Below are 54,771 nucleotides of genomic sequence, written 5' to 3' on the forward strand. Positions count from 1 at the left end.
TTGTATCCGCAACGGCGTCCCCTGCAGCTTGAACGCCTCGATGAAGGTCCGTTCGAGATAGCGCACGTACGAGGTCGGCACATGATCGAGTGCCGCCCCGTGAATGACGACGACCGGGGGATTGTTGCCGCCCTGGTGCGCATAGCGCATCTTCGGCCGGAACACACCGTGACGCGGCGGCGCCTGTTTCGCGAGCGCCGCCTGCATCGTGCGCGTCAGGCGCGGCGTCGACAGGTTGATCATCGCGGCGGCATAGGCCGCGTCGACCGACTTCATCACCGCGGCAACGCCTGCGCCCTTCAGCGCCGATATGTAGTGAAAGCGCGCGAACGACAGGAAACTGAGCTTGCGGGCGAGGTCCTGCTTGATGAGCTCGCGACGGTAGTCGTCGACGTCGTCCCATTTATTGACCGCGACGACCAGCGCGCGGCCCGCCTCGAGGATGAAGCCCGCGATATGCGCGTCCTGGTCGGAAATGTCCTGCGACGCGTCGAGCACCAGAACGACGACGTTCGCCTGCTCGATCGCCTGCAGCGTCTTGATCACCGAGAACTTCTCGACCGCCTCGAACACTTTGCCGCGCCGGCGCAGCCCGGCGGTATCGATCAGCGTGTAGCGGCGCCCGTCGCGTTCGAACGGGATCGCGATGGCATCGCGGGTCGTGCCCGGCATGTCGAACGCGATGACGCGCTCCTCGCCGAGCAGGCTGTTGACGAAAGTCGACTTGCCGACGTTCGGGCGGCCGACGATCGCGATCCGTGGCGTGCGCCCCTCGTCTTCTTCGGGCTCGGCATCCGGCGGAAACGCGCCGAGCACGAGGTCGAGGAGCTGTTTCACGCCTTCGCCATGGGACGCGGAAACCGGCAGCGGATCGCCGAGTCCGAGCGCATGGAATTCGGCCGCGACCATCGTCCGCTCCATGCCTTCCGACTTGTTGACGACGAGATAGACCGGGCGCCCGGCGCGGCGCAGCCGCGCGGCGATCTGCTCGTCATGAGGCGTGAGGCCGCTGCGGCCGTCGACCATGAACAGCAGCGCATCGGCCTCGGCAATCGCCTGCTCGGCCTGCCGCGCCATCTCGTGCATGATGCCGTCCTTGGCGACGGGATCGAAGCCGGCCGTGTCGACGACGAGATAATCGCGGTCGCCGACGCGGCCGATGCCGTAGTGGCGGTCGCGCGTCAACCCGGGCTGGTCGGCCACGAGTGCGTCACGGGTTTTCGTCAGCCGGTTGAACAGCGTGGACTTGCCGACGTTGGGCCGGCCAACCAGAACTATTGTGGGTTTCAAGTGCTCATTCCCGCCTAGCGGACTTCAAAGACACGGATGTTGCCGTCACGCGTCTGGATGACAAAACCCTGGCCACCGAAGCGGCGCGGATCGGCAACGATCGCGCTGTCGTCGGCGCGCGCGCGCGCCGCGAAGGCACCGCTCTCGCGGTCGAGGAGATGCACGTAACCTTCGCTGTCGCCGACGGCGACGAAGTTCCCGGCGACAAGCGGGCGCGATACCGTGCGTCGCGCCAGCGCATCCTGTTTCCACGCGCTCGCGCCGCTGCCCGCGTCCAGCGCGTGGACTGCGTCCCTGTCGTCCGTGATGTAGACAAAGCGCGTGTCGCGATCCATGCCCGCGCTGCTCGAGAACTCGCGCGACCAGATCGCGTTGCCGTTGGTCGCGTCGAAGCACGCCGCGCGTCCCTGATAGGCCACCGCGCACACTTCGCGCCGCCCGAGCACCGGCGTTCCGGCGACGTCGGCAACGCGTTCGAGTTCGGTCGCGCCGCGCGGCGTCGCCACCGTCAGCTCCCACATCGGCCCGCCGTTCGCGAGATTGATCGCGACCAGCTTGCCGCCCGGGTAGCCGACGAGCGCCACCCCGCCTTCGATCGTCATGCCGGCGAAACTGCGCAGCGCTAGCGGCGGCGTCGGGCGCTGGAACACCCAGCGGCGACTGCCGTCGCGGGCATCGAGCCCGATCAGTCGACTGTCGGACGCGCGCACGACGATGACCGCGTCGGCCACTGCCGGCGGGGCGAGGACTTCGACACCGGCCGGAACGCGCCAGCGCAGTTCGCCGCTGGCAGCGTCGTACGCGACCACTTCGCCGCCGGTCGTCACGACGACTGCAAGGCGGCCGTCGCTGCCGACTCCCGCGGACAGGCGCTTGCCGACTTTCGCCGTCCACACCGCTTTGCCGTCCTGGTAGCGCGCGAGCGTGCCGTCATGCGCCGCCGCATAGACCGCGTCGCCGACGACCGCCGGCTGGAGCACGTACGGCCCGGACGAACCGATCTTCGTCTGCCAGAGCGTATGCAGCTCGGCCGAAGGCTTGAACGCGACGAGTTCGGCGGGCTTGGGCGTGGCCGAGGCAAAAGGATTCAGGGACGAGCAGCCGGCGGAAAGCGCGAGCGAGCCCGCGAGCAGCAGGGTGAGCAGAGGACGCGTCATCGCTCAGCCCTCCAGCGCCTGAAGCTTCACGCGGACCACTTCGCGCAGCGTCTCGCCGCCTTCGGTGCCGCCTTGCGCGATCGCGTCCAACGCGCCCTGGTAGGCGCTGCGGGCCTCGTCAGGCTTGCCGCTCGCCGCGAGCACATCACCGCGCAGGTCGGCGAAACGCCCTTTCAGCGCCGCATCGGGCTCGGCTTGCAGCCGGGTGAGCGCCTCGGCATGAGCGCCTTCGTCGAGCAACACGCTCGCGAGCCGCAGCCGCGCGATGTCACGCAGCGCCGCGTCGTCGCCGTGCTCCACGAGCCACTCGAGCTGGGCACGCGCGTTCTTTCCCTCGCCGGCGCTGAACTGCACGCCTGCCGACAGCAACGCGGCCATTTCGGCATAGGCGGTGCCGGAGAATTTTTCGATGATCTGGCCGGCGGCTTCGCGGGCCTTCTGCGCGTCGCCTCGCTCGGCGGCCTGCTGCACGACAAAATACAGCGCGCCGGCTTCGCTCGCCTGCTTGTTCTGGTACCACTTGAAGCCCTGCCAGCCGACCGACGCGAGCGCTGCCGCGACCGCGAGCGTCGTCACGAGCTTGCCGTACTGCGCCCACCAGGCTTTCAGCTCGGAAATCTGCTCCTGTTCTTCCAGATCATAAACTGCCATCTTCTTCCTCGTTTTCCGTGAACAGGCATTCGGCCACCGCATTGGCGAGGCCGTCGAGCGCGACGCGCTGCTGGCCGCCGGGGCCGCGCAACGGCTTGAGGCCAACTTCCCCCGTCGCTGCCTCGTCGTCACCGATGACGACTGCGATCGGTGCCCCGCTTGCATCCGCTTTCTTCATCTGTGACTTGAAGCTGCCGCCGCCGCAATGCGTCAACACCGCGAAGCCGTGGCCGCGCAGCGCCTCGGCGGCGCGAAAGGCGAGGCGTTGCGCCTGCTCGCCGAGATGCACGACATACACGTCCGGCTGGGCCGGTTCGGCCTCGCCGCCGCCTTCGCGCCACAGCGCGAGCAGCCGCTCGATGCCCATCGCGAAACCGGCCGCCGGCGCCGCACGGCCGCCGAGCTGTTCGACGAGGCTGTCGTAGCGGCCGCCCGCGCACACCGTGCCCTGCGCGCCGAGCCGCGTCGTGACCCACTCGAACACCGTGCGGTTGTAATAGTCGAGGCCGCGCACGAGGCGGTGGTTGATGCGGTACGGCACGCCGGCGTCCTTGAGCAGCACCTGCACGCCGTTGAAGTGCTTCAGCGAATCCTCGCCGAGGAAATCGAGCAGCTTGGGCGCGTTGTCGACGAGGTCCTGCAGCTCGGGGTTCTTCGTGTCGAGAATGCGCAGCGGATTGGTATGCAGGCGCCGCCTGCCATCGTCGTCGAGGCGCTCGCGATGCCCTTCGAGGTACGCGACGAGTTCCGCCCGGTGGCGCGCCCGCTCGTCCGGCGAACCCAGCGAGTTCAGCTCGAGTTTGACGTCCTCGAGCCCGAGGTCGTCCCACAGGCGCGCGCACATCAGGATGTGTTCGGCATCGATGTCGGGCCCGTCGAAGCCCAGCGCCTCGACACCGATCTGGTGAAACTGGCGGTAGCGCCCTTTCTGCGGCCGCTCGTGGCGGAACATCGGGCCGTGGTAGTAGAGGCGCTGCGCGCCGGTGGACAGCATCTTGTGCTGGATCGCGGCGCGCACGCAGGACGCCGTGCCTTCCGGGCGCAGCGTCAGCTGTTCACCGTTGAGCGCATCCTCGAACGAGTACATTTCCTTTTCGACGATGTCGGTGACTTCGCCGATCGCGCGCTTGAACAGCGGCGTCGGCTCGACGATCGGCATGCGGATCGGGCGGTAGCCGTAGCTGCGCAGCCAGTCCCGCACGATGTCTTCGAAATGCTCCCAGGCTTCGGCTTCGTCGGGCAGGATGTCGTTCATCCCGCGTACGGCCTGCAAGGCCTGAATCATCGGTTTTTTTTCTGTCATAAGCTGACGTTCAGCCCGCCTTTTTCACGTATCGGGTGGCCACGTAGTCGTCGACGATGGCCTTGAATTCGGTACCGATATTGTCGCCGCGCAGCGTAACGGTTTTCTCGCCATCGACGAACACCGGCGCCGCGGGCGTTTCGCCGGTGCCGGGCAGCGAGATGCCGATGTTCGCATGCTTGCTCTCGCCCGGCCCATTGACGACGCAGCCCATCACCGCGACGGTCATGTTCTCGACGCCGTCGTACTGTTCGCGCCACACCGGCATCTGGTCCCGCACGTAGGACTGGATACCCGACGCCAGCTCCTGGAAGAACGTGCTGGTCGTGCGTCCGCACCCCGGGCACGCGATCACCATCGGCGTGAACGCGCGCAGGCCCATCGTCTGCAGGATCTCCTGCGCGACGACGACTTCCTGCGTGCGGCTGCCGTTCGGTTCGGGCGTCAGCGAGATGCGGATCGTGTCGCCGATGCCTTCCTGCAGCAGCACCGCGAGCGCCGCGGTCGAGGCGACGATGCCTTTCGACCCCATTCCCGCTTCGGTCAGCCCGAGGTGCAGCGGATAGTCGCAGCGCGCCGCCAGATCGCGATACACCGCGATCAGGTCCTGCACGCTCGACACTTTCGCCGACAGGATGATGCGGTCGCCCCCGAGCCCGTATTCTTCGGCTTTCGCCGCCGATTCCAGCGCCGAGACGACGAGGGCTTCGCGCATCACCGCGTTCGCGTCGCGCGGCTGCGCGAGCTTCGCGTTCTGGTCCATGACGCGCGCCAGCACCGACGGATCGAGGCTGCCCCAGTTCACGCCGATGCGCACCGGCTTGTCGTGGCGGCACGCGATGTCGACGATCGCGGCGAACTGCGGATCGCGCTTCGCGCCGGCGCCGACGTTGCCCGGGTTGATGCGCAGCTTCGCCAGCGCCTCGGCGCAGGCCGGATGCTCGGCGAGCAGCTTGTGCCCGTTGTAGTGGAAGTCGCCGACGAGCGGCACGTCGACGTTGAGCGCCAGCAGGCGGTCGCGAATATGCGGCACGGCTTTCGCAGCCGCCTCGTTATTGACGGTGATGCGCACGAGCTCGGAGCCGGCGCGCGCGAGCTCGGCGACCTGCATCGCGGTGCCGAGCACATCGACGGTGTCGGTGTTCGTCATCGACTGCACGACCACCGGCGCGTCCGAACCGATGCTGACCCGCCCGACCCTGACCTGCCGGGTCTTGTGACGGACGAGTGATCCCGAAGAAGAATGCGTTGCCATTTCAGCTCACTTCACCGTCAGCTTTGCGACGCCGACGCGAATATGGGGAACAAGATCGAGCGGCTGTCCGCGAAATTCCGCGGTGACCTTGGGCGCATTGCCGACGACGAGCCGGAACGGCGGCTCGCCCTGGATCGTACGGGTGCTGCCTGCTGCATTGAGGCCGGAAAAAATGATCGTCCCGCTCGCGTCGCGCACCTCCACCCACGATTCACCGGCAAAACGGAACACGAGGTGCTCGACGCCCGGCAGTGCGGCGGGAACGTTCGTCGCCGCGCTGTCTTCGGGAACGGACGCGGGAGCGGCTTCCGGCAAAGGCGCCGCGACGGGCGCCGGCGGCGGCACATCATTCGTCGCGACGCCATCCGGCGCCACCGCAGCAGGCGAGGACAGTTGCGGCGCCACCTCGGGTTCGGCCGGGGGCGGAGGTTCGAGCGGCACCGACAAGGGCGTTGCCTCCCCTTCGGACGGCGCCAACTCGACCGCGCTGGGGTCAGTGTCCGGCATCTGGAACCAGTCGAAAAACCATCCTGCGACGACAACGGTCAATAAGGCGCCGGCGACCAGCGCCGCCGGCAGACGAGCGGAGCGCGTCGCCCTGCCGCTCGGCATCACGCCTTCGGCATTCGACAGCGGAGCGAGCTCGACCGGCATCGCAGCGGCGTTTTTTGCGAGGCCGGCGAGCAGCGCGGCCGGGTCGAGTCCGAGATACCGCCCGTAATTGCGCAGGAAGCCGCGAACAAACGCCGGCCCGGGCAGCAGATCGAAGCGCTCGGCTTCCATCGCCTCGACCTGCCTGGTCGTCAGTTTCAATGCGTACGCGACATCGCCCACGGTTTCGCGGCGGGCTTCGCGCGCGCGACGCAGGCTCTCTCCGACAGACGCTGGAGCAGCCGGCTCGCCCGCAGTCATGTTCTCTTCACGATGAACGTCGTTCACTCGTAATTTCCCTGATTCATTGCGCGATGTTCCACGCTGTCGGCGAAACGCCCGCGCAGCTGCGCCGCGTAGCTCGACTCGGCCTCGCGGTTGCCGAGCTTGCGTTCGGTGCGCACCCCGAGCCATACGGACTCCGGCGTCGGCTCGCTTTGCTGGTGCAACTGCACGAGATGGTTCCGCGCCAGCTCGTAGGCGTCGCGCCGGTAGGCAATCGCGGCAAGGTGGTAGAGCGCCTGCGCGTTCGAGGGGTCGAGCTCGACGGCGCGCTCGAACTCGGCCTCGGCCGCAGCGTCGTTGCCGCGCCGCAGGTGGCACAGACCCGCATTCGCGTAAGGTCGTGAAGGCGTGCGGTAATAAGGGTTGCGCGCGGCGAGCATGAGCCGTTCGAGCCCTTCCGCTTCCTGCCCGGACACGCACAGGAACCAGCCGTAACTGTTGTTGAATTCGGGGTCGTTCGGCGCCTTCTGCAGGGCGCGCAGGAAATTGTCGCGCGCCGCGTTGCGGTCGTCGATGAACATATAGACGAGACCCATCAGGTGGTACGCTGGCGCGTACGCGGAATCGCTCGCGAGCGCCGCCCGCGCCTCGTCGAGCGCAACCGCGTAGCGCCCGACCTGGAGATAGGCCATGCCGAGATCGACGTGGACCTTGGCGCTCGCCGTCATCGGATTCGTCGCCGGTACGTCGGAGACCGGCCGCTCCGAGATCGGGCGCCCGGCACCCGAGGGCGCCGCGCACGCGCTCAGCCCGGACACGACCGCGCAAAGGAGCAGGGGCACCGCGAACCCGCGCATCCTCAACGGCCCTCCATCGACTTCACCAGCCTGACCGTGCGCCGCGACCGGTCCTGCACTTGTCCCGCGAGCTGCCCGCACGCCGCATTCACGTCGTCGCCGCGCGTCTTGCGCGTCGTCGTGACGATGCCCGCGTCGCTGAGGATGCCGGCAAAGCGCCGGATGCGGTCCGCCGGGGAACGATCAAAGCCCGAATCCGGGAAAGGATTGAACGGGATCAGGTTGAACTTGCACGGCACGTCGCGCACCAGTTCGACCAGCGCGCGGGCGTGCGCGTCCGCGTCGTTGATGCCGTCGAGCATGACGTACTCGAAAGTCACGAAGTCGCGCGGCGCCCGTTCGAGGTAGCGCCGGCATGCGCCCATCAGCTCGCGCAACGGATATTTGCGATTGATCGGCACGAGGCGGTCGCGCAACGCATCGTCCGGCGCATGCAGCGACACCGCCAGTGCGACCGGGCATTCGTCGCGCAGGCGATCCATCGCCGGGACGATGCCGGACGTCGACACCGTCACGCGGCGGCGCGACAGTCCGTATGCGTGATCGTCGAGCATCAGCCGCAGTGCGGTGACGACGTTGTCGAAGTTCGCGAGCGGTTCGCCCATTCCCATCATCACGACGTTGCTGATGACGCGCCCGTTATCCGGCTCGCCGTCCCCGTCCTTCGAAGCTGTCGGTGACGCGCTGCCGCCGAGCAGCTTGTTCGCGAGCCACAGCTGGCCGATGATCTCCGCCGCCGAGAGGTTGCGGTTGAAACCCTGCTTGCCGGTCGAGCAGAATGCGCAGTCGAGGGCGCAGCCGGCCTGCGACGAGATGCACAGCGTGCCGCGGTTCGTCTCGGGAATGAACACCGCTTCGACCGCATTGGCGCTGCCAACATCGAGCAGCCATTTGCGCGTCCCGTCGGCCGACACCGAATCGCGGATCGCCCGGGGCGCGCGGATGCAGGCTTCTTCGGCGAGCTTCGCGCGCAGGCTTTTCGCCACGTCGGTCATGTTGCCGAAATCGGTTTCGCCGAAACGGTGCATCCAGCGCATCACCTGGCGCGCGCGAAAAGGCTTCTCGCCCCGTTCAGCGAACCAGTTGACGAGACCGTCGACGTCGAAATCGAGCAGGTTGACCGGTGTAAGCATCTGCGTTCCGTACAGCTCCCATAATGCAATCGGCCCGCTATCGATAAGATGCGCGGGCCGATGCGCGGGCTATCCCCGTGAGGGGTTCAGCGGGTGTAAACGTTCATGCCGGGAAAGAAGAAGGCAATTTCGACGGCCGCCGTTTCCGGCGCATCGGAACCATGGACCGCGTTCGCGTCGATGGATTCCGCAAAATCTGCACGAATCGTGCCGGCGTCGGCTTTTTTCGGATCGGTCGCACCCATCAGGTCGCGGTTCTTCGCAATCGCGCTCTCGCCTTCGAGCACCTGGATCATCACCGGCCCGGAAATCATGAAGGACACCAGATCCTTGAAGAACGGGCGCTCGCGGTGCACGGCGTAGAACTGGCCGGCTTCACGCTCGGACAGATGCACCATCTTCGATGCGATGATCTTCAGGCCTGCATCTTCGAAGCGCTGGTAGATCTTGCCGATCACGTTCTTCGCGACGGCGTCGGGCTTGATGATGGACAGGGTACGTTCGATTGCCATGAAAAACTCCGGATGGACGATAAGCGGAAAAAAGCGCAGCGGAGGATTCTAGCAGTTTTTCCCTGCCGGCTCCCAGCAACGAAAAGCGCCGGTCGAGCCGGCGCTTTTCCACTGCGCGGGGCGAATCGTGCTTACAGCATCGCCTTCAGCAGCTTGCCCATTTCGGACGGATTGCGGGTCACCTTGAAGCCGCACTCTTCCATGATCGCGAGCTTCGCGTCGGCAGTGTCCGCGCCACCCGAAATCAGCGCGCCGGCGTGGCCCATGCGCTTGCCGGCCGGCGCGGTGACGCCGGCGATGAAGCCGACGATCGGCTTCTTCATGTTTTCCTTGCACCACTGCGCGGCTTCGGCTTCGTCCGGACCGCCGATCTCACCGATCATGATCACCGCGTCGGTGTCCGGATCGTCGTTGAACATGCGCATCACGTCGATGTGCTTGAGGCCGTTGATCGGGTCGCCGCCGATACCGACTGCCGACGACTGGCCCAGACCGATTTCGGTCAGCTGCGCGACCGCTTCATAGGTCAGCGTGCCCGAGCGCGACACGACGCCGATGCGGCCCTTCTTGTGGATGTGACCCGGCATGATGCCGATCTTGATCTCGTCCGGCGTGATCAGCCCCGGGCAGTTCGGCCCGAGGAGCAGCGTTTCCTTGCCGCCGTTGGCGACTTTCTGCTTCATCTTGTTGCGCACGATGAGCATGTCGCGGACCGGGATGCCTTCGGTGATGCAGATCGCCAGGTCGAGGTCGGCTTCGACCGCTTCCCAGATCGCCGCGGCGGCGCCGGCCGGCGGCACGTAGATCACCGACACGGTCGCGCCCTGCGCTTCCTTCGCTTCCTTGACGGTGGCGTAGATCGGCACGCCTTCGAAATCCTCGCCGGCTTTCTTCGGGTTCACGCCGGCGACGAAGCAGTTCGCACCGTTCGCGTATTCGCGGCACTTCGAGGTGTGGAACATCCCGGTCTTGCCGGTGATGCCCTGGGTGATGACCTTGGTGTCTTTGTTGATGAGAATCGACATTCGGTGGCTCCTTACTTGACGGCAGCGACGATCTTCTCGGCCGCTTCGGCCATCGTATCGGCGGCGATGATCGGCAGGCCGGAATCCTTGAGGATCTGCTTGCCGAGGTCCTCGTTCGTGCCTTTCATGCGCACGACGAGCGGCACCGACAGATGCACTTCGCGCGCGGCGGCGACGACGCCGGCCGCGATCGTGTCGCAGCGCATGATGCCGCCGAAGATGTTGACGAGGATGCCCTTGACCTTCGGGTTCTTGAGCATGATCTTGAACGCTTCGGTGACTTTCTCGGTCGTCGCGCCACCGCCGACGTCGAGGAAGTTCGCCGGTTCGGCGCCGTACAGCTTGATCGTGTCCATCGTCGCCATCGCCAGACCGGCGCCGTTCACGAGGCAGCCGATGTTGCCGTCGAGCGAGATGTACGCCAGGTCGAACTTCGAAGCTTCGATTTCGGCCGGGTCTTCTTCATCGAGATCGCGGAACGCGACGATGTCGGGATGACGGAACAGCGCGTTCGAGTCGAAGTTGAACTTCGCGTCGAGCGCCTTGATGTTGCCGTTGCCCTCGAGGATCAGCGGATTGATTTCCGCGAGCGACGCATCGGTTTCCATGTAGCAGGTGTAGAGCTTCTTGAACGTGTCGACCGCGTTGTCGATCGACGCGTCGGGCACGCCGATGCCTTTCGCGAGTTCGGTCGCCTGCGCGTCGGTCAGGCCGACGAGCGGATCGACGAACACCTTGATGATCTTCTCGGGAGTGTTGTGCGCGACCTCCTCGATGTCCATGCCGCCTTCGGACGAGGCCATGATCGCCACCGCCTGCGTTGCACGGTCGGTCAGCGCCGCAACGTAGTATTCCTTCTTGATGTCTGCGCCTTCCTCGATCAGCAGGCGGCGGACTTTCTGCCCCTCGGGGCCGGTCTGGTGAGTCACCAGTTGCATGCCGAGAATATCGCCGGCATGCTGCTGCACTTCATGGATCGACCGCGCGAGCTTCACGCCGCCACCCTTGCCACGCCCCCCTGCGTGAATCTGGGCCTTGACGACCCAGATCGATCCGCCCAGCTGCTCGGCGGCCTTGACTGCTTCATCCACGGAAAAGCAGGGGATGCCGCGCGGCGTGACGACGCCGTACTTTCTCAACAGCTCTTTTGCCTGATACTCATGAATCTTCATGGTTGCCCTTCGATCGAAGACGCGACGCGCAAGCGGCGCGAACAGGTTGATGGGACGCTTCGGAGCTTCGCTCCGCGACGGGCGCCGTCTCCCTCGTCCGACGCACGCCGCTGCCGACCGGACAATGCAGTCCGGCCCTGTCTCATGACTCGCTCCCGAAAAGGGCGCGATCGCCGCAAGATCGCGGGATTATAACCGGAATTGCGCAGTGCGGAATTTCACCCCGGCCTGCCCGTACCCGATACGGATCACGCGTCGCTCGCCCGCCGCCGATGCCACTTCGGGTAGTACAGGCGCACGGTCTCGGTCGACGTCTCCAGCGCGTGGCAACGGTCGAGCTGGAACGGCTTCTCGTCGCCGTCCTCGTTGTCGCGGCGAAACGTGGCCAGCGTCTGGATGGCGGCGGTCGGCAGACTCAGCAGCAGCTCGGTCAGGTGCGAGCAGCCGCGGACGTCGCTGAACATTTCGCTGACGGTCCGGCGAAAACCGCGCATCAGGTTCAGGCCGATCAACTGCCGGTATGCGGGCGCGATCGTGTCGCAGCCACCCGGATACGGCACGCGCTCGGAACAGGCTTCTGCATCGACGATCGTGAAATCGGCGTCGAGGGTAACGCGCACCCTCATCTCGTGGATCGCATCGCCGGCCCGACGGACACCGGAAGCGAGCACATAGTCGAGCTCTTTCGTGTCCCGCAGGCACGCTTCGAGCTCGAGCATCCCGTCGTCGCGCCGATACCCCTCGACGCTTATCTGGCGTAGATGGGCTTTCTGGCGGGGAACACGCGGAGGAGGAAGGGGCATCGTCACGTACGGCAGCGTATGGGGATGTCGATCTTACCGTGAAATCCGCAAGCTTGACGGGGCGCCGACCGGGAAGACGAACGCTGCCCGGCACCGGCGGCGTCGCCACGGGGCAGCCCGCCGCAAATCGATCGGACAGTTCCCGACTTAGTGCACATCCTGGTCAAGAATGCCCACTTCCTCCTCAGGCGGACTGTTTAAAATGGCGGCACGATTTGACACAGGATGTAACGCCTCCCTTGCCCGCTGGGGCGTCGACGCGCCGACCATGAACAGAACCGCACGCTTGGCCGTCTCTTTTTCGATTTTCCTGAGCGTCGCGGCGCTTGCCGCATCGCCCGGCATCGCCGCCGTCGCGCTCGGCGAGCCGGTGGCGCGATCGGCAATCGGAGCCCCGCTACGGGTGGAGATCGCGATCGCCGCGGGGCAGCCGGCGCGCGCCGGCGAATGCCTGAAAGTCACGGCAGGCACCAGCGAAAGCGGCGTGCCCTGGATACGGGACGCACGGATAGGCGTCGTCGGCCAGGGTCGGGCGGCGCGGATTGTCGTATCCGGGACGGCACCGGTCGGCGAGCCGGTCGTGCAACTGGGGATCGAGGACATCTGCGACGCGCACCTGCGTCGCGAATACACGCTGCTGCTGCCCTTCCCGGACTTTCCCCCGGAAGCACCCGCTATCGCCGAGGGCGTCGGACACGAAGTTCAAACGCCTCTGGCGCCGTCCGAGCTCTCCGCCGCGAGGACGAAACCGCGCCCTGTCCCGGATGCCGCCACATCCTCCGTGCACTCTGCACGTTCGGCAACAAAGACAACGGGAACCCGCGCATCCGCCTCGGCTGCTGCCGCTGGAAGAGAACCGGCGCTCCGGCAAGAAGATCCTCGGTCTCCCGCCGGCCCAGCGGTTCGCCGTGAAGACGGGCTGCGCCTCAGCAGCGTCGGCCCGAAAACCGAAGAACCGGCCAGGGCGGTGACGGAGGCCGGGCAGGATCAGTTGCAGCGCGAACAAAGCGCGCTCGCCGCGATCGATCGCACGATCGTCGCCCAACTCGAACTGAACGAACGGATCCGCCGCCTGGAGCAAATCCAGGCGGCGATGATGGAGCGATTGCGCGCATCTGCCGGCCCCGTTTCCGGAACGAGCGCAAGCGCCTCGTCCGCCGCGACGCCGTCCGCGACGCCGGCCCCGGCCTGGCGCGAATGGTTCATTCCGGCGACGGTGGTGCTTGCCACGCTGGTCCTCGTCCTGGCCGCACGCGGGCTATGGCTGCGCAGACACCGAGCCGACGCCGCAACCCCGGCAGACGCGACATCGCTGGCGAACGTCCCGTCACTTCCTGGTCGGCCCGGGCGACTCGACGCCCCGTCCCCCACACGTGACACTCCGACCTCGCCGGCTTCGGCGGGACCCGGATTAGCGCTGCCTGCAGGAACTCCCGTCCAGGCTCCCCCATCTGTTTCCCCGCCTCAATTCCCGCACACGGAACTCCCGGCGGCGCCGAGCCTCGTCGAGGACGACGCGGAAGAGCATGAATCGGCGATCGAACTGGCCGAAATCATGATGGCTTTCGGCCGCGTGCACGGAGCGGCCGAGACGCTCGCCGAGTTCATCCAGTCGAATCCGAAGAAAGCCGTCACGCCGTGGCTGAAATTGCTCGAGGTGTATCGTGCCGCGGGACTGCGGCCCGAGTTCGACACGCTCGCGCGGCAGCTGAACAAGACGTTCAACGTCAAGGCGGTAACCTGGGACACGTTCGACGAGGCGCGCCGGCCGACCGGCACGATCGAACAGATGCCCCACCTCATGAGCCGCATCCAGAACCTGTGGGGAAGTCGCGACTGCCAAGCCTACCTGGAGAACCTGCTCCGCGACAACCGCGGCGGCATGCGGGAAGGCTTCCGGCTCAGCGTGATCGACGAGATCCTCGTCCTGGCGGGCGTTCTCGAAGAGCGCCTCGGCCCCTATCAGCCGGAGGTCCGGGCGAAGGAGCTGTCCCTGTCGTCCTGACCGTGTCGTCCTGACCGCGCTTGCGGCGAGCGGCCACGCGGCGATCAGACCGGATTGTCGAGATCGGCAAACCGGGCGTCGAGCCCGAACGCGTCGGACAGGTACTGCGCGAGCGCGTGCACGCCGTAGCGCTCGGTCGCGTGGTGCCCGGCGGCGATGAACGCGACGCCGGATTCGCGGGCAACGTGCACGGTCTGCTCGGAGATTTCCCCGGAGACATAGAGATCCGCGCCCGCGGCGATCGCGTCCTCGAAATAACCCTGGGCGCCGCCGGTACACCATGCCACCTGCCGGACGACGCGCTCGGGATCGCCGACGAGCAACGGCTCGCGGCCGAGCCTCGCAGCGAGCGAACGGGCGATATGGCCGGCGCTGTTCGGCTGCAGCGGGGCGCCTATCCAGCCCAGTTCCTGATCGCCGAACCGCCCTTCCCCGCGCCAGCCCAGCAGCTTGCCCAGCTGAGCGTTGTTGCCGAATTCCGGATGGGCATCGAGCGGAAGATGGTAGGCGAGAAGACTGATATCGTTGCGCAGCAGCGCGGCGAGGCGGCGCTTGCGGAGTCCCGTGATGCGGCCGTCCTCGCCGCGCCAGAAGTAGCCGTGGTGCACGAGCAGCGCGTCCGCGCCTTCGGCGACCGCGAGATCGACCAGCGCCTGGCTCGCCGTCACGCCGCACAACACCCGCTTCACCTCCGGGCGTCCTTCCACTTGCAATCCGTTTGGGCAATAATCCCTGAATCGTGCGACATCCAGCAGTTCATTCAGATGGGTTTGCAGCTCGATGAGTTGCATGCGCTCTCCGCTCGCCAACTTGTCCGGTTTGTCCGATTCCTCCGCGGGTAGCTGTGCAGCCGCTCGCGCATCAGAGCAACATTATGCGCCGCCTGTGGTTGATCTTCGCGCAGGCCGTGACGATCAGCGTCGCGGTGCTGTTTGTCCTCACCACCCTGAAGCCGGAGTGGCTCAAAGGGGCTGCCCCGTCCTCGGTGGTGGAAATCCTCGAAGCCCCCGGCGCCGCTTTCGATTCGGCCGCCGTTGGCCCGGGTTCGTACGCGGATGCCGCCAAACGTTCGATGCCCGCAGTGGTGCACATCTACACGACCAAGGACGTCGCGCGCCCGCGTCATCCGCTTCTCGATGATCCGATTTTTCGTCATTTCTTCGGCGAGCGCCAGGACAACGCGCCGCCGCAGCGCGCTTCCGGGCTGGGCTCGGGCGTCGTCGCGAGCCCCGACGGATTCATCCTGACGAACAATCACGTGATCGAAGCCGCGGACGAGATCGAGGTCGCGCTCAACGACGGTCGGAAATTCCCCGCCAAGCTGGTCGGCCGCGACCCGGAGACCGACCTCGCGGTGCTGAAGCTCGAAGGCAACGGAACGCTTCCGGCAATCACTTTTGCGGCGACCGACGCGGTCGAGGTCGGTGACGTCGTGCTTGCGATCGGCAATCCGTTCGGCGTCGGCCAGACGGTGACGATGGGGATCGTTTCGGCGCTCGGGCGCAGCCAGCTCGGGATCAACACGTTCGAGAACTATATCCAGACGGATGCGGCGATCAACCCGGGGAACTCCGGCGGCGCGCTCGTCGACAGCCACGGCAATCTCGTCGGGATCAATACCGCGATCTACTCGCGCTCGGGCGGCTCGCTCGGTATCGGTTTCGCGATACCGGTGTCGATCGCGCGAAACGTCCTCGAGCAGATCGTTTCCACCGGCGAAGTGACGCGCGGGTGGATCGGCGTCGAGATCCAGGAAATGACTGCCGAACTGGCCGAATCCTTCGGTCTGCCGAAAGTCGATGGTGCGCTGATCGCCGGCGTGCTGCGCGGCAGCCCCGCCGAGCGCGCGGGAATCCGGCCGGGCGACGTGCTGCTTAGCGTCGATGGCACTGCGGTGCATGACCCTCGAGGAATGCTCGAAACGGTCGCCGCTCTGCCGCCGGGACACCAGGCGCTGTTCCGCGTGCGCCGGCCGAGCGGCGAAGTCGATCTGAAAGTGCAGGTCGGACGCCGGCCGACTCCCCCGGCCGAGCGCTGATTCCGCTTGCGCATGTGGCGCACAGCCAGGGCTTATTTCCCGTCCGGCTCCGGGGCTTCGAGGCGATCGAGGCCGGGCTCGACGCGCTCGGGCTCTCCCGATCCCGCATCGCGCTTGGCGACGAACTTCGCCAGCAGGATCCCGACTTCGTAGAGCAGGCACATCGGCACTGCGAGCATGAACTGCGACACGACATCGGGAGGCGTGATGATCGCCGCGATGACGAACGCCCCGACAATGACGTAGGGTCGGACTTCGCGGAGCTTGGCAATGCTGACCACGCCTGCCTTGACGAGCAGGATCACCGCCACCGGCACTTCGAACGTCAGGCCGAAGGCGATGAACAGCGTCATCACGAACGACAGGTACTGCTCGATGTCCGGCGCCGGGACGATGCTCTTCGGCGCGAATTCGGCAATGAACTTGAAGACGGTGCCGAACACGAAGAAATAGCAGAAGGCCATGCCGAGCAGAAACAGCAGCGTGCTGCCGAGCACCAGCGGCAGGCCGAGCCGGCGCTCGTGGGCATACAGTCCCGGCGCGATGAACGCCCAGGCCTGATAGAGCACGAAAGGCAGCGCCAGCACGAACGACACCATCATCGTGACTTTGACCGGCACGAAGAACGGCGTCACGACGCCCGTCGCGATCATGTGCGTGCCTTCCGGCAGCGTATTCATCATCGGCCGGGCCAGCAGGTCGTAGATTTCGCCGGCCCACGGCATCAGGCAGACAAACACGACGATGACCGCAACCATCGCCCGCAACAGGCGATCGCGCAGCTCGACGAGATGCGAAATGAAGGTTTCCTGAAGCTCGCTCATGCTTTCTCCGACCGCGCTCCGGGGACGGCGGCCGGCTCGCTGCCCGCCGCAGCGGAATCACTTTGCGGCGCAACGGATACGGGAGCGGGAGCCGCCGGCCTTTCCGTGCCGTGCGTGACCGGTCGGCTGCCGGAAACCGCTGCCGGTCCGCCCGGCTCGGCGCCCGGCGCACGATCGGCGTCCACCGCCACGCCGGATTTCACCTCCGCGACGGTCTTATTCACATCCGCCTCGATTTTCGCCGCCTCGCCACGCATCGACGATTCCAGTTCGCGCGCCTGCTGTTCGACCTGCTGCTGCAGCGCCTTGAGCTCGTCGAGCTGCATTTCACGCTTGATGTCCGATTTCACATCCGAGACGTACCGCTGCAGCCGGCCCAGCAGGTGACCGGCAGTGCGCGCGACTTTCGGCAGGCGCTCCGGGCCGACGACGATCAGCGCCACCACTGCGATGACGACAAGTTCCGAAAAACCGAAATCAAACATGATCTAGCTGGTTGTCCCGCCTGGATGCTGCGCTCGCGGATCGCTCCAAAACGAAGGGGCGCACTGCAGCGGCGCCCCTTTGAGCGGGTAAGTCCCGTGGGAGGTCAGTGGCTGACCTTGTGGCTCTTGTCCGTCGCCTGCGCATCGAGCGTATCACCGCCGATTTTCTGCTGCACGTCGTCAGCGGACTTTTCGGAATCCCGCATGCCGTCCTTGAAACCCTTGACCGCGCCACCCAGATCCTGACCGACATTGCGCAGCTTCTTCGTACCGAAGACCAGCACTACAATCACCAGAACGATCAGCCAGTGCCAGATACTGAATGAACCCATTACGTCTCTCCTTAACGCCTCAACATGGCCGGAAGCACCTCCGGCCCGCCCACGATGTGGACGTGCAGATGATACACCTCCTGCCGGCCCACCCGTCCCGTGTTAACGATCGTTCGAAAGCCGTCGACGCAACCTAGTTCCCGGGCAATCCTGGCCGATTCGATCATCAACCGGCCCATCACCGCTGCGTGCTCCGGCCGCAACTCGGCCATCGACGGGATGTGCAGTTTCGGGATCACCAGGAAGTGAACCGGCGCGACAGGATGGATGTCATGAAAGGCGAGGAGGTCCTCGTCCTCGTGGATCTTTTTCGCCGGGATCTCGCCGGCCACGATTCGGCAGAAGATACAGTCGCTCATGGTTCGCTCGCCTTACGAAGCGGTGCGGGATTTCTTCTCGTCGATGCCGGAGACTCCTTCGCGGCGCCGGAACTCGGCCAGCACGTCATCGACCGACAGGCCGAAATGCGTCAGCAGCACCAGCGAGTGGAACCACAGGTCGGTGACTTCCCAGACCACGTGGAGCATGTCCTTGTCCTTGGCGGCCATGATCGTCTCGGCCGCCTCTTCGGCGACCTTCTTGCAGATCGCGTCGGTACCCTTGGCATACAGGCTTGAAACGTAAGACGAATCCGGGTCGGCTTTCTTGCGTTCGGCAAGGGTCGCGGCAACTCGGTGCAGCACTTCGATATCGATCATTTGTAGATATCCTTCGGATCTTTGACGACCGGATCGACAGCTTCCCACGAACCGTCGGCCAGGTAGCGCTGGAAAAAACAACTGTGGCGGCCGGTGTGGCAGGCGATGCCGCCGACCTGCTCGATCTTCAGCAGGACGACGTCGCTGTCGCAGTCGACGCGGATCTCCAGCACCTTCTGGACATGGCCGGACTCCTCACCCTTGTGCCACAGCCGGCGGCGCGAACGCGACCAGTAGATCGCCTCGCCGGTTTCGGCAGTGCGCTGCAGCGCTTCGCGGTTCATCCACGCGAACATCAGCACGTCGCCGGTCGCCGCTTCCTGGGCGATCACCGGCACGAGTCCCTGGTCGTCCCACTGCACGTCGTTGAGCCAGCGCACGGAGTTCGGTTTGCTCACAGCCTCACCTCGATCCCGCGGTTGCGCATCAACTCCTTCGCTTCGCGCACCGTATGCTGTCCGAAGTGAAAAATGCTCGCGGCGAGCACCGCATCCGCACGCCCCGCCGAGACGCCCTCGGCGAGATGCTCGAGCGTCCCGACGCCGCCGCTGGCGATCACGGGGATCGGCACCGCGTCGGCGACGGCGCGCGTCAGCCCGAGGTCGAAACCGATTTTCGTGCCGTCCCGGTCCATGCTCGTGAGCAGGATTTCACCGGCGCCGAGCGCAGCCACTTTCTGTGCCCACTCGACTGCGTCGAGCCCGGTGTTGTTGCGCCCGCCGTGCGTGAATACCTGCCACTTGCCGGGCGCCGTCTGTTTCGCGTCGATCGCGACGACGATGCACTGGCTGCCGACTTTGCCGGCCGCTTCGGCGACGACCTGCGGGTTATTCACCGCGGCGGTGTTGATGCTGACCTTGTCGGCGCCGGCGTTCAGCAGCCGGCGCACATCTTCGACGGTGCGCACGCCGCCGCCCACCGTCAGCGGGATGAAAACCTGCTCGGCAACCTGTTCGACGACATGCAGGATGATGTCACGTGCATCCGAGCTGGCAGTGATGTCGAGAAAGGTGATCTCGTCCGCACCCTGCTCGTCGTAGCGGCGCGCGATTTCGACCGGGTCGCCGGCGTCGCGCAATTCGACGAAATTCACCCCCTTGACGACGCGCCCGGCACTGACATCGAGACACGGGATGATGCGTTTGGCAAGCATCAGGCTTCGCCGCCGTTGAGTTCGTCGGCGCGCGCCTGCGCGGCGGCAAAATCGAGCGTCCCTTCGTAGATCGCGCGGCCGGTGATCGCGCCCATGACCCCTTCGACTTCGACCGCGCACAGCGCATCGATATCCTCGATGCTGGCGATGCCGCCGCTCGCGATGACCGGAATGCGCAGCGCCTGGGCAAGGCGGACGGTCGCTTCGACATTGACGCCCGACAGCATGCCGTCGCGGCCGATGTCGGTGTAAATCACCGCTTCGACACCGTAGTCCTCGTATTTCTTCGCCAGGTCGACGACGTCGTGGCCGGTCATCTTCGACCAGCCGTCGACGGCGACCTTGCCGTCCTTGGCATCCAGGCCGACGATGATGTGCCCCGGAAACGCGCCGCACGCGTCATGCAGGAAGCCCGGGTTCTTCACCGCGGCGGTGCCGATGATGATGTACGAAATGCCGTTGTCAAGATAATGCTCGATCGTGTCGAGATCGCGGACGCCTCCGCCGAGTTGCACCGGGATGTCGTCGCCGACCTCCTCGACGATCGAGCGGATCGCGGCACCGTTCTTCGGCTTGCCGGCGAACGCACCGTTCAGATCGACCAGGTGCAGACGTCTCGCCCCCTGCTCGATCCAGTGCCGGGCCATCGCGGCCGGATCCTCGGAAAATACGGTCGCGTCGTCCATTTCGCCCTGCTTGAGGCGTACACAATGGCCGTCCTTGAGATCGATAGCGGGAATCAGCAGCATACGGGGAATGGGGTCAATATCAGGAGTGGATGGGAAACGGCAATGGCCCGACGAGTCAGGGCGCCCAGGAAATGAAATTCGCAAGCATTTTCAGCCCCGCCTGGGCGCTCTTTTCCGGATGGAACTGAACGGCGAAGATGTTAGCCCGGGCGACTGCACTGGTAAACCTCGTCCCATAGTCGCTTTCGGCAGCGACCAGCGCCGTGTCGGCTGGCGCGACGTAATAGCTATGGACGAAATAGAAGCGCTCGTCGTCCGGGATCCCCTCCCACATCGGATGAGGCTTGCGCTGGCGCACTTCGTTCCAGCCCATGTGCGGCACTTTCAGCCGGCTGCCGTCGGCCGCGACCATCTTCGCGTCGGGGAAGCGGACCACGCCCCCCGGCAGGATTCCCAGTCCGGGCACGTTGCCTTCCTCGCTGTGCTCGAACAGCATCTGCTGGCCGATGCAGATGCCGAGGAAAGGCTTCGACGCTGCGGCGGTTTTGACCACCTCGCGCAGGCCGCGCAGGTCGAGTTCGCGCATGCAGTCGGGCATCGCGCCCTGTCCGGGAAACACCACGCGCTCGGCGGTGGCCACGACGGCTGGATCGGAGGTCACGGTCACCCGCTTGCCGGGCGCCACATGTTCGATCGCCTTGGCAACCGAGCGTAGATTGCCCATGCCATAGTCGATGATGGCTACATCGCTCATCGCGGAATCGCTCGTATCGTAATCAGATGAATCGGGAAGGAATCAGAGGGCGCCCTTGGTCGAGGGAATCGCTCCGGCCGCACGCTCGTCGCGTTCCGCGGCCATCCGCAACGCCCGGCCGAACGCCTTGAAAATCGTTTCGCACTGGTGGTGGGCATTGTCGCCGCGCAGGTTGTCGATATGCAGCGTCACGCCGGCATGATTGACGAATCCCTGGAAGAATTCGCGTGCGAGATCGACATCGAAGCTGCCGATCCGCGCCCGCGTGTAGCTGACGAAATAATGCAGCCCGGGCGTCCGGAAAAATCGACGACGACGCGCGACAGCGCCTCGTCGAGCGGCACGTAGGCGTGACCATAGCGGCGGATGCCCCGCTTGTCGCCGAGCGCCTTGGCGAAAGCCTGCCCGAGCGTGATGCCGACGTCCTCGACGGTATGGTGGTCGTCGATGTGCGTGTCGCCCTCGGCCCGGACATCGAGGTCGAATGCACCGTGGCGGGCGATCTGGTCGAGCATGTGATCGAGAAACGGCACGCCGGTGGCGAAAGCGGCCTTGCCACTGCCATCGAGGTCGACGCGCGCGGTGATCCGGGTTTCGAGGGTGTCGCGAGTAACTTCGGCTTGCCGCATGGAAGTGGGAACAAAAATGGAAGGGCCGGACGCCGGCAGGCATCGTTCTCGCGCCATGATACCATCGCCCGCGAGTCGCGCCGCAATGCTGCCGTTCCGGTACTGCGCGGCCGCGTGACATGCGGGGGCAGCAGCGATCCCCGTTCCTTTCCCGTCCGACACACCCTGATCCGCCGATGAGTCAATACTGGAGCGCCGTTGTCCACGGCCTGACGCCTTATGTCCCGGGCGAGCAGCCCAAGCTCGCCAACCTGGTCAAGCTCAATACCAACGAGCATCCGTACGGTCCGTCGCCCCGCGCGCTCGCGGCGATCCGCGCCGAAGCGTCGGACGCATTGCGGCTGTACCCCGACCCGCACGCCGACCGGCTCAAGGCCGCGATTGCGGCGCGCTTCGACGTCGAGCCGCGCGAAGTGTTCGTCGGCAACGGTTCGGACGAAGTGCTCGCGCACGCGTTCATGGCGCTGCTCAGGCACGAACGTCCGCTCCGCTTTCCGGACATCTCGTACAGCTTCTATCCGGTCTACTGCGGCCTGTACGGCATCGCGTTCGAAACGCTGCCGCTCGACGCCGACTTCGCGATCCGCCCCGACGACTACCTGCCGCACGGCCCGACTCCCGCCGGCGGCATCATTTTCCCGAACCCGAACGCCCCGACCGGCCGGCTGATGCCGCTGAGCGACGTCGAGCGCATCGTCGCAGGCAATCCGCAGTGCGTGGTCGTGATCGATGAAGCGTACGTGGACTTCGGCGGGGAATCGGCGATTCCGCTGGTGCGGCGCCATCCGAACGTGCTCGTCGTGCAGACCTTCTCGAAATCGCGTTCGCTGGCAGGCCTGCGCGTCGGCTTCGCGATCGGGCACCCGGATCTCATCGAAGCGCTCGATCGGGTAAAGGACAGCTTCAACTCGTATCCGCTCGACCGCCTCGCGATCGCGGGCGCGGTCGCGGCAATCGAGGACGAGGAGTACTTCGAGCGCACGCGCCAGGCCGTGATCCACACCCGCGGTCAGCTCGTTTCCGACCTGTCCTCGCTGGGCTTCGAAGTGCTGCCCTCAGCGGCGAACTTCGTGTTTGCGACGCACCCGCTGCGCGACGCAGCAGAGCTGGCTGCAGAATTGCGCAAGCGCGCGATCATCGTGCGGCACTTCCGCCAGGCACGGATCGAGCAGTTCCTGCGGATCACGATCGGAACCGGTGAACAGTGCGCAGCGCTGATCAGTGCGCTACGAGAGATTCTGGGGTGAGCCTCGGTTGAGAATCACGGAAGCGGAGCCTGTGGGCTTCGACCCGCCCCCTTCACGGGGTATTCCGCGCCTCGTTGGCGCAAGCGGACGCCTCGGCACGAAATACCCCGTAAAGGGGGCTAGGCGGACACGACAACTGATGCGTCGTGCGAAGCCCTGATTTTCGTTAACGAACTCGAAAACCGCGAGCCTTCGCACCGCCTACTCAGCCCCACCCGAAGCAAGCGCCCGTCGCGGTGGCTTTCGGGGCGAGGCGTCCGCTTGCGCCAACGAGCACCGGAAGCCACCGCGGCGGGCGCGGATTAGCTCCGAAAGACGCTTTACCCGCGCAACCGCATCTCGGCCGAACGCGCGTGCGCCTGCAGCCCTTCCCCATGCGCGAGCGTCGATGCGACACGTCCAAGAGTCTGAGCGCCAGACTCTGAAATCTGGATGATGCTGGTACGCTTCTGGAAATCGTAGACACCCAACGGCGACGAGAACCGAGCGCTGCGCATCGTCGGCAGCACGTGATTGGGCCCCGCGCAGTAGTCCCCCAGCGCCTCGACCGACCAGTGGCCGACGAAGATCGCGCCGGCATGGCGGATACGGTCGATCCACGGCTCGGCATCGTCGAGCGACAGTTCGAGGTGTTCGGGGGCGATGCGGTTCGCGATCGCGCAGGCCTGCTCGAGGCTGTCGACGTGGATCAGCGCGCCGCGGTTCGCGAGCGACGCGGCGATCGTCGCGCGACGCGGCATCGTCGGCAGCAGGCGCTCGATCGACGCCGCGACCGCGTCGATGAAGCCGGCGTCGGTGCACAGCAGGATCGACTGCGCGAGCTCGTCGTGCTCGGCCTGCGCGAAGAGGTCCATCGCGACCCAGTCCGCGTGGCCGCTGCCGTCCGAGATGATCAGCACTTCGGACGGCCCCGCGACCATGTCGATGCCGACGGTGCCGAACACGCGGCGCTTCGCCTCGGCGACATAGGCGTTGCCGGGGCCGACGATCTTGTCGACCTGCGCCAAAGTCTGCGTGCCGTACGCGAGCGCCGCGACCGCCTGCGCGCCGCCGATCGTGAACACGCGGTCGACGCCGGTGATCGCGGCCGCCGCGAACACCAGCGGGTTCTTCTCGCCGTGCGGCGTCGGCACGACCATGACCAGCTCGCCGACACCGGCGACCTTGGCCGGAATCGCGTTCATCAGCACCGAACTCGGGTACGAGGCGCGCCCGCCCGGCACGTACAGGCCGACGCGGTCGAGCGGCGTGACTTTCTGGCCGAGCCGCGTCCCGTCGGCTTCGACGTAATCCCAGGATTCGACGCGCTGGCGTTCGTGATAGACGCGCACGCGGTCAGCCGCGACGCGCAGCGCCTCGCGCTGCTCGATTGTAAGACTGTCGAGCGCGGCTTTCAGCGCCGACTTCGGCAGCTCCAGCTGCGCCATCGACTTCACGTCGAGATGGTCGAAACGCCGCGTGTATTCGAGCACCGCCGCATCACCGGTCGTGCGCACCGTGCGCAGGATCTCGCTGACCGCGGCGTCGATGCGCGCGTCCGCGCCGCTTTCGAACGCGAGCAGCGCGTCGAGCGTCGCCAGGAATTCGGGCTCACGCGCGTCGAGGCGGCGGATCGCCACAGCCGGACCAGTCATTTCACGGCTCCTGCAAAGGCCTCCAGCAGCGGCTGGATGAGTTCGCGCTTGAGCTTGAGCGCCGCCTGGTTGACGATCAGCCGCGAGCTGATCGGCATGATCTCTTCGACTTCCTCGAGATTGTTCGCGCGCAAGGTGCTGCCGCTCGACACAAGGTCGACGATCGCATCGGCGAGGCCGACGAGCGGCGCAAGCTCCATCGAACCGTACAGCTTGATCAGGTCGACGTGCACGCCTTTCGCGGCGAAATGGGTCTTCGCGCTGTTGATGTATTTCGTCGCGACGCGAACGCGCCCGCCGGGACGGGACGCCGCGGCATAGTCGAAGCCCTTGCGCGTCGCGACGCACAGCCGGCATTTCGCGATATCGAGGTCGAGCGGCTGGTACAGCCCCGCTCCGCCGTGCTCGAGAAGCACGTCCTTGCCGGCGATGCCGAGGTCGGCGGCGCCATACTGCACATACGTCGGCGTGTCGGTCGCGCGTACGATGACGAGGCGCACGTCGGGGCGGTTCGTGTCGATGATCAGCTTGCGCGAGGTTTCGGGATTGTCGGCGGGCACGATGCCGGCCGCCGCAAGCAAGGGCAGCGTTTCCTCGAAGATGCGGCCCTTCGACAGGGCGAGGGTGATGCTGGACACGGACGGCGCCTCGGAAGAAATCGGGCCGACATTGTAACCCGGCACACCTTCTGTTAGCCTGCAGCGGTTGGCTGAACCGCGCGGCGGTTCGGCCATTTTTACTTTTCCAGCAAAGATTTGAGGTGAGATGACATGAAACCCGAGATCGTGATCTCTTCACGCGACCTGGAGCGCCTGGAAGGCCTGCTGTTCTCGCCCGCCGCTCGCAACCGTAGCGACCTGAACGGCCTGCGCGATGAACTGGAGCGCGCCGTGGTGCGCGAACCGGACGAGATGCCGGTCGACGTGATCACGATGAACAGCCGGGCGCGCTTTCGCGAACAACCCAGCGGCCGGGAATACGAGCTGACGCTCGTCTATCCCGGCGATGCCGAGCAGGGTTCTGCCAAAGTGTCCGTATTCTCCCCGGCTGGCAGCGCGCTGCTCGGCCTGTCGGTCGGCCAGGCGATCGACTGGCAAACCGACGACGGGCGTTCGATCCACCTCGAAGTGCTCGAAGTCCGGCAGCCGGAAGCCGCCGGACACTGAGCCAAGACAAGCCCGCGCGGGCGTGCCTGCCGCTCAGGCGACGCGTCGCACGTGGGCGCCGAGCGCGGCGAGCTTCTCCTCGAGCCGCTCGTAGCCGCGGTCGAGGTGATAGATGCGCTCGATGAGCGTTTCGCCTTCGGCGACGAGGCCGGCGATGACGAGACTTGCCGAGGCGCGCAGGTCGGTCGCCATCACCGTCGCCCCCTGCAGCCGCTCGATCCCCTGTACGACGGCAGTGTTACCGTCGATGCGGATGTCGGCGCCGAGGCGCTGCAACTCGACGGCGTGCATGAAGCGGTTCTCGAAGATCGTCTCGCGGATCATCGCCGCACCACTCGCGACCGCGTTGATCGCCATGAACTGCGCCTGCATGTCGGTCGGAAACGCCGGGTACGGTGACGTGCGAATGTTCACAGACGTCAGGCGCGCCGGCGCTTTCAGGCGGATCGCGTCGCGCTCGGCGACGACATCGCAGCCGGCGTCCATCAGCTTGTCGACGACGGCGTCGAGATAAGCGGTCGATGTGCGCGTCAGCCGGATCTCGCCGCCGGTCGCCGCGGCCGCGCACAGGTAAGTGCCGGTTTCGATGCGATCCGGCATGATGCGATGCGTCGCGCCGTTGAGGCGGTCGACGCCGCGGATGCGGATGACGTCGGTGCCGGCGCCCGAGATGCGCGCCCCCATGGCGACGAGGCAGTTCGCCAGATCGACGATTTCGGGCTCGCGCGCGGCGTTCTCGATCACCGTTTCGCCGTCGGCGAGACAGGCCGCCATCATAAGGTTTTCGGTGCCGGTGACGGTCACCATGTCGGTGAAGAGGCGCGCGCCGCGCAGGCGCGGCACGACCGCGTGCACGTAGCCGTGCTCGACCGTCACCTGCGCGCCCATCGCCTGAAGACCCTTGATGTGCTGGTCAACGGGGCGCGCGCCGATCGCGCAGCCGCCGGGCAGGCTCACGCGCGCTTCGCCGCAGCGCGCGACGAGCGGCCCGAGCACGAGGATCGACGCGCGCATCGTCTTGACCATCTCGTACGGCGCGACCGGGTTGTCGATCGCGGACGCGTCGAGCGTGACCATGGCGTTGTCGCGGCTGACCTTGACCCCCATCTGCCCGAGCAGGTTCAGCAGCGTGTCGATGTCGTTCAACTGCGGCACGTTCGTGAACGTCATCGGCTCGCGGGTCAGCAACGCAGCGCACAGGATCGGCAAGGCCGCGTTCTTCGCGCCGGAAATCGCAGCTTCTCCGGCCAGGCGCACGCCGCCTTCGATCAGTAGCTTGTCCATCGCGTCGCTCAGAACCCGAGTCCGCCGCGCACTTCCGCCCACTTCTCGGGCGTGAAGGTCTGCAGCTGCAGCGCGTGGATCTCGTTGCCCATCAGCGGCCCGAGCGTTGCATACACGGCTTGGTGCTGACGGACTTTGAGCTTGCCCTCGAATTCGGCGCTGACGACGATGCCGGTGAAGTGGACGCCGTCGTCGCCCTGGATTTCGACGAACTCGCAGGGCAGCCCCTGCTCGATCAGTCTCTTGATTTCGCTTGCTTCGAACATTTTGATTTCCTCAGGCACGCAGCTTGTAGCCCCGGGCGAGCATCGCCAGGGTCAGAGCCGCAAGTAACATCAGACACACACTAACGACCCCCAGACTCAGCCACGGCGACACGTCGGACTGGCCGAAGAAGCCGTAGCGGAAACCGTCGATCATGAAGAAGAACGGGTTGGCGTGCGACACGTCCTGCCACAGCTGCGGCAGGGAATGCAGCGAATAGAACACGCCGGACAGCATCGTCAGCGGCATGATCAGGAAGTTCTGGAACCCGGCGAGCTGGTCGAACTTGTCGGCCCAGATGCCGGCGATGACGCCGAGCGACGCGAGGATCGCGCTGCCCATCAGCGCGAACGTCAGCGCCCAGCCCGGCGCGGCGACCGACAGGTCGACGAACGGGATCGACACCAGCAGCACGCCGGCGCCGACGAACAGCCCGCGCAGCATCGACGCGATGACGTAGGCGGCATAGAACTCGCGGTACGACAGCGGCGGCAGCAGGACGAAAATGATGTTGCCGGTGATCTTGCTCTGGATCAGCGACGACGAGCTGTTCGCGAACGCGTTCTGCAGCAGCGACATCATCACCAGCCCCGGGACGAGAAACGCCGTGTAGGCGACCTCGCCATAGCCGGTGACGTGGCGGTCGAGCACGTGCGAGAAGATCAGCAGGAACAGCATCGCGTTGATCACCGGCGCGAGAACGGTCTGGAACGCGACTTTCCAGAATCGCAGCACTTCCTTGTACAGCAGCGTGCGAAAACCGGCGAGGCGCGACTCAGGCATGGTGCATGACCTCGACGAAAACCCGCTCGAGATCGGCTTCGCCGAGCTGCATCTCGACGAGCCGCCCGCCCGCTTCGCGCAGGCGTGCAAGCGTCGGTTCGATTTCGTCGTAGGCATCGAGCGCGAACTCCGCCCAGCCGTCTGCGGCGAGCGTCGCGCCGAGACGGCCGGCGATTTCGGGACGATCGAGACGCACGCGCAGCGAATGCGTCGCGAAGCGCCGCAGCAGGTTGTCGGTCGTGTCGAGCGCGACGACGCGCCCCGCTTTCAGCATCGCGATGCGTCCGCACAGCGCCTCCGCCTCTTCGAGGTAGTGCGTCGTCAGCACGATCGTGTGGCCGTCACGGTTGAGCTTGCGGATGAACTGCCACAGGCCCTGGCGCAGCTCGACGTCGACGCCGGCCGTGGGCTCGTCGAGCACGATCACCGGCGGCCGGTGCACCAGCGCCTGCGCGACCAGCACGCGCCGCTTCATGCCCCCCGACAGCATGCGCATGTTCGCCCCCGCTTTCGCCGTCAGGTCGAGGCTCGCGAGGATCTCGTCGATCCAGTCGTCGTTGTGACGGATGCCAAAATAGCCGGACTGGATGCGCAGCAGCTCGCGCACGGTGAAGAACGGGTCGAATACCAGCTCCTGCGGCACCACGCCGAGCTTGCGGCGGGCATTGCGGTAATCGGCCACGACGTCGTGGCCCATCACTTCGAGCGTGCCGCTGTCGGGGCGAACGAGCCCCGACAGGGACGAGATCAGCGTCGTCTTGCCGGCGCCGTTCGGGCCGAGCAGACCAAAGAATTCGCCGCGCTCGACTTCGAGGTCGACGCCGGCGAGCGCCTGCACCGAGCCATACCGCTTCGTCACCGAAGCAATGCGGATTGCCGGCAGGCTCATCGAGTCGATGTGGCCGGGGCCGGCGCCGGCAACAGCTCGTCGACGCCATACAGCGCCGCGAGGCTGCGCAATCCCGCGGGAACGCCGCTCAGCGTCATCTGGTGGCTCGCGTCCCGCGCCGCTCGCAACCAGTCGAACAGCAGCGCCAGCGCGGCCGAATCGGCGGCGGTGACGCCGGACAGGTCGACCGTCAGGTCGCCGGCCGCGGCCTTTGCGCGCCCGGCCTGCACGAACCCGCTCACGGTCGTCATCGTCAGCGGTCCGTCGAGCCGCAGCACTGCCGTCACGTTGCCGTTCATGAACGCGCGGGAGAACCGCTCAGGTCCTGCGTCTTGGCATGCAGGGAACGGATCAGCCCGTCGATGCCGCCAGCGCGGATTTCCTGCGCGAACGTGCCGCGATAATTCGTCACCAGGCTGACGCCGGCGACGACGACGTCGAACACTTTCCAGCCGCGATCGGTCTTTTCGAGCACGTAGTCGATGTTGATCGGCTGCGCCCCGGCCTGGCGGACCTCGGTCTGCACGCGCACGGTGGTATCGGCAGCGCCGAACCGCGCCGGCTTGTATTCGATGACCTGGTTGCGGTACTGCGTCAGCGCATTGGAATAGGTGCGCACCAGCAGCGTGCGGAACGCATCGACCAGCTCGTTCTGCTGCTCGGGCGTCGCCTCGCGCCAATCCTTGCCGACGGCGAGCATCGTCATGCGACGGAAGTTGAAGTGCGGCAGCACTTTTTCCTCGACGAGAGTGACGACGCGGCCGGTATCGCCCGAACGGATCGCGGCGTCGTCGCGGACGATCGCCAGCACGTCGCTGCTCACGTCGCGAACCAGCGCGTCGGGCGCCATCAGCGCCGCCGTGGCGCGCGCACCGGACGCCGTGCCGGGCTCGGCCGCGACAGTCGCGCCGATCGACAGGAGCAGACACAGAGAAAGGAAGAGTTTTTTCATCTTGTATTACCTTGTGGCAGGGCGGTCGTCACCGGCTCCGCCGCTCCCCTGCTGAAATTCGTCGGCATCGGTCGCTGGCGCGGCTCCGCTGGCGGGCGCCGGCGGCGCTACGGCGTCGTCACCGCCGTTGAAATCCTCGTATTCCTGCGGCGGGCTCCCGTCATGGACGCGGTAGCGACGCTGCTGCAGGTAGAAGTCGCGCGCGTAGGAATACTTGTCGAGCGTGCCTTCCTCGAGCGTCTTGTCGATGCCGAGCAGGTTCGCCCGGCCATGCACGAGACGCAGCGCCGTGAGACTGTTGCGCGTCGCGACGTCGCTCACGCCCCAGACATTGTCGCCGTACATGTCGATCGGCAGCACGGCGGCATCACGCACGGTGCGCGGACCGAAGAACGGCACGACGAAATAGGCGCCTTCGCCGACGCCCCAGCGCCCGAGGGTCTGGCCGAAATCCTCGTCGCTCTTCGGCAGTCCGAATTCGGAGGCGACATCGAAGACGCCGAAGATGCCGAGCGTCGAGTTCAGGCCGAACCGGGCGCCGTCGGACAGGCCTTCCCTGAACTTGCCCTGCAGCAAGTTGTTGACGCCATTCCAGACGTCGCCGACGTTGCCGAAGAAGTTGCCGACGCCGGTGCGCACGGGAGGCGGCATCGCCGCATCGTAGGCCTCGGCGACCGGCCGGATCGCGACGCGGTCGACCGTTTCGTTGAAGCCGAACATCGCGCGGTTGTAGCGCTCGAGCGGATCGTCCGGATTGGCGATGCGCGTCGTGCAGCCGGCCGCGAGCGTCACGCAGAGCGCGACCGCGGCGAGCGTCGTGTGTCGGGGGGAGGGATTGTTATTCATTTTTGTTCGATGCGATGCGGCAGGGTCAGTTCGCCGGCGTCTCCGCTGCCTTGTTGAACAGGAATTGTCCGATCAGCTTTTCGAGCACCACCGCTGATTGCGTGATCTGCACGGCCTCCCCGTTTTTCAGCATCTCGACGTCGCCACCCGGCTCGAGCCCGAGGTATTGCTCGCCGAGCAGCCCGGAAGTGAGGATCGTCGCGATCGTGTCGCGGGGGAATTGAAAGCGGGTATCGACGACGAAAGTCACTTCGGCGCGATAGCTGCCGGTATCGAAGCTGATGTCCGTCACGCGCCCGACCACGACCCCTGCGCTCTTCACCGGCGCCCTGACCTTCAGGCCGCCGATGTTGTCGAATTGCGCCTTGATGACGTAGGACTCGCTGAAATTGGCGCTCGCGAGATTGCCGACTTTCAGCGAAAGGAACAGCAGCGCAGCCATGCCGATGACGACGAAGAAACCGACCCACAGGTCGAGCGTTGTACGGCTCATGACTGGCCCCTGAACATGAAGGAAGTAAGCACGAAGTCGAGCGCCAGGATCGCCAGCGCGGAACTGACGACAGTGCGGGTGATCGCGCGCGAGACGCCTTCGGCGGTCGGCGTGCAGTCGTAGCCTTCGAACACCGCGATCAGCGACACCGCAGCACCGAACACCACGCTCTTGATCACGCCGTTGACGACATCGAAGCGGAAATCGACAGCCGCCTGCATCTGCGACCAGAAAGCGCCTTCATCGACGCCGATCAGCACGACCCCGATCAGCCAGCCGCCGAACACCCCCATCGCGGAAAAAAGCGCGGCGAGCAGCGGCATCGAGATCACGCCGCCCCAGAAGCGCGGCGCGACGACGCGGGCGATCGGATTGACCGCCATCATGTCCATCGCCTTGAGCTGCTCGGTCGCTTTCATCAGGCCGATTTCGGCCGTCACGGCCGAGCCGGCGCGACTCGCGAACAGCAGCGCGGCGACGACCGGCCCGAGTTCGCGCGTCAGCGACAGGGCCACGAGCACGCCGAGCGCATCGCCGGAGCCGAAACGCTGCAGCGTCTCGTAACCCTGCAGGCCGAGCACCATGCCGACGAAAAGCCCGGACACGACGATGATCAGCAGCGACAGCACGCCGCTGAAATAGACTTCGCGGATCGTCAGATGCACGCGCAGCAGCGACTGCCCGGAATACAGCAGCAGCAGGCCGAAGAAGCGCGCCGCGAAACCGAGCCGCCACACTGCGTCGGTGACGGCGCCGCCGAGCCGGCGCACGACAGCCAGCACGCCGTTCATGCCGCGCCCTGCCCCAGCAGGCTGTGCGCAAGAGGCTCGGCCGGATAGTGAAACGGCACCGGGCCGTCGGCTTCGGCATGGATGAACTGCTGCACGAAGGGGTCGGTCGAAGCGCGGATCTCGTCGGGCGTGCCGTGCGCGACGATGCGCCCTTCCGAGATGAAATAGACGTAATCGACGATCTGCAGCGACTCGAGGATGTCGTGGGTGACCATGATCGTGCTCGCCCCGAGCGCGTCGTTGAGCCGGCGGATCAGCTGTCCGATGACCCCCAGCGAGATCGGGTCGAGGCCGGCGAACGGCTCGTCGTACATGATCAGCATCGGATCGAGCGCAATCGCGCGCGCCAGCGCGACCCGCCGCGCCATGCCGCCGGAAAGTTCCGCGGGCTTCAGCGTCGCTGCCCCGCGCAAGCCGACGGCATTGAGTTTCATCAGCACGAGGTCGCGAATAAGTTCGGCCGGCAGGTCGGTATGTTCGCGCAGCGGGAACGCGACGTTGTCGAACACCGACATGTCGGTGAACAGCGCGCCGAACTGGAACAGCATCCCCATGCGCCGCCGCAACGCATACAGCTCGCGCGTCGACAAACGCGCCAGGTCCTGGCCCGCGACGTTCACGGTCCCGCCGCTGGCACGCAACTGCCCGCCGATCAGGCGCAGCAGAGTGGTCTTGCCACAGCCGCTGCCGCCCATGATCGCGACGACTTTCCCGCGCGGGATGTCGAGATCGATGCCGCGCAGGATGACCCGCTCGCCGTATGCGAAGCGAACATCCTGCAACTGCACGAGCGTGGCGGAGGAGTTGGATGACAAGCGAGACAATCCGAAAAATCTCTGGAAACGCAGACTAACGCATCGGGGACGAACGGCACTTCACGAAGATCAAGTGCTTCCGCCCATTACCCGGCGCATCGGTCAAACGGCGAAGTTTAGCAGAGCGCGGACGACCGCAGTGACGCCCGAGAGGCGCTCAGACTCCGCCGAGCAGGCGGCGCTCGGCCTGTTCGAGGTCGGCCTGGACGCCGATCAGGACGACGACGTCGCCTTCCTCGAGCTGTGTTTCCGGCCCCGGCGACAGCCCCCGGATATTTCGCCGGCGCACCGCCGACACGCCGACGCCGAGCTCGCCGAGCCCGACCGCGCCGATCGTCATGCCGACTGCGCGGGCGCCGCCGGGCAGCGTCACCGAGCGCAGGCGCGCCTGGTTCGCGTCGGGCCCGTCCGCTGCGTCGCTCGCGCCGTGGAAGAAGCCGCGCATCAGCGCATAGCGCTGGTTGCGGATGTCGCGGATGCGCCGCACGATGCGGTTGAGCGGCACGCCGATCAGCGCCAGCGCATGCGAGGCGAGAATGATGCTGCCTTCGAATGCCTCCGGCACCACTTCGGTCGCGCCGCCTTGCGACAGCCGCGCCATGTCCTTCTCGTCGCTCGCGCGCACGACGATCGGCAGGTCCGGCCGCAGCAGGTGCGCGCGGTGCATGACCCGCAGCGCCGCTTCGACTTCGCCGAACGAAATCACCAGCGCGCTCGCCCGCATGATGCCCGCGGCCATCAATGTTTCGTGGCGCGCCGCGTCGCCATACACGACGGTGTCGCCGGCCGCGCCCGCTTCGCGCACGCGCTCCGGATCGAGATCGAGCGCGACGTAGCTGATGTCTTCCTGCTCCATGAAGCGCGCCATGTACTGCCCGCTGCGGCCGTAGCCGCAGACGATGATGTGTTTGCTGGTGTTCATCGTCTGCGCCGCGACGCGCGTCAGCTCCATCGAGCGCTGCAGCCATTCGGAAGCGACGAAGCGCAGCACGAGCCTGTCGCTCAGCTGCACGATCAGCGGCGCGACGAGCATCGACAGCACCAGCGCGGCCACCGTGACCTGCAGCAGCGCCGCCGGCATCAGGCTGACGTCGTCGATGTGCGAGATCAGCACGAAGCCGAACTCGCCGCCGGCGCACAGCCACAGCGCGGTGCGCAGCGCGGTGCCGCTCGACGACCCGAAAGCTCGCGATGCGGCGAAGACGATCGCCCCTTTGAATACCAGCAGCCCGACCAGCAGACCCAGCACCGCCGCAAAGTTCGCGACGATCAGCCCGACGTCGAGGAACATCCCGACGGTGACGAAAAAGAGGCCCAGCAGCACGTCACGAAACGGCTTGATGTCCTCCTCGACCTGGTAGCGGTACTCGGTTTCGGAAATCAGCATGCCCGCCAGGAACGCCCCCAGTGCCAGCGATAATCCGACTGCGGCGGAAAGCCACGCCAGGCCGAGCGTGATCAGCAGCACGTTGAGCATGAACAGTTCGCCCGAGCGGCGCTGCGCGACGACGGTAAACCACCAGCGCATCACGCGCTGGCCGGCGACGAGCACCAGCGCGAGCAGCACCGCGGCCTTGAGCGCAGCGATGCCGAGCGTCCCGGCGAGCTCGCCGGCCGGCTGCGACAGCGCAGGGATGAGGATCAGCAGCGGCACGACGGCGATGTCCTGGAACAACAGCACGCCGATCGTTTCCCTGCCGTGCGGCCGGTCGAGTTCGAGGCGGTCGGACAGCAGCTTCGAGAGAATCGCCGTCGACGACATCGCGAGCGTCGCGCCGAGCGCGAAGCTCGCCCCCCAGCCGAGCCCGAAGATCGCCCCGACGAGCATCGCGAACAGCATTGATCCGAGCACCTGCGCCGCGCCGAGCCCGAACACGATGCGTTTCATCGCGAACAGCCGCGGCAGCGAAAACTCGAGTCCGATCGAGAACATCAGGAACACCACGCCGAACTCGGCCAGATGGCTCGCGCCGTCCGACGCTTCGACGAGGTCGAGCGCGTGCGGGCCGACTCCGGCGCCGACGAGCAAGTAGCCGAGCACCGGCGGCAGGCTCAGGCTGCGAAAAACCGCGACCACGACGACGCAGGCCGCCAGGAGCAACAGGACCAGCTCGAGCGTGTTGTGCATGAATGAAGGTGATGGGTGGAATGTGCACGATGCGGGGTCGCTCGACCCGTCTGCTATACTTCGCAGCTTCGATTTGCACCGCCGGGCCTGCTGTTCGCCGCCGGTTTTCCGGCCGTCTCGTGCGTCAGAGTGTAACCGCTTCGAACCCTATGAACCCAGTCCCGCCCGCTCTCCCCGATGAAACGCGCTGCGTCGCCCTCGCCCGCCGCGTGCTGCGCATCGAAGCCGCCGCGGTCGCGGCGCTCGCCGAGCGTCTCGACGGCGATTTCGAGCGCGCCGTGCAGCTGATCCTGCAGCGCCACGGCCGCGTCATCGTCACGGGGATCGGGAAATCCGGCCACATCGCGCGCAAGCTCGCCGCGACGCTCGCGAGCACCGGCACCCCCGCCTATTTCGTGCATGCGGCCGAAGCGGCGCACGGCGACCTCGGCATGATCACCGCCGAAGACGTCGTCATCGCGCTGTCGAACTCCGGGGCCAGCGAGGAGCTGCTGACGATCGTGCCGCTCGTCAAGCGCCAGGGCGCGAAGCTGATCTCGATGACCGGCAAGCCGGATTCGCCGCTCGCGCGCGAAGCCGATGTCCATCTCGACGCCGCGGTCAGCGAGGAAGCCTGTCCGCTGAACCTCGCGCCGACCGCCAGCACCACCGCGGCGCTCGCGCTCGGCGACGCGCTGGCAGTCGCGCTGCTCGATGCGCGCGGGTTCGGCGCCGACGATTTCGCCCGTTCGCATCCGGGCGGCAGCCTCGGCAGGCGGCTGCTCACCCATGTCAGCGACGTGATGCGCGGCGCGGACCGCGTTCCGCAGGTCCCGCAAACCGTCCCGCTGACCGCGGCCCTGCTCGAAATGACGCGCGGCGGCATGGGCATGACCGCGGTCGTAGACAGCCGCGGCGCGCCGATCGGCATCTTCACCGACGGCGACCTGCGGCGGGCGCTCGAGCGCGGCTGCGACGCCCGCACCGCGACTCTGGCCGAAGTCATGACGCGCGCGCCACGCAGCATCGATCCGGACGCGCTCGCCGTCGAAGCAGCCGAAATCATGGAGCGGCTGCGCATCAGCCAGCTGCTCGTCGTCGGCGCCGACGGCACGCTCGCCGGGGCGCTGACCACCCACGACCTGATGCTCGCGAAGGTGATCTGATGCCGGCCCGCGAAAACGCCTCGCGCATCCGCCTGATGGGCTTCGACGTCGACGGCGTGATGACGGACGGGAGCCTGTATTTCACGCCCAATGGCGAAGAGCTGAAAGTCTTCTCCAGCCTCGACGGACACGGGCTGAAGATGCTGCAGAGCGCCGGCATCGAAGTCGCGATCATCAGCGGGCGCAGTTCGCGCGCGCTCGAGCTGCGGGCGGCGAATCTCGGCATTCGCGAGCTGCACATGGGGGTCGAGGACAAGCGCGCCTGTCTCGACGCGCTGCTCGCGCGCCGCAGCCTCCCCGCCAGCGAAGCCGGCTATATGGGCGACGATGTCGTCGACCTGCCGATCCTGCGCGCGTGCGGATTTTCGGCGACCCCGTCCGACGGCCACGAATTCGTCCAACGGCATGTCGGCTACGTTGCAAGCAAGCCGGGCGGGCGCGGCGCGGTGCGCGAAGTGTGTGACTACCTGCTGGCCGCACAGGGCAGGCTCGAAGCGATGCTCTCGGCCTATCTCGTCTGAAGCCGGCGATGCGCCCGTCGATTCTGCAACTCTATCCGGTCGTCGCACTCGTCGTGCTGGCCGGTGCCACGCTATGGCTCGAGCGGATCACCCGCGACGAGGACGGCGCGGTCCGCACCGAACAGCGACGCGCTCCGGACTTCATCGCCGAGCAGACCCGGCTGGTCAGCTTCGGCGCCGACGGGCAGCAACGCTACGAGCTGCTCGCCGACCGGATCACGAACTACCCCCTGTCCGGCATCACCGCGCTCGATCGTCCGCGGCTGCGCTACGATTCCGAAGGCCGGGAGGTGCGCATCACGGCCCGGTCCGGCGAGATTCACGAAGGCGGAAGCGAAGTGCTGCTGAGCGGTGACGTGCGCGTACACCGCGCGGCAGCTGCCGGCAGTCCGGCGATGAGCTTCGCCTCCGAGACCCTGAAAGTCTGGCCGGACGACGAGCGCGCCGAAACCAGCGACCCCGTCATCCTCACGCAAGGCAGGACGACCGCGCACGCCGGCGGGCTCAAGTCGGACAACATCTTCGGCACCCTCGACCTGCTCGACGGCGTCACCGTTCTCATGCCACGCACCCCGCGGACCCAACCATGAAGCATGTCCCTGCACTCGCCTTCCTCGTGTTCGTTGCTGCACTGCAGCCGCTGCCGGCGCGGGCGGAACTTGCCGACCGCGAAAAACCGGTCAACATCGAGGCGAACCGCCTGACCGTCGATGACCGCAACAAGGTGCACGTCTTCGAAGGCAACGTCGTCCTCACGCAAGGCTCGCTCGTCATCAAGGGCGATCGGCTCGTCGTGACGCAGGGCGCGGACGGTTTCCAGACCGGTGTCGCCACCGGCAGCGACAAACGGCCCGCAACCTTCCGCCAGAAACGCGAAGGCAGCAACGAGTTCGTCGAAGGCGAAGCCGAGCGGATCGAATACGACAGCCGGGCGGAGCGCGCGCGCCTTTTCAATCAGGCGCGCGTCGAATCCGGCGGCGACGAAGTGCGCGGGCATTACATCGAATACGATGCCCTGAGCGAGAAATACTTCGTCACGAACCAGCCGGGCACAACTTCGGCAACGGCCGGCGACTCACGCGTGCGCGCCGTCATCCAGCCGAAAGGCTCGGCTGCGGAACCAGGCAGCGAAGCACCGCAAAAACCCCAATAACATCGCGACAACACCCCCCAGCAAAGCCTCAATCACCAGGAGATGAGACGCATGAGTTTCCAGAACATTCTCGTTGAAACGCGTGGCCGGGTCGGCCTGATCACCCTCAATCGCCCGAAGGCGATGAACGCGCTCAACGATCAGGTCGTCGATGAAATGTGGGAGGCGCTCGACCACTTCGAGGCCGACGAGGGAATCGGCGCCATCGTCATCACCGGCAGCGAGAAAGCGTTCGCCGCGGGCGCCGATATCGGCGCGATGGCGAACTTTTCCCACATGGACGCCTACAAGGGCGACTACATCACCCGTAACTGGGAACGCGTCAAGACCTGCCGCAAGCCGGTCATCGCCGCGGTCGCCGGCTTCGCGCTCGGCGGCGGCTGCGAACTGGCGATGATGTGCGACATGATCATCGCTGCCGACAACGCGAAGTTCGGCCAGCCCGAAATCAAGCTCGGCATCCTGCCCGGCTCGGGCGGGACGCAGCGCCTGCCGCGCGCGATCGGCAAGGCGAAAACGATGGACATGTGCCTGACTGCGCGGCTGATGGGCGCCGAGGAAGCGGAACGTGCGGGACTGGTTGCCCGGGTCGTGCCGGCCGACAAACTCCTCGACGAAGCGCTTGCGGTCGCCACCGAGGTCGCCAATTTCTCGCTGCCGGTCGTGATGATGATCAAGGAATCGGTCAATCGCGCCTTCGAAGGCAGCCTCAACGAAGGCCTGCTGTTCGAGCGCCGCGTCTTCCATGCCGCGTTCGGCCTCGACGACCAGAAGGAAGGGATGGCGGCCTTCGTCGAGAAGCGCAAGCCCGAATTCAAGCACCGCTGACCTTTCCGCACCGCCATATCCCGGTGGCGGCGCACCATCCCTTCATCATTTCAGAGTCATTTTTACCGTGATGTTGCAATCGCAGCATCACGGTAATTCACGTACCTGTTTTCCGTTAAGAAAACGCCTCTCATCCAGTTCCAGACAGTATTGGAAAACCGAGTCTCGCAGCGCTTTTCCGGCCTGCTCGGGAGAGCCTTTGCCGCTATTCCGGAGGTATTGTGCAGCGCACAAAAAAAACGCTTGACACGGGGCCTGTCGTCCCTATAATCCAGCTCATGTTGCGACGCACCAAGCAAGCCGAAAAAGTTGCGGAGCAAATCATTGAAGCACCACCATCAGGAGATGAGGAAATGTTTGCTACCCCCGAGCAGTTTGCAGCAACCAATAAAGCCAACGTCGAAACCCTGCTGACCCTGGCGAACAACGTTTTCGCCAGCGCCGAGCGCTTCGCCGCCCTGAACCTGAACACCGCCCGTTCGATCCTCGAAGACAGCATCGCCAACTCGAAGGCCCTGCTCGGCGCGAAGGATGTGCAGGAGCTGGCAAGCCTGCAGGCCGCCTTGGCGCAGCCGCTGGTCGAAAAGGCCGTCGCCTACAACCGCAGCGTCTATGAGATCGCGTCGCAGGGCCAGGAAGAAATCTCGAAGCTGGTCGAAACGCAGATCGCCGAACTGAACAAGAATCTGTCGTCGGTGCTCGACAAGGCCGCCAAGTCCGCTCCGGCCGGCTCCGACGTTGCCGTTGCCGCCGTGAAGTCGGCGATCGCCGCCGCCAACAGCGCGTACGACAGCGTCAGCAAGGCTGCGAAGCAAGTCGCCGAGATTGCCGAAGCCAACGTGGCTGCCGCGACCAACGCCACCGTCAAGGCCGTCGGCGCCTCCGCAAAGGCCGGCGCCCAGAAGGCCAAGGCCGCCTGATACGCTTCAGTTCGCTGCGAATCAAAAAGCCCCGCTCGCGGGGCTTTTTCCATTTCACCGAGCGGCTACGGCCGGAGTCCGGATCGACGCCGTTTCGAATCAGTGCGGGTGTGCCGTCGAGGCGCCCGCCGCGGCCGACGGGTCCGTTTTTTCCGCCTCGTCAGAATCGTCCTCCCCGGACTCCTCGATCGACAGGCTGAATTCACTGCCAACTCCCGACGGCGGCTGCCCGCGGCCAGCCTTCAGCTTGATCTGCAGGCGCAGCTCATTCGCCGAGTCGGCATTCCGGATCGCCTCTTCGTAACTGATGTGGTGCGCGTCATACAGCGCAAAAAGTGCCTGATCGAACGTGCACATCCCCAGTTCGCGCGACTTCGCCATGATCTCCTTGATCGAGTGAAACTGCCCCTTGAAGACCATTTCGGCGATCGTCGGCGTGTTCAGCAGGATTTCGATCGCGGCCTTGCGCCCGGTGCCGTCCTCGGTCCGGACCAGGCGCTGCGAGACGATCGCCCGCAGGTTCGACGAAAGGTCCATCAGGAGCTGATTCCGGCGCTCTTCGGGGAAGAAGTTGATGATCCGGTCGAGCGTCTGATTCGAGTTGTTCGCGTGCAGCGTCCCCAGACAGAGGTGCCCGGTTTCGGCAAAGGCGATCGCATGCTCCATCGTCTCGCGGTCGCGGATCTCGCCGATCAGGATCACGTCCGGCGCCTGGCGCAGCGTGTTCTTCAGCGCGTGCTCCCACGAATGCGTATCGACGCCGACTTCGCGGTGCGTGATCAGGCAGCCCTTGTTCTTGTGCACGTACTCGACCGGATCCTCGACGGTGATGATGTGGCCCGCCGAATTCGTGTTGCGGTGGTCGATCATCGCCGCGAGCGTCGTCGACTTGCCCGAGCCGGTGCCGCCGACGACCAGCACCAGACCCCGCTTCGTCATGATGACGTCCTTGAGCACGGCGGGCAGGCCGAGCTTGTCGAGATCCGGAATTTCCGAAGCGATCGTCCGGATCACCATGCCGACCTGCTGTTGCTGGATGAACACGTTGACGCGGAAGCGGCACACGTCGGGCAGCGAGATGGCGAAATTGCACTCCATCTCGGCCTCGAATTCGCGCCGCTGGCGCTCGTTCATCAGGCTCAGCGCGAGCGACCGCGTCACTTCGGCCGCGAGCCGCTGCTGACTCAGCGGTTTCATGCCGCCGTGCGACTTGATGCTCGGCGGGAAATCGGCCGAGATGAAAAGGTCCGAACCTCCCATCTGGTGCATCGCCTTCAGCAGCTTGTGCATGTAATTGCGTGCTTCTTCAGGGCCGAGCGCGGATGCCATGCTGCCTCCTGAGTTGATTCAATGAGAGCGTTGCGACCGGGCCCGATGCTGGACAGGCTACCGGAGCGAATTCATGCCTGACTGACGGGAGCGGGCAGGACTTGTCGAAGCGGACGCTGGAGGAACAGCGCTCACCGCTCGCCCGAGCCCGGCGGCGCTGCCGCGACGACGCCGTTGTCCGGCTCGCCGCCGCGTTTCGCGCCTGCCTTGTAGTGATGCGGGAACAGCCGGTGCATCTCTGCCTCGATCCACAACTGGGCTCGGGCGTTGACCTCGTTCGCGTCGAGCCCTTCCGGTCCGATCGCCGGCCCGATGCTGACGATGATCTCGCCCGGATATTTCAGGAACGCGTTTCGCCGCCAGAACTCGCCGGCATTGTGGGCCACTGGCACCACCGGCACGCCCGCTTTCTGCGCGAGCCACGCGCCGCCCGGCTTGTAGCGCCGTGTCGTGCCCGGCGCGACGCGCGTCCCTTCGGGGAACACGACGACCCAGAAACCTTCTGCCAGGCGCGCCCGGCCCTGCTCGACGACTTGCGTCAGCGCGTCCTTGCCGGCTGCCCGGTCGATCGCGATTCCCGGAATCTGCGCGAGCCCCCAGCCGAAGAACGGCACTTTCAGCAGCTCGCGCTTGAGCACGAAACACAGTGGCGGGAAGATCACCTGCAGCGCCATCGTTTCCCACGCCGACTGATGCTTCGCCAATATCACCGCCGGCCCGGAGGGAATATTTTCGTGGCCGAGCACGCGATAGCGGATGCCGAGCAGGTGCCGCACGAACCACATCACGAGCGGCGCCCACGAAGTGATGATGCGATGGCGCACGTGCGGCGGAAGCGGGAACGTCAGCATGCCGAAGATCGCGTAAGGCGGGGTGACGATCGCGAGGACGATCGCAAACAACAGGGAGCGCAGGACGATCACGGTTTTCTTCAGGCAGTGAGGTCGGCGACGACCGTGGCGAGATCGGGATAGATCAGCGTTCCTTCGGGCAACGCAGGATCGTCGCGCGTCTTGAGGCCTTTGCCCGTCAGCACGAGGTAGGGCTTGCAGCCGACTTCCACGCCGGCCTGCAGGTCGCGCAGGCTGTCCCCGACCGAGGGCACACCGGTCAGCGTGACGTTGAAGCGCTCGGCGATCTGCAGGAACAGGCCAGGCTTCGGCTTGCGGCAATTGCACGTGGAATTCGCCGCATGCGGGCAGAAGAAGATCGCGTCGAGCCGGCCGCCGACCTGGGCCAGGCTCCTGACCATTTTTTCGTTGATCGCGTTGAGCGTGTCCATGCCGAACAGCCCGCGGCCGATGCCCGACTGGTTCGACGCGACGATGACGCGCCAGCCCCACTGGTTCAGCCGCGCGATCGCCTCGAGCGAACCCGGAATCGGCTTCCACTCGTCGGGCGACTTGACGAACTGCTCGGAGTCATAGTTGATGACGCCGTCGCGGTCGAGGATGATCAGTTTCATCGCAGTCGGGCGCCTTTACGCGGAGAGCCGTGACAGGTCCGCGACCTGGTTCATCAGGCCGGCAAGCTGGCGCAGCAGCGCGACGCGGTTCTGGCGGGTCAGCGGCTCCTCGGCCATCACCATGACCTCGTCGAAGAAAGTGTCGACCGCCGCCCGCAGCCCGGCAAGCGCGCACAGCGCATCGCTGTAGTCCTCGTTCGCGACGTGCGAGCGCACCAGCGGCGCGACTTCGACGACGGCATGGAACAGCGCTTTTTCGGCCTGCTCCTGCAGCAGCGCGACGTCCGGTTCCGCCCGCTCGTCCTCGGCTTTTTTCAGGATATTGATGATCCGCTTGTTCGCCGCAGCGAGCGCTTCGGCCTCGGGCAGTGCGCGGAAAGTGCGTACGGCGTCGAGTTTTGCCGGCACGAGGTCCATGCGCGTCGGGCGCAGCGCGAGCACCGCGTCGACGACGTCCACGGCGTGGCCAGCGTCGCGCAGCAGGTTCTTCAGGCGCTCGAACATGAAGTCCAGCAATTGCGACTCGAAATCCGCAGCGGTCAGCAGCCCCGGCCCGAAGCCTCCCGCGGCATCGCCGACGAGTTCAGCGAGGTCGAGCGGCAGCGGCGTCTCGATCAGGATGCGCAGCACGCCGAGCGCCGCGCGGCGCAGCCCGAACGGGTCCTTGTCGCCGGTCGGCAGCTGGCCGATGCCGAAGAAGCCGACCAGCGCATCGAGCTTGTCGGCGAGCGCGACCGCACACGCGGTGTTGCCGGCGGGCAGCGTGTCGCCGGCGAAGCGCGGCTGGTAGTGCGACTGGACAGCGTCGGCGACGACTTCGCCTTCGCCGTCGTTGAGCGCGTAATAGCGCCCCATGATGCCCTGCAGCTCGGGAAACTCCCCGACCATGTCGGTGACGAGATCCGCTTTCGCAAGCCGCGCCGCGCGCGACGCGGCCGTGACGTCGCCGTGCAAGCGGCTCGCGATCCGCCCGGCGAGGCGCTCGAGGCGTTCGACGCGCTCCAACTGGCTGCCGAGCTTGTTGTGATAGACGACCGGCGCCAGCCGCGGCAGGCGGCTGTCGAGCGTGTGCTTGCGGTCCTGCTCGAAGAAGAAGCGCGCATCCGACAGGCGCGGGCGCACGACGCGCTGGTTGCCGGCGACGATGTTCGACGGGTCGGCGAGGCGCATGTTCGAGACGATCAGGAAGCGGTTCAGGAGGCGGCCGGCGGCGTCGAACAGCGGGAAGTACTTCTGGTTCGCGCGCATCGTCAGGATCAGGCATTCCTGCGGCACGGCGAGGAATTCGGCTTCGAACTCGCCCACGTAGACCGTCGGGTGTTCGACGAGCGCGGCGACTTCGTCGAGGAGGTCCGCGTATTCGCCGAGGCTCGCGTCCTGCTCCCGCGCGGTCGCGACGAGCTGGCGCTCGATGTCGGCGCGACGTTCGGCGAAGTCCGGGATCACCTTGCCTTCGGCGAGCAGCGTCGGCTCGTAGGCCTCGGCGGTCGCGAGCTCGATCTCGCCGCGGCTCATGAAGCGGTGCCCCATCGTCACGCGCCCGGCGTCGAGGTCGAGCACGCGGCCCGGCACGACACGCGCGCCGTGCAGCATCGCGAGCTTGTGCACCGGGCGGACGAACTGCGCGTCGCCCGCCCCCCAGCGCATCAGCTTCGGAATCGGCAGCGCCTTCACGGCCTCCTGGACGATCGCCGCGAGCACGTCGTCGAGCGCGGCACCCGCTTCGAGGCGCGTATAGAACAGCGCTTCGGCCTTGCCGTCGACGCGGCGCTCGAAGCTCGCGACGGCCTCCGGCGCGATGCCTTTCGCCTGGAGCTTCTTCAGCAGCGCCGGCGTCGGCCGGCCGTCGGCGTCGAGGGCGACCTGCACCGGCATGATTTTTTCGGTGACTTCGCGAGACGGCGCAGTGGTGCGCACCGCGGGCACCGTGACCGCGAGCCGGCGGGGTGCGGCGAAGCAGCGGAACGGCTGGTCTTCGGCGACGAGACCGCAGGCTTTGAGCCCGTCGTGGATGCGGGCGGCGAACGTCTCGCCGAGACGCGGCAGCGCCTTCGGCGGCAGCTCTTCAGTCAGGAGTTCGACGAGCAGGGTCGCGGTGGTCATCATGCCGCCTCCTGCGAAGGATTCTGATTCAGCATCGGGAAACCCAGACTCTCGCGCGAGGCGAAATAGGCTTGCGCGACGGCGCGCGACAGCGTGCGGATGCGGCCGATATACGCCGCGCGTTCAGTGACCGAGATCGCGCCGCGCGCGTCGAGCATGTTGAAGCTGTGCGCCGCCTTCAGCACCATCTCGTAGGCCGGCAGCGCAAGCCCGGCTTCCATCAGCCGCTTCGCCTCGGCCTCGTAGTTGCCGAACTGCGAAAAGAGAAAGTCGACGTTCGAATGCTCGAAGTTGTACGTCGACTGCTCGACCTCGTTCTGGTGGAAGACGTCGCCGTAAGTCACTTTCGAGCCGTCCGGATACACCGCCCAGACGAGGTCATAAACGTTCTCGACGCCTTGCAGGTACATCGCGAGCCGCTCGAGGCCGTACGTGATCTCGCCCAGCACGGGCTTGCAGTCGAGCCCGCCGACCTGCTGGAAATACGTGAATTGCGTGACTTCCATGCCGTCGAGCCACACTTCCCAGCCGAGCCCCCACGCGCCGAGCGTCGGGTTCTCCCAGTCGTCCTCGACGAAGCGGATGTCGTGCGCGTTGGTGTCGATGCCGAGCGCGCGCAGCGAGTCGAGGTAGAGCTCCTGGATGTTCAGCGGCGACGGCTTCAGCACGACCTGGAACTGGTAGTAATGTTGCAGCCGGTTCGGGTTCTCGCCGTAGCGGCCATCCTTCGGCCGGCGCGACGGCTGCACGTACGCGGCGTTCCACGGCTCGGGGCCGATCGCGCGCAGGAAAGTCGCGGTATGCGAAGTGCCGGCGCCGACTTCGAGGTCGTACGGCTGCAGCAGCACGCAGCCGCGCTCGCCCCAGTACTGCTGGAGCGTCAGGATGACTTGCTGGAACGTGGGTTTGTGCGGGGACATGGTCTCGGACGGCTGGGGAGGCGGCACGCGGGCCGCGCTGCGAACGCAAAGAAGCGGATTTTACTGGCATTCGCCGGCACGGGCGACGTTTAGTCTCGCCCTTGCCCGGGAATTGTTGCCGCGCAGCCTAGCCGGACACCGTTTTCAGCCGGCTCGCCGGTAGCCGCCGCGCCCCGGCGAGGCCTGCACCTGCCGCGACGAGCGCCAGCAGCATCGCCGCGCGGTCGCCCCAGCGCGCATACGGCGTCAGCCCTTCATAGCCCTGCACCGGGACGCGCAGCGCCCCTTGCGTGAACGGCGGCAGCACGCCCGAAACGCTGCCATCGGGCCGCACTACCGCGGTCATGCCGGTGTTCGTCGAGCGCAGCATCGGCCGACCGGTCTCGAGCGCCCGCATGCGGGCGATCTGCAGGTGCTGCGGCTGCGCGAACGAGTCGCCGTACCACGCGAGGTTCGAGATGTTCAGCATCAGCGTCGCGTCCGGCAGGCTGCGGATCAGCTCGCGGCCGAAAAGGTCTTCGTAGCACACGTTGACGGCGACGCGCTGCGCCCCGAGCTTCATCGGCGCCTGGTCCGGCGCGCCGCGCGTCTGGTCGGACATCGGAATGTCGACGAGGTCGTAAAACCACCCGAACAGCGGCGGCGAATATTCGCCGAACGGCACGAGGTGGCGCTTAGCGTAAGTCTGGCTCGGCGAGGCACCGATGCTCAGCGCCGCGTTGTAGATGCCGCCGTGCGCATCGCGCAGAAAGACGCCGAGCACGAGATTGCCGCCGCCGGCCCGGACGTCGCGCGCGAGCTCGTCCAAATAGCCCTGCGGCAGGCGGTCGGCGAGCAGCGGCAGCGTCGTTTCGGGCAGCACGACGAGATCGGCCGCGTGCTCGTGGGCGAGCCGGGCGTTGGTCTGCAGCCAGTCGGCGAGACGTTCCGGGCGCCACTTCAGCCCCTGCTCGATGTTCGTCTGGATCAGCGCGACTTCGACGGGCTCGCCGACCGGCCGGGTCCACGCGACCTGCGCGAGGCCGAAGCCCGCGACGCCGAGGCCGACCATCGCGAGCCCGGCCGCGGCCGCAACGCGCAGACGGCGCCAAGGCGCCAGGGTCGCGAGCGCAGCGGCAAAAGCGAGCAGCCCGCCGACGCCATAGACGCCGATCAACGGAGCGAACCCGGCGAGCGGGCTCGGCGGAGTCTGCGAATATCCGATCGCCAGCCACGGAAAGCCGGTGAACAGCCAGCCGCGCAGCACTTCGGCGCCGACCCACAGCCCCGCGAACAGCGCGGCCTGCCGGAAAGGGCCGCCGCGTCGCCAGCGCACGAACAGTCCGCCGACCAGCGCCGGGAAGAGCGCGAGATAGGCGCAGAACAGCGCGATCGCGAAGCCGGCCAGCGGCATCGGCATGCCGCCGTAGCGGTGCAGCGCGACATAGAGCCACGACACGCCGGCGAGAAAGGCGCCGAATCCCCACGCGAATCCCGCCAGCAAACCGCCGCGAGCGCTCGGCACGCGCTGTAAGGATCCGGCGAAGACGGTCAGGCTCGCGAAAGCCAGCGGAAAGATCCCGAACGGCGCAAACGCGAACACCGACGCGCCGCCTGCCAGCGCCGCGAGCACCACGATCCGGACCATCAGCGCTCAGCCACCGCGCGTTGCGTGCGCAGCACGCGCATCACGCCTGTCTCGCATCCGCGACCGGCACCGCGTGCTCGACGAGCAGCGTATATACCCGTCGACTGTCCGCGCGCAGCACCTGGACCTTCATGTCTCCGAGGATCACGGTGTCGCCACGCTGCGGCAACCGGCCGAGCGCGCGGATCACCAGGCCGCCGATCGTATCGACGTCGGCGTCGCTGAAATTGGTCGCGAAAGCGGTGTTGAAGTCGGCGATCTCGGTCGTCGCCTTGACCCGGTAACGCCCGTCCTGCATGAGCCGGATGTTGTCGCCGGCGAAGTCGCTGTCGTATTCGTCCTCGATTTCTCCGACGATCTGCTCGAGCACGTCCTCGATCGTCACGAGCCCGGCGACCCCGCCGTACTCGTCGACGACGATCGCCATGTGGTTGCGGCTGACGCGAAAATCGCGCAGCAGCACGTTCAGGCGCTTGGTCTCCGGCACGAACACCGCCGGTCGCAACGCCTCGCGCAACTCGAACTCCTGCCCGACGAAATAACGCAGCAGGTCCTTCGCGAGAAAGATGCCGACGACGTCGTCCTTGCTTTCGCCGACGGTCGGAAAGCGCGAATGGCCGGTCTCGATGACGAAGCTGGCGATCTTGTCCATCGGGTCGTCGACCCCGATCACCTCCATCTGAGAACGCGGCACCATGACGTCGCTGACCTGCAGGTCCGACATCTGCAGCGTGCCTTCGATGATCGAGAGCGCATCGGCATCGAGCAGGTTGCGCTCGAACGCCGAGTGCAGCAGCGCCATCAGTTCGCCGCGGTCTTCGGGCTCGCGCGACAGCAGCGCCGAAAGGCGCTCGAGCAATGAAAGGGGTTTACCGGGGAGGCTGTCCATGGAGTCGGTGTCGTCGAGAAGGCACGCTCAGGCGTATGGATGGCACGCCTCAGGCGTAGGGGTTCGGATAGCCGAGCGTGGCGAGCACGCGCGTTTCGAGGGTTTCCATTTCCTCGGCCTCGTCGGGCGCTTCGTGGTCGAACCCCTGCAGGTGGAGCATGCCGTGCACGATCAGGTGCGCGAAATGGGCCTCGAGCGGTTTGCCCTGCTCGGCCGCCTCGCGCGCGACAACCGGTACGCACAGCACGAGATCCCCGGCGAGCCGCTCGCTTTCGTCGTAGACGAACGTCAGCACGTTGGTCGCGTAATCCTTGCCGCGATAATCCCGGTTCAGGCGCCGCCCTTCGGCTTCGCCGACGAGGCGGACGGTCAGCTCGGCGTCGCCGTGCAGCGCGGCGAGCGCCCAGCGCCGGACGAGCGCGCCGACCGGCGAACGGGCCCGGTTCTCGGCCCCGATCGCCCGTTGCACCGTCAGCGCGAGGCGAGGCGGCGCAGTGTCGATGGCCACGCTCACGGCTTGCGCGCGAGCGCAGCCTGGGCGTCGCGCGCGGTCTGGTTGTCGTAGGCCTCGACAATGCGCGCCACGAGCGGGTGGCGCACGACGTCTTCCTTCTGGAACTCGGTGAAGGCGATGCCGCGCACCGTCGCGAGCACTTCGCGCGCTTCAAGCAGGCCGCTGCGGTTGCCGCGCGGCAGGTCTACCTGCGTGAGATCGCCGGTGACGACCGCCTTCGCGCCGATGCCGATACGCGTCAGGAACATCTTCATCTGCTCGGGCGTCGTGTTCTGCGCCTCGTCGAGGATGATGAACGCGTGGTTCAGCGTGCGCCCGCGCATGAACGCGAGCGGCGCGATCTCGATGCTGCCACGCTCGAAGAGCTTGGCGACGCGATCGAAGCCCATCAGGTCGTACAGGGCGTCGTACAGCGGGCGCAGATACGGGTCGACTTTCTGCGCCAGGTCGCCGGGCAGGAAGCCGAGGCGCTCGCCCGCTTCGACCGCCGGGCGCGTCAGGATGATGCGCTCGACGAGCTGGCGCTCGAACGCGTCGACGGCGCTCGCGACCGCGAGATAGGTCTTGCCGGTTCCGGCCGGGCCGATGCCGAACGTGATGTCGTGTGCCTGGATGTTGCGCAGGTAGTCGATCTGGCGCGGCGTGCGTCCGTGCAGTTCACTCTTGCGCGTCAGCAGCGCCGGCGCCGGCTGGTCGGACTGGCGGCGGTTCGCGAGCTCGATCAGCCCGAGCTGGATGTCGTCGACCGAGAGGTGCTCGTCGGCCTGTTCGTAGAACTCGCCGAGCGCTTTTGCCGCGAGCTGCATCTGCGCGGGACTGCCCTGCAGCGTGAAACATTCGCCGCGACGCGCGATCGTCACGTCGTACGCCGTTTCGATCTGGCGCAGGTTCTCGTCGAGCGCGCCGCACAGGTTGGCAAGCCGCTCGTTGTCGACCGGCTCGAGGACCACTTCCGTCGGACGCCCCATTCAACTCTCCGTGGTGACGATTTCGCCGCGCAGGCTGTGCGGCAGGGCGGCAGTGATCGTCAGGTCGACGAACTGCCCGATGAGGCGCGGATTGCCGACGAAATTGACGACGCGGTTGTTGCCGGTGCGCGCCGCCAGTTCATTCGCATCCTTGCGCGACAGTCCTTCGACGAGCGCGCGCTCGACCCGCCCGACCATCGCCTGGCTGATCGCCTGCGCCTGTTCGTCGATGCGCTTTTGCAGCCGCGCGAGCCAGCGCAGCTTGGTTTCCTGCGGCACCGGGTCGGCGAGATCCGACGCCGGCGTGCCGGGCCGCGGGCTATAGACGAAGCTGAACGAGGCGTCGAAACCGACTTCGTCGATGAGCTTCATCGTCTTCTCGAAATCCTCTTCGGTCTCGCCGGGGAAGCCGACGATGAAGTCGGACGACAGCGACAGGTCCGGGCGCGCCGCGCGCAGCTTCCTGACGACCGATTTGAACTCCAGCACCGAATAGCCGCGCTTCATCGCCGCGAGGATGCGATCCGAGCCGGACTGCACCGGCAGATGCAGGTGGCTGACGAGCTTCGGGATCTCCGCGTACGCGTCGAACACTCCCTGCGTCATCTCGCGCGGGTGCGACGTCGTGAAGCGCAGGCGCTCGATGCCGGGAATCTCCGCGACGCATTCGAGCAGGAACGCGAAGTCGCCCTGCTCGCCGCCGTCGCGCGTGATCTCGCCCCGCCACGCGTTGACGTTCTGCCCGAGCAGCGTGACTTCCCTGACGCCCTGCTCGGCGAGCGCCGCGACTTCGGCGAGCACGTCGTCGAGCGGGCGCGACACTTCCTCGCCGCGCGTGTAGGGCACGACGCAGAACGTGCAGTACTTCGAGCAGCCTTCCATGATCGACACGAAAGCGCTCGCGCCCTCGACCCGCGCCGGCGGCATGTTGTCGAACTTCTCGATCTCCGGGAACGAGATATCGACCTGCGAGCGGCCGCTGTGGCGCCGTTCGGCGATCAGCTGCGGCAGGCGGTGCAGCGTCTGCGGGCCGAACACGACGTCGACGTACGGCGCCCGGGCGACGATCGCATCGCCTTCCTGGCTCGCGACGCAACCGCCGACACCGATGATCAGGTTCGGGTTCGACTGTTTCAGATGCTTGACGCGACCGAGGTCGTGGAACACGCGCTCCTGCGCCTTCTCGCGCACTGAGCAGGTGTTGAAGAGGATTACGTCCGCCTCTTCCGGGTTGTCGGTCTTCTCCAGCTCTTCGCTGGCGCCGAGCACGTCCGCCATTTTGTCGGAATCGTACTCGTTCATCTGGCACCCGAAGGTGCGGATGTAGAGTTTCTTCATCAGCGCGTCTTGACGCCTCGTTTCCCAAACCTATATATTAGCAGGCTCGCGTGGTGATGTAGCTCAGACGGTTAGAGCGATGGATTCATAACCCATAGGTCGGCGGTTCGATTCCGCCCATCACCACCACACGTTTTCGAAAGCCGTTGATCCGCGAGGTTCAACGGCTTTTTCATGCCCGAGCCCGGTGAGCCTCGGGGACGCATTCCCATGCTCTCCGACCGGCAGGGAAATTTACTTCTTCCCCGCCGCCGCGGAGTCGAGGTAAGAGATGCCCCACGGACCCGTCCCGTGAATCTGCACGATCGTCTCCTCGTTGCTCGTATACGCAAACATCGGCATGCCGGCCGGAATCATCGTCACGCCGCCAGGCGGATAGGCTCTGGCTTTCGCTTTGTCGACCGTCTCCCCGACTCCCAGATGGAAAGTGCCCGAGAGCACTGTAACGCGTTCCAACAGCGGGTGCGTGTGCAGCGGAATCGTGAAGTTCGGCGGAAGCTTCAGGCGGAAAGTGAGCGGCCCCGCCTGCTTCAGATCACCTTCCAATACCGCGAGTTGCGCGCCTGGGCCGACCGAGGGCGCATCGGCCCATTTGATTTCCGACGGAACAATCGAAATGAGGCCCTCGTCGGTACCGGTCTCCGCTGCCAGAGCCGCAGGCGCGATGAGACCGCCCAGGATGAATGCCGCTGACGCCGTAACGAATTTAAGGCTGCGCATGATCTGCCTCACTATGACTGGCTGTTGCATGGCGGGGACGTCCTCGGGACTGTTCGACCGCGCTCGGCTCCGCGCCGACCCTCTGTCGACGATGAGTTCCCCGCCCTCTCGCCTTTCGCTCCTGCGCGACGATGAAGGCTGCCACGCAACGCGTGAGTGAATGCGTTCGGGTCGCGCATGAAAAGGCAATTCAATTCAAGCACGCGGAGCCGGGAAATCCAGCGCTTGTGAGTGAGCTGCGGCCGCGAGAATCGTCACCCACCCCCCGCTTTTCACGGCGCGAGCGACGTCGATAACAGTTCCTGGATCAGCGCGCGCAGCCAGCGGTTGCCGGGATCGTTGTTGTAGCGCTCGTGCCAGTGCTGCTTGACCGCGTATTCGGGCAGCGCGAAAGGCACCGGGTACACGCGCAGCCGCTCCTCGTCGGCGAGCAGTTCGCCCAGGCGCTGAGGAATCGTCACGAGCAGCGCGGTGCGCTCGACGACGTAGGCGATGCCGACGAAGCTCGGGATGCGCAGCACGACGCGGCGCTTGATGTCCTGGCGCGCGATCTCGCGGTCGATGATCAGGTGGCCGGTGCCGGAAGTGCTGACGACGGCATGCTCTTCGGCTTCGAACTGCGCCAGCGTCAGGCCGCCCCGAATCCGCGGGTGCGTCGCGCTCGCCATGCAGACGTAATGCGGCCGGAACAGCGCCTGCTGGTAGAAGCCGGCTTCGAGCTGCGGCATGAAGCCGAGTGCGACGTCGACCTCGCCCGACTCGAGCATCGCGGCAGTGCTCGCCGACAGATTCGCGATGTCGATATGGATGCCCGGCGCGACGGTGCGCAACCGCTCCCACAGCCGCGGCAGCAGCACGAGCTGGCTGATGTCGGTCATCGCGAGACGGAAGGTGCGGCGAGCCCGCGTCGGATCGAATTCGGCGCGATGCCCCGAAGCGGCCGCGACCGCCGTGACGGCAACCCGGATCGGCTCGGCCAGCTCCTCGCCGAGCGGCGTCGGCTCCATGCCCGCCGACGTGCGCACGAACAGCGGGTCGGCGAAATGCTCGCGCAGCTTGCCGAGCGCGATGCTCACGGCCGGCTGGCCGAGCCCGAGATTCTCGGCTGCACGGCTGACGCTGCGCGTCTTGTAGATTTCGTCGAAGACGCTCAACTGACGGATTTCGAGAGTTTCCATCGCCTCACTCTATTCGTTTTTCGAATAAAGCGCATTCGATGCAACGAATGGATTGAATGTCTGCTGTTCAGTACATTTCGCCCATCGATAACAATTTTATTGATCTAGATCAAAAGAATTGATCGAAAATCAATACCCAAAGGAGGAGTGCAGTCATGTCGGAACTCGGAACTCTTGAAGATCTGCCGGCCGATTACCGGCAGGCGCTGGCCGCTCAGAACCTCGTGCCGCTGTGGCCCAGCCTGCGCGCGGTGCTGCCGCACGGCCAGCCCGGCCCGCGCACCCGCGCGACGATGTGGTCGTACGAGAGCCTGCGGCCGCTGCTGATGCAGGCCGGCGAGCTGACGCCGATCGAGAAGGCCGAGCGCCGCGTCCTCGTGCTCGCGAACCCCGGGCACGGCCTCGAGAAGATGCAGGCGAGTTCGAGCATGTACCTCGGCATGCAGTTGCTGCTGCCGGGCGAATGGGCACCCGCGCACCGGCACACGCCGAACGCGGTGCGCATGATCGTCGAAGGGACCGGCGCCTACACGACGGTCAATGGCGAAAAATGCCCGATGCAGCGCGGCGACCTGATCCTCACTCCGACCGGGCTGTGGCACGAGCACGGCCATGACGGCGACGAAGCGGTCGTGTGGCTCGACGTGCTCGACTTGCCGCTGGTCTACTACATGGAAGCGTCGTACGCCGTCGAAGGCGAGAAGCAGGACGTCGCCCGCGGCCAGCGCGACCGCGAATACCTGCGCGGCGGCATCGTGCCGAGCCCGGTGTTCACGCGCGACACGTCGGCCTATCCGATGCTGCGCTACCCGTGGGCCGACGTGCGCGCGGCGCTCGAAGCGCTCGCCGCCGACCGTCCCGGCATCGAAGGAGTGCAGGTCGCCTACGTGAGCCCCGAAGACGGCAGCGACTGTCAGAATATCCTCGGTTTCTCGGCGCTGATGCTGCGGCCGGGCGAGACGCTCGCGCTGCCGGTGCGCTCGCCGGCGATGGTGTTCCACGTCATCGAAGGCGGCACAATGGTTTCGAGCGATGACGCCCGGTTCGCGCTTGCCGAAGCGGATACCTGCTGCGTACCCGGCTTTGCGCGCGTAACGTTGAAGAACCGCTCGGCGACCGAACCCGCGTTCATCTTCATCGCCGACGAGTCCCCGCTGCACCGCAAGCTCGGACTCTACGAAGTCCGCCCCTGATTCGCCTGCCACTGGAGAGATCACGATGAGCCAAGCCGAATACGTTTTCACCCCGCCGCCGGTCCGCTCGCTGCCGGTGCGCGGCAGCAATGCGCGGTTCCCGATCAACCGCCTGTTCTTCGTCGGCCGCAACTATTACTCGCACTCGGTCGAGATGGGGAATCCGGTGGACAAGGCGACTTCGCGGCCGTTCTATTTCACCAAGGCGCCTTCGACGCTTACCGAATCCGGCGCGACCGTCGCGTATCCCCCCGGGACAAAGAACTTTCACTACGAGATGGAGCTCGTCGTCGCGATCGGCGCCCCGGGTTTTCGCGTCGCTGAAGCCGATGCCGAAAAGCTCATCTACGGCTACGCTTGCGGCCTCGACATGACGCGCCGCGACCTGCAGCTCGTCGCGCGTGAAGCCGGCCGGCCGTGGGATCTGGGCAAGGACGTCGAGCAGTCGTCCGTCGCGTCCGAGATCGTGCCGAAAGGCGAACTCGGCGTCGTGTCGCAGGGCGCGCTGACTCTCGCCGTCAATGGCCAGATGAAGCAGTCGTCGAACGTGTCGCTGCTGATCTGGAGCATCCCCGAGATCATCGCCGACCTGTCGCAGTTCTATCACCTGCAGCCGGGCGACCTGATCTACACCGGCACGCCCGAAGGCGTCGGCGCCGTCAATCCGGGCGACCGGCTCACCGGGCGGATCGACGGCATCGGCGAGATCAACCTCGTGATCGGCCAGCCGGAGTAAGACAAAGAGAGACACCAGAGAACTGCTTCCGACCGCGAACAGCCGGGCCGGAACCCGCGGACCGCAGAGAACGGTTCGCGCATCGACACAGAGGAGACGGACATGAGCGAGACACTTCCCGTAATCGTCACCGGCGGCGGCATTGGCGGCCTGGCCGCGGCACTGGCGCTCGTGCGCCAGGGGTTTTCGGTCAAGGTGCTGGAGCGGGCGGCCGAGATCGGCGAAATCGGCGCCGGCATCCAGCTCGGCCCGAACGCTTTCCACGCGTTCGACGCGCTCGGCGTCGGCGAC

The 54,771-nt window shown here is 66.2% G+C and carries 60 protein-coding genes, 1 tRNA gene and 1 pseudogene (2 of these 62 running past the window's edge); 14 read left to right on the forward strand and 48 right to left on the reverse strand.

Going from position 1 to position 54,771, the window contains the following annotated elements:
- From der to PA01_04555, 12 genes are all read right to left on the reverse strand, one after another.
- On the reverse strand, positions 1–1,290 hold the 5' portion of the coding sequence (der, locus tag PA01_04500; protein KON80977.1) for a ribosome biogenesis GTPase Der. The gene continues 39 nt to the left of window position 1, outside the view; 1,290 of the gene's 1,329 nt are visible here — the first part of the coding sequence; its start codon is at positions 1,288–1,290; its stop codon lies beyond the left edge, outside the window.
- 14 nt (positions 1,291–1,304) lie between these two features.
- Positions 1,305–2,447: an outer membrane protein assembly factor BamB gene (gene bamB, locus PA01_04505; GenBank protein KON80978.1), complete on the reverse strand. Its 1,143-nt coding sequence runs from the start codon at positions 2,445–2,447 to the stop codon at positions 1,305–1,307.
- 3 nt (positions 2,448–2,450) lie between these two features.
- Positions 2,451–3,098, reverse strand: a complete 648-nt coding sequence (locus tag PA01_04510) for a tetratricopeptide repeat protein (protein KON80979.1) — start codon at positions 3,096–3,098, stop codon at positions 2,451–2,453.
- Positions 3,085–4,383: a histidine--tRNA ligase gene (gene hisS, locus PA01_04515; GenBank protein ID KON82303.1), complete on the reverse strand. Its 1,299-nt coding sequence runs from the start codon at positions 4,381–4,383 to the stop codon at positions 3,085–3,087. Before hisS ends, PA01_04510 begins: the two co-directional genes overlap by 14 nt.
- Before the next feature lie 28 nt (positions 4,384–4,411).
- Positions 4,412–5,656 (reverse strand): flavodoxin-dependent (E)-4-hydroxy-3-methylbut-2-enyl-diphosphate synthase, encoded by a 1,245-nt coding sequence (gene ispG, locus PA01_04520; protein ID KON80980.1) that lies wholly within the window; start codon positions 5,654–5,656, stop codon positions 4,412–4,414.
- Positions 5,657–5,662: 6 nt separating this feature from the next.
- On the reverse strand, positions 5,663–6,595 hold the full coding sequence (locus PA01_04525) for a helix-turn-helix domain-containing protein (protein KON82304.2): 933 nt from the start codon (positions 6,593–6,595) through the stop codon (positions 5,663–5,665).
- On the reverse strand, positions 6,592–7,389 hold the full coding sequence (pilW, locus tag PA01_04530; GenBank protein ID KON82305.2) for a type IV pilus biogenesis/stability protein PilW: 798 nt from the start codon (positions 7,387–7,389) through the stop codon (positions 6,592–6,594). Before pilW ends, PA01_04525 begins: the two co-directional genes overlap by 4 nt.
- A 2-nt stretch (positions 7,390–7,391) precedes the next feature.
- The gene (rlmN, locus tag PA01_04535) at positions 7,392–8,522 is read right to left on the reverse strand and encodes a 23S rRNA (adenine(2503)-C(2))-methyltransferase RlmN (GenBank protein KON80981.1); all 1,131 of its coding nucleotides are present in this window, start codon (positions 8,520–8,522) and stop codon (positions 7,392–7,394) included.
- An 86-nt stretch (positions 8,523–8,608) separates the two neighbouring features.
- Entirely contained in the window at positions 8,609–9,034 is a 426-nt protein-coding gene (gene ndk, locus PA01_04540) for a nucleoside-diphosphate kinase (GenBank protein ID KON80982.1), read from the reverse strand.
- 131 nt (positions 9,035–9,165) lie between these two features.
- Positions 9,166–10,059, reverse strand: coding sequence for a succinate--CoA ligase subunit alpha (sucD, locus tag PA01_04545; GenBank protein KON80983.1), 894 nt, complete (start codon positions 10,057–10,059; stop codon positions 9,166–9,168).
- A gap of 11 nt (positions 10,060–10,070) precedes the next feature.
- Complete coding sequence (gene sucC, locus PA01_04550) at positions 10,071–11,231, reverse strand: ADP-forming succinate--CoA ligase subunit beta (protein KON80984.1); 1,161 nt, start codon at positions 11,229–11,231, stop codon at positions 10,071–10,073.
- A gap of 248 nt (positions 11,232–11,479) precedes the next feature.
- Positions 11,480–12,034, reverse strand: a complete 555-nt coding sequence (locus PA01_04555) for a DUF2889 domain-containing protein (protein ID KON80985.1) — start codon at positions 12,032–12,034, stop codon at positions 11,480–11,482.
- A gap of 169 nt (positions 12,035–12,203) precedes the next feature.
- Between PA01_04555 and PA01_18550 the strand changes: the two genes are divergently transcribed.
- Positions 12,204–14,039, forward strand: coding sequence for a hypothetical protein (locus PA01_18550; GenBank protein KAI5913030.1), 1,836 nt, complete (start codon positions 12,204–12,206; stop codon positions 14,037–14,039).
- A 44-nt stretch (positions 14,040–14,083) separates the two neighbouring features.
- Here the strand turns inward: PA01_18550 and PA01_04580 are convergent, their stop codons facing one another.
- Complete coding sequence (locus PA01_04580; protein ID KON80990.1) at positions 14,084–14,830, reverse strand: Nif3-like dinuclear metal center hexameric protein; 747 nt, start codon at positions 14,828–14,830, stop codon at positions 14,084–14,086.
- Between the two features lie 83 nt (positions 14,831–14,913).
- Here PA01_04580 and PA01_04585 point away from each other — a divergent pair, with 83 nt between their 5' ends.
- Positions 14,914–16,077, forward strand: a complete 1,164-nt coding sequence (locus PA01_04585) for a Do family serine endopeptidase (GenBank protein KON82306.1) — start codon at positions 14,914–14,916, stop codon at positions 16,075–16,077.
- A 32-nt stretch (positions 16,078–16,109) separates the two neighbouring features.
- On the opposite strand, the gene tatC is transcribed toward PA01_04585, so the two are convergent.
- The 10 genes and pseudogenes from tatC to hisB form a co-directional block, all read right to left on the reverse strand.
- Positions 16,110–16,901 carry a twin-arginine translocase subunit TatC gene (gene tatC / locus PA01_04590; protein ID KON80991.1) on the reverse strand — a complete coding sequence of 264 codons (792 nt, stop codon included), beginning with the start codon at positions 16,899–16,901 and terminating at the stop codon, positions 16,110–16,112.
- The gene (tatB, locus tag PA01_04595; GenBank protein ID KON80992.1) at positions 16,898–17,386 is read right to left on the reverse strand and encodes a Sec-independent protein translocase protein TatB; all 489 of its coding nucleotides are present in this window, start codon (positions 17,384–17,386) and stop codon (positions 16,898–16,900) included. Before tatB ends, tatC begins: the two co-directional genes overlap by 4 nt.
- 104 nt (positions 17,387–17,490) lie before the next feature.
- Positions 17,491–17,718 (reverse strand): Sec-independent protein translocase subunit TatA, encoded by a 228-nt coding sequence (gene tatA, locus PA01_04600; protein ID KON80993.1) that lies wholly within the window; start codon positions 17,716–17,718, stop codon positions 17,491–17,493.
- An 11-nt stretch (positions 17,719–17,729) separates the two neighbouring features.
- Entirely contained in the window at positions 17,730–18,077 is a 348-nt protein-coding gene (locus PA01_04605) for a histidine triad nucleotide-binding protein (GenBank protein ID KON80994.1), read from the reverse strand.
- A 12-nt stretch (positions 18,078–18,089) separates the two neighbouring features.
- A complete protein-coding gene (locus PA01_04610) occupies positions 18,090–18,416 on the reverse strand; it encodes a phosphoribosyl-ATP diphosphatase (protein KON80995.1) in 327 nt (108 codons plus the stop codon).
- Positions 18,413–18,814: a phosphoribosyl-AMP cyclohydrolase gene (gene hisI / locus PA01_04615; GenBank protein KON80996.1), complete on the reverse strand. Its 402-nt coding sequence runs from the start codon at positions 18,812–18,814 to the stop codon at positions 18,413–18,415. Before hisI ends, PA01_04610 begins: the two co-directional genes overlap by 4 nt.
- Entirely contained in the window at positions 18,811–19,569 is a 759-nt protein-coding gene (hisF, locus tag PA01_04620) for an imidazole glycerol phosphate synthase subunit HisF (protein ID KON80997.1), read from the reverse strand. The genes hisI and hisF overlap by 4 nt, the downstream gene beginning before the upstream one ends.
- Positions 19,569–20,318 carry a 1-(5-phosphoribosyl)-5-[(5-phosphoribosylamino)methylideneamino]imidazole-4-carboxamide isomerase gene (gene hisA / locus PA01_04625; protein ID KON80998.1) on the reverse strand — a complete coding sequence of 250 codons (750 nt, stop codon included), beginning with the start codon at positions 20,316–20,318 and terminating at the stop codon, positions 19,569–19,571. The genes hisF and hisA overlap by 1 nt, the downstream gene beginning before the upstream one ends.
- Positions 20,319–20,373: 55 nt before the next feature.
- Positions 20,374–21,012, reverse strand: a complete 639-nt coding sequence (hisH, locus tag PA01_04630) for an imidazole glycerol phosphate synthase subunit HisH (GenBank protein ID KON80999.1) — start codon at positions 21,010–21,012, stop codon at positions 20,374–20,376.
- 42 nt (positions 21,013–21,054) lie between these two features.
- A pseudogene (gene hisB, locus PA01_04635) lies at positions 21,055–21,641 on the reverse strand (imidazoleglycerol-phosphate dehydratase HisB).
- Between the two features lie 176 nt (positions 21,642–21,817).
- Between hisB and hisC the strand changes: the two are divergent.
- Positions 21,818–22,888, forward strand: a complete 1,071-nt coding sequence (gene hisC / locus PA01_04640) for a histidinol-phosphate transaminase (protein KON81000.1) — start codon at positions 21,818–21,820, stop codon at positions 22,886–22,888.
- A gap of 320 nt (positions 22,889–23,208) precedes the next feature.
- On the opposite strand, the gene hisD is transcribed toward hisC, so the two are convergent.
- Together hisD and hisG are read right to left on the reverse strand one after the other, a co-directional pair.
- Complete coding sequence (gene hisD / locus PA01_04645; protein KON81001.1) at positions 23,209–24,522, reverse strand: histidinol dehydrogenase; 1,314 nt, start codon at positions 24,520–24,522, stop codon at positions 23,209–23,211.
- Positions 24,519–25,160, reverse strand: coding sequence for an ATP phosphoribosyltransferase (hisG, locus tag PA01_04650; protein ID KON82307.1), 642 nt, complete (start codon positions 25,158–25,160; stop codon positions 24,519–24,521). The genes hisD and hisG overlap by 4 nt, the downstream gene beginning before the upstream one ends.
- Before the next feature lie 132 nt (positions 25,161–25,292).
- Between hisG and rnk the strand changes: the two genes are divergently transcribed.
- A complete protein-coding gene (rnk, locus tag PA01_04655; GenBank protein ID KON81002.1) occupies positions 25,293–25,688 on the forward strand; it encodes a nucleoside diphosphate kinase regulator in 396 nt (131 codons plus the stop codon).
- Between the two features lie 33 nt (positions 25,689–25,721).
- Here rnk and murA read toward each other — a convergent pair whose 3' ends face one another.
- From murA to PA01_04710, 11 genes are all read right to left on the reverse strand, one after another.
- Positions 25,722–26,972, reverse strand: coding sequence for a UDP-N-acetylglucosamine 1-carboxyvinyltransferase (gene murA / locus PA01_04660; GenBank protein ID KON81003.1), 1,251 nt, complete (start codon positions 26,970–26,972; stop codon positions 25,722–25,724).
- 8 nt (positions 26,973–26,980) lie between these two features.
- Positions 26,981–27,238, reverse strand: a complete 258-nt coding sequence (locus PA01_04665; GenBank protein ID KON81004.1) for a BolA family transcriptional regulator — start codon at positions 27,236–27,238, stop codon at positions 26,981–26,983.
- Positions 27,239–27,248: 10 nt separating this feature from the next.
- On the reverse strand, positions 27,249–28,019 hold the full coding sequence (locus PA01_04670; protein KON81005.1) for an ABC transporter permease: 771 nt from the start codon (positions 28,017–28,019) through the stop codon (positions 27,249–27,251).
- Positions 28,012–28,908 carry an ABC transporter ATP-binding protein gene (locus PA01_04675; GenBank protein ID KON81006.1) on the reverse strand — a complete coding sequence of 299 codons (897 nt, stop codon included), beginning with the start codon at positions 28,906–28,908 and terminating at the stop codon, positions 28,012–28,014. Before PA01_04675 ends, PA01_04670 begins: the two co-directional genes overlap by 8 nt.
- Positions 28,905–29,207, reverse strand: coding sequence for an STAS domain-containing protein (locus PA01_04680; GenBank protein KON81007.1), 303 nt, complete (start codon positions 29,205–29,207; stop codon positions 28,905–28,907). Before PA01_04680 ends, PA01_04675 begins: the two co-directional genes overlap by 4 nt.
- Positions 29,204–29,860 (reverse strand): ABC transporter substrate-binding protein, encoded by a 657-nt coding sequence (locus tag PA01_04685; GenBank protein ID KON81008.1) that lies wholly within the window; start codon positions 29,858–29,860, stop codon positions 29,204–29,206. The genes PA01_04680 and PA01_04685 overlap by 4 nt, the downstream gene beginning before the upstream one ends.
- A 6-nt stretch (positions 29,861–29,866) precedes the next feature.
- Positions 29,867–30,706 carry a VacJ family lipoprotein gene (locus tag PA01_04690; GenBank protein KON81009.1) on the reverse strand — a complete coding sequence of 280 codons (840 nt, stop codon included), beginning with the start codon at positions 30,704–30,706 and terminating at the stop codon, positions 29,867–29,869.
- 25 nt (positions 30,707–30,731) lie between these two features.
- On the reverse strand, positions 30,732–31,199 hold the full coding sequence (gene mlaD, locus PA01_04695) for an outer membrane lipid asymmetry maintenance protein MlaD (protein ID KON81010.1): 468 nt from the start codon (positions 31,197–31,199) through the stop codon (positions 30,732–30,734).
- On the reverse strand, positions 31,196–31,990 hold the full coding sequence (gene mlaE, locus PA01_04700) for a lipid asymmetry maintenance ABC transporter permease subunit MlaE (GenBank protein KON81011.1): 795 nt from the start codon (positions 31,988–31,990) through the stop codon (positions 31,196–31,198). The genes mlaD and mlaE overlap by 4 nt, the downstream gene beginning before the upstream one ends.
- Positions 31,987–32,814 (reverse strand): ABC transporter ATP-binding protein, encoded by an 828-nt coding sequence (locus PA01_04705; protein KON81012.2) that lies wholly within the window; start codon positions 32,812–32,814, stop codon positions 31,987–31,989. The genes mlaE and PA01_04705 overlap by 4 nt, the downstream gene beginning before the upstream one ends.
- 148 nt (positions 32,815–32,962) lie before the next feature.
- Complete coding sequence (locus PA01_04710) at positions 32,963–34,933, reverse strand: monovalent cation:proton antiporter-2 (CPA2) family protein (GenBank protein ID KON81013.1); 1,971 nt, start codon at positions 34,931–34,933, stop codon at positions 32,963–32,965.
- Between the two features lie 149 nt (positions 34,934–35,082).
- Between PA01_04710 and PA01_04715 the strand changes: the two genes are divergently transcribed.
- The 6 genes from PA01_04715 (at position 35,083) to PA01_04740 (ending at position 39,500) form a co-directional block, all read left to right on the forward strand.
- Complete coding sequence (locus PA01_04715) at positions 35,083–36,078, forward strand: KpsF/GutQ family sugar-phosphate isomerase (GenBank protein ID KON81014.1); 996 nt, start codon at positions 35,083–35,085, stop codon at positions 36,076–36,078.
- Complete coding sequence (locus PA01_04720; GenBank protein ID KON81015.1) at positions 36,078–36,599, forward strand: HAD family hydrolase; 522 nt, start codon at positions 36,078–36,080, stop codon at positions 36,597–36,599. The genes PA01_04715 and PA01_04720 overlap by 1 nt, the downstream gene beginning before the upstream one ends.
- Before the next feature lie 8 nt (positions 36,600–36,607).
- Entirely contained in the window at positions 36,608–37,189 is a 582-nt protein-coding gene (lptC, locus tag PA01_04725; protein ID KON81016.1) for an LPS export ABC transporter periplasmic protein LptC, read from the forward strand.
- Positions 37,186–37,752, forward strand: a complete 567-nt coding sequence (gene lptA / locus PA01_04730) for a lipopolysaccharide transport periplasmic protein LptA (protein ID KON81017.1) — start codon at positions 37,186–37,188, stop codon at positions 37,750–37,752. Before lptC ends, lptA begins: the two co-directional genes overlap by 4 nt.
- 51 nt (positions 37,753–37,803) lie before the next feature.
- Complete coding sequence (locus PA01_04735) at positions 37,804–38,580, forward strand: enoyl-CoA hydratase (GenBank protein KON81018.1); 777 nt, start codon at positions 37,804–37,806, stop codon at positions 38,578–38,580.
- A gap of 353 nt (positions 38,581–38,933) precedes the next feature.
- Positions 38,934–39,500 carry a phasin family protein gene (locus PA01_04740; GenBank protein ID KON81019.1) on the forward strand — a complete coding sequence of 189 codons (567 nt, stop codon included), beginning with the start codon at positions 38,934–38,936 and terminating at the stop codon, positions 39,498–39,500.
- Positions 39,501–39,599: 99 nt separating this feature from the next.
- Here the strand turns inward: PA01_04740 and PA01_04745 are convergent, their stop codons facing one another.
- From PA01_04745 to miaB, 10 genes are all read right to left on the reverse strand, one after another.
- The gene (locus tag PA01_04745) at positions 39,600–40,790 is read right to left on the reverse strand and encodes a PilT/PilU family type 4a pilus ATPase (GenBank protein ID KON81020.2); all 1,191 of its coding nucleotides are present in this window, start codon (positions 40,788–40,790) and stop codon (positions 39,600–39,602) included.
- A gap of 170 nt (positions 40,791–40,960) precedes the next feature.
- Positions 40,961–41,752, reverse strand: coding sequence for a 1-acyl-sn-glycerol-3-phosphate acyltransferase (locus tag PA01_04750; protein ID KON81021.1), 792 nt, complete (start codon positions 41,750–41,752; stop codon positions 40,961–40,963).
- A gap of 8 nt (positions 41,753–41,760) precedes the next feature.
- Positions 41,761–42,294, reverse strand: a complete 534-nt coding sequence (gene gmhB / locus PA01_04755; protein ID KON81022.1) for a D-glycero-beta-D-manno-heptose 1,7-bisphosphate 7-phosphatase — start codon at positions 42,292–42,294, stop codon at positions 41,761–41,763.
- A 15-nt stretch (positions 42,295–42,309) separates the two neighbouring features.
- On the reverse strand, positions 42,310–44,397 hold the full coding sequence (glyS, locus tag PA01_04760; GenBank protein KON82308.1) for a glycine--tRNA ligase subunit beta: 2,088 nt from the start codon (positions 44,395–44,397) through the stop codon (positions 42,310–42,312).
- Positions 44,397–45,317: a glycine--tRNA ligase subunit alpha gene (gene glyQ, locus PA01_04765; protein KON81023.1), complete on the reverse strand. Its 921-nt coding sequence runs from the start codon at positions 45,315–45,317 to the stop codon at positions 44,397–44,399. The genes glyS and glyQ overlap by 1 nt, the downstream gene beginning before the upstream one ends.
- Positions 45,318–45,444: 127 nt before the next feature.
- Positions 45,445–46,944, reverse strand: a complete 1,500-nt coding sequence (gene lnt / locus PA01_04770) for an apolipoprotein N-acyltransferase (protein ID KON81024.1) — start codon at positions 46,942–46,944, stop codon at positions 45,445–45,447.
- Positions 46,945–46,984: 40 nt separating this feature from the next.
- Positions 46,985–47,833 (reverse strand): CBS domain-containing protein, encoded by an 849-nt coding sequence (locus PA01_04775; protein KON82309.2) that lies wholly within the window; start codon positions 47,831–47,833, stop codon positions 46,985–46,987.
- 49 nt (positions 47,834–47,882) lie between these two features.
- Positions 47,883–48,341: an rRNA maturation RNase YbeY gene (ybeY, locus tag PA01_04780; GenBank protein KON81025.2), complete on the reverse strand. Its 459-nt coding sequence runs from the start codon at positions 48,339–48,341 to the stop codon at positions 47,883–47,885.
- A 2-nt stretch (positions 48,342–48,343) separates the two neighbouring features.
- Positions 48,344–49,315: a PhoH family protein gene (locus tag PA01_04785; protein ID KON81026.1), complete on the reverse strand. Its 972-nt coding sequence runs from the start codon at positions 49,313–49,315 to the stop codon at positions 48,344–48,346.
- Positions 49,316–50,653, reverse strand: coding sequence for a tRNA (N6-isopentenyl adenosine(37)-C2)-methylthiotransferase MiaB (gene miaB / locus PA01_04790; protein ID KON81027.1), 1,338 nt, complete (start codon positions 50,651–50,653; stop codon positions 49,316–49,318).
- A 52-nt stretch (positions 50,654–50,705) separates the two neighbouring features.
- On the opposite strand from miaB, the gene PA01_04795 reads away from it, so the two are divergent.
- Positions 50,706–50,782 (forward strand) — tRNA-Met (locus PA01_04795).
- A 105-nt stretch (positions 50,783–50,887) separates the two neighbouring features.
- On the opposite strand, the gene PA01_04800 is transcribed toward PA01_04795, so the two are convergent.
- Both PA01_04800 and PA01_04805 read right to left on the reverse strand, forming a co-directional pair.
- A complete protein-coding gene (locus PA01_04800) occupies positions 50,888–51,403 on the reverse strand; it encodes a cupin domain-containing protein (protein KON81028.2) in 516 nt (171 codons plus the stop codon).
- Positions 51,404–51,645: 242 nt separating this feature from the next.
- A complete protein-coding gene (locus tag PA01_04805) occupies positions 51,646–52,551 on the reverse strand; it encodes a LysR family transcriptional regulator (GenBank protein KON81029.1) in 906 nt (301 codons plus the stop codon).
- 155 nt (positions 52,552–52,706) lie between these two features.
- Here PA01_04805 and PA01_04810 point away from each other — a divergent pair, with 155 nt between their 5' ends.
- The 3 genes from PA01_04810 to PA01_04820 all read left to right on the forward strand — a co-directional run.
- Positions 52,707–53,744 (forward strand): cupin domain-containing protein, encoded by a 1,038-nt coding sequence (locus PA01_04810; GenBank protein ID KON81030.1) that lies wholly within the window; start codon positions 52,707–52,709, stop codon positions 53,742–53,744.
- Positions 53,745–53,769: 25 nt separating this feature from the next.
- A complete protein-coding gene (locus tag PA01_04815) occupies positions 53,770–54,480 on the forward strand; it encodes a fumarylacetoacetate hydrolase family protein (GenBank protein KON81031.1) in 711 nt (236 codons plus the stop codon).
- A 102-nt stretch (positions 54,481–54,582) separates the two neighbouring features.
- Positions 54,583–54,771: the 5' portion of a 3-hydroxybenzoate 6-monooxygenase gene (locus PA01_04820; GenBank protein KON81032.1), read on the forward strand. The gene runs 1,008 nt beyond the window's last position; the window shows 189 of its 1,197 coding nt (coding positions 1–189); the start codon lies at positions 54,583–54,585; its stop codon lies beyond the right edge, outside the window.

This window comes from Azoarcus sp. PA01 (assembly GCA_001274695.2).
GTDB lineage: Bacteria > Pseudomonadota > Gammaproteobacteria > Burkholderiales > Rhodocyclaceae > Aromatoleum.

What these genes read in the sequence shown, in the direction of transcription:
- PA01_04685 (KON81008.1), bottom strand. Translation starts at nt 29,860, where the DNA reads ATGAAAAAACTCTTCCTTTCTCTGTGTCTGCTCCTGTCGATCGGCGCG.
- hisC (KON81000.1), top strand. Translation starts at nt 21,818, where the DNA reads ATGAGTCAATACTGGAGCGCCGTTGTCCACGGCCTGACGCCTTATGTC.
- tatA (KON80993.1), bottom strand. Translation starts at nt 17,718, where the DNA reads ATGGGTTCATTCAGTATCTGGCACTGGCTGATCGTTCTGGTGATTGTA.
- sucC (KON80984.1), bottom strand. Translation starts at nt 11,231, where the DNA reads ATGAAGATTCATGAGTATCAGGCAAAAGAGCTGTTGAGAAAGTACGGC.
- PA01_04610 (KON80995.1), bottom strand. Translation starts at nt 18,416, where the DNA reads ATGATCGATATCGAAGTGCTGCACCGAGTTGCCGCGACCCTTGCCGAA.
- sucD (KON80983.1), bottom strand. Translation starts at nt 10,059, where the DNA reads ATGTCGATTCTCATCAACAAAGACACCAAGGTCATCACCCAGGGCATC.
- PA01_04585 (KON82306.1), top strand. Translation starts at nt 14,914, where the DNA reads ATGCGCCGCCTGTGGTTGATCTTCGCGCAGGCCGTGACGATCAGCGTC.
- hisS (KON82303.1), bottom strand. Translation starts at nt 4,383, where the DNA reads ATGATTCAGGCCTTGCAGGCCGTACGCGGGATGAACGACATCCTGCCC.
- lnt (KON81024.1), bottom strand. Translation starts at nt 46,944, where the DNA reads ATGGTCCGGATCGTGGTGCTCGCGGCGCTGGCAGGCGGCGCGTCGGTG.
- PA01_04715 (KON81014.1), top strand. Translation starts at nt 35,083, where the DNA reads ATGAACCCAGTCCCGCCCGCTCTCCCCGATGAAACGCGCTGCGTCGCC.
- PA01_04690 (KON81009.1), bottom strand. Translation starts at nt 30,706, where the DNA reads ATGAATAACAATCCCTCCCCCCGACACACGACGCTCGCCGCGGTCGCG.
- bamB (KON80978.1), bottom strand. Translation starts at nt 2,447, where the DNA reads ATGACGCGTCCTCTGCTCACCCTGCTGCTCGCGGGCTCGCTCGCGCTT.
- glyS (KON82308.1), bottom strand. Translation starts at nt 44,397, where the DNA reads ATGACCACCGCGACCCTGCTCGTCGAACTCCTGACTGAAGAGCTGCCG.
- hisF (KON80997.1), bottom strand. Translation starts at nt 19,569, where the DNA reads ATGCTTGCCAAACGCATCATCCCGTGTCTCGATGTCAGTGCCGGGCGC.
- PA01_04510 (KON80979.1), bottom strand. Translation starts at nt 3,098, where the DNA reads ATGGCAGTTTATGATCTGGAAGAACAGGAGCAGATTTCCGAGCTGAAA.
- glyQ (KON81023.1), bottom strand. Translation starts at nt 45,317, where the DNA reads ATGTCCCCGCACAAACCCACGTTCCAGCAAGTCATCCTGACGCTCCAG.
- PA01_04815 (KON81031.1), top strand. Translation starts at nt 53,770, where the DNA reads ATGAGCCAAGCCGAATACGTTTTCACCCCGCCGCCGGTCCGCTCGCTG.
- PA01_04680 (KON81007.1), bottom strand. Translation starts at nt 29,207, where the DNA reads ATGAACGGCAACGTGACGGCAGTGCTGCGGCTCGACGGACCGCTGACG.
- PA01_04605 (KON80994.1), bottom strand. Translation starts at nt 18,077, where the DNA reads ATGAGCGACTGTATCTTCTGCCGAATCGTGGCCGGCGAGATCCCGGCG.
- tatB (KON80992.1), bottom strand. Translation starts at nt 17,386, where the DNA reads ATGTTTGATTTCGGTTTTTCGGAACTTGTCGTCATCGCAGTGGTGGCG.
- tatC (KON80991.1), bottom strand. Translation starts at nt 16,901, where the DNA reads ATGAGCGAGCTTCAGGAAACCTTCATTTCGCATCTCGTCGAGCTGCGC.
- PA01_04785 (KON81026.1), bottom strand. Translation starts at nt 49,315, where the DNA reads ATGGGGCGTCCGACGGAAGTGGTCCTCGAGCCGGTCGACAACGAGCGG.
- rlmN (KON80981.1), bottom strand. Translation starts at nt 8,522, where the DNA reads ATGCTTACACCGGTCAACCTGCTCGATTTCGACGTCGACGGTCTCGTC.
- ispG (KON80980.1), bottom strand. Translation starts at nt 5,656, where the DNA reads ATGGCAACGCATTCTTCTTCGGGATCACTCGTCCGTCACAAGACCCGG.
- lptC (KON81016.1), top strand. Translation starts at nt 36,608, where the DNA reads ATGCGCCCGTCGATTCTGCAACTCTATCCGGTCGTCGCACTCGTCGTG.
- PA01_04675 (KON81006.1), bottom strand. Translation starts at nt 28,908, where the DNA reads ATGAGCCTGCCGGCAATCCGCATTGCTTCGGTGACGAAGCGGTATGGC.
- PA01_04775 (KON82309.2), bottom strand. Translation starts at nt 47,833, where the DNA reads ATGGACAGCCTCCCCGGTAAACCCCTTTCATTGCTCGAGCGCCTTTCG.
- PA01_04740 (KON81019.1), top strand. Translation starts at nt 38,934, where the DNA reads ATGTTTGCTACCCCCGAGCAGTTTGCAGCAACCAATAAAGCCAACGTC.
- PA01_04810 (KON81030.1), top strand. Translation starts at nt 52,707, where the DNA reads ATGTCGGAACTCGGAACTCTTGAAGATCTGCCGGCCGATTACCGGCAG.
- PA01_04665 (KON81004.1), bottom strand. Translation starts at nt 27,238, where the DNA reads ATGTTCGAAGCAAGCGAAATCAAGAGACTGATCGAGCAGGGGCTGCCC.
- hisH (KON80999.1), bottom strand. Translation starts at nt 21,012, where the DNA reads ATGAGCGATGTAGCCATCATCGACTATGGCATGGGCAATCTACGCTCG.
- PA01_04710 (KON81013.1), bottom strand. Translation starts at nt 34,933, where the DNA reads ATGCACAACACGCTCGAGCTGGTCCTGTTGCTCCTGGCGGCCTGCGTC.
- PA01_04800 (KON81028.2), bottom strand. Translation starts at nt 51,403, where the DNA reads ATGCAACAGCCAGTCATAGTGAGGCAGATCATGCGCAGCCTTAAATTC.
- miaB (KON81027.1), bottom strand. Translation starts at nt 50,653, where the DNA reads ATGAAGAAACTCTACATCCGCACCTTCGGGTGCCAGATGAACGAGTAC.
- PA01_04720 (KON81015.1), top strand. Translation starts at nt 36,078, where the DNA reads ATGCCGGCCCGCGAAAACGCCTCGCGCATCCGCCTGATGGGCTTCGAC.
- PA01_04670 (KON81005.1), bottom strand. Translation starts at nt 28,019, where the DNA reads ATGCCTGAGTCGCGCCTCGCCGGTTTTCGCACGCTGCTGTACAAGGAA.
- mlaE (KON81011.1), bottom strand. Translation starts at nt 31,990, where the DNA reads ATGAACGGCGTGCTGGCTGTCGTGCGCCGGCTCGGCGGCGCCGTCACC.
- ndk (KON80982.1), bottom strand. Translation starts at nt 9,034, where the DNA reads ATGGCAATCGAACGTACCCTGTCCATCATCAAGCCCGACGCCGTCGCG.
- hisA (KON80998.1), bottom strand. Translation starts at nt 20,318, where the DNA reads ATGCTGCTGATTCCCGCTATCGATCTCAAGGACGGCCATTGTGTACGC.
- rnk (KON81002.1), top strand. Translation starts at nt 25,293, where the DNA reads ATGAAACCCGAGATCGTGATCTCTTCACGCGACCTGGAGCGCCTGGAA.
- murA (KON81003.1), bottom strand. Translation starts at nt 26,972, where the DNA reads ATGGACAAGCTACTGATCGAAGGCGGCGTGCGCCTGGCCGGAGAAGCT.
- PA01_04805 (KON81029.1), bottom strand. Translation starts at nt 52,551, where the DNA reads ATGGAAACTCTCGAAATCCGTCAGTTGAGCGTCTTCGACGAAATCTAC.
- lptA (KON81017.1), top strand. Translation starts at nt 37,186, where the DNA reads ATGAAGCATGTCCCTGCACTCGCCTTCCTCGTGTTCGTTGCTGCACTG.
- PA01_04555 (KON80985.1), bottom strand. Translation starts at nt 12,034, where the DNA reads ATGCCCCTTCCTCCTCCGCGTGTTCCCCGCCAGAAAGCCCATCTACGC.
- hisD (KON81001.1), bottom strand. Translation starts at nt 24,522, where the DNA reads ATGACTGGTCCGGCTGTGGCGATCCGCCGCCTCGACGCGCGTGAGCCC.
- PA01_04745 (KON81020.2), bottom strand. Translation starts at nt 40,790, where the DNA reads ATGCACAAGCTGCTGAAGGCGATGCACCAGATGGGAGGTTCGGACCTT.
- PA01_18550 (KAI5913030.1), top strand. Translation starts at nt 12,204, where the DNA reads ATGCCCACTTCCTCCTCAGGCGGACTGTTTAAAATGGCGGCACGATTT.
- mlaD (KON81010.1), bottom strand. Translation starts at nt 31,199, where the DNA reads ATGAGCCGTACAACGCTCGACCTGTGGGTCGGTTTCTTCGTCGTCATC.
- PA01_04735 (KON81018.1), top strand. Translation starts at nt 37,804, where the DNA reads ATGAGTTTCCAGAACATTCTCGTTGAAACGCGTGGCCGGGTCGGCCTG.
- PA01_04580 (KON80990.1), bottom strand. Translation starts at nt 14,830, where the DNA reads ATGCAACTCATCGAGCTGCAAACCCATCTGAATGAACTGCTGGATGTC.
- gmhB (KON81022.1), bottom strand. Translation starts at nt 42,294, where the DNA reads ATGAAACTGATCATCCTCGACCGCGACGGCGTCATCAACTATGACTCC.
- pilW (KON82305.2), bottom strand. Translation starts at nt 7,389, where the DNA reads ATGCGCGGGTTCGCGGTGCCCCTGCTCCTTTGCGCGGTCGTGTCCGGG.